The sequence below is a fragment of the uncultured Shewanella sp. genome (assembly GCF_947497935.1).
GTDB lineage: Bacteria > Pseudomonadota > Gammaproteobacteria > Enterobacterales > Shewanellaceae > Shewanella.
This window is the reverse complement of sequence record NZ_CANMIO010000007.1, coordinates 1-57,671: the sequence shown is the minus strand read 5'-3', so window position 1 is coordinate 57,671 and position 57,671 is coordinate 1. Positions and strand designations below refer to the sequence as shown.

Annotated in this window: 39 protein-coding genes and 1 tRNA gene (1 of these 40 running past the window's edge); 17 read left to right on the top strand and 23 right to left on the bottom strand. The window is 44.8% G+C overall.

Annotated elements, in window-relative coordinates; translation table 11 throughout:
• Window positions 1–139: the 3' portion of an FMN-binding glutamate synthase family protein gene (locus Q1A86_RS09985; RefSeq protein WP_299806025.1), read on the top strand. It extends 1,514 nt beyond the left edge of the window; only the last 139 of its 1,653 coding nucleotides appear in the window; its start codon lies off the left edge, out of view; its stop codon occupies window positions 137–139.
• A gap of 6 nt (window positions 140–145) precedes the next feature.
• Here Q1A86_RS09985 and Q1A86_RS09980 read toward each other — a convergent pair whose 3' ends face one another.
• The 10 genes from Q1A86_RS09980 to sdhC all read right to left on the bottom strand — a co-directional run bounded on the left by Q1A86_RS09980 (window position 146) and on the right by sdhC (window position 11,492).
• Window positions 146–1,072, bottom strand: coding sequence for an AEC family transporter (locus Q1A86_RS09980; RefSeq protein WP_299806023.1), 927 nt, complete (start codon window positions 1,070–1,072; stop codon window positions 146–148).
• 255 nt (window positions 1,073–1,327) lie between these two features.
• The gene (locus Q1A86_RS09975; RefSeq protein ID WP_012155035.1) at window positions 1,328–1,636 is read right to left on the bottom strand and encodes a hypothetical protein; all 309 of its coding nucleotides are present in this window, start codon (window positions 1,634–1,636) and stop codon (window positions 1,328–1,330) included.
• A 254-nt stretch (window positions 1,637–1,890) separates the two neighbouring features.
• On the bottom strand, window positions 1,891–2,763 hold the full coding sequence (gene sucD / locus Q1A86_RS09970) for a succinate--CoA ligase subunit alpha (protein ID WP_299806020.1): 873 nt from the start codon (window positions 2,761–2,763) through the stop codon (window positions 1,891–1,893).
• The gene (sucC, locus tag Q1A86_RS09965) at window positions 2,763–3,929 is read right to left on the bottom strand and encodes an ADP-forming succinate--CoA ligase subunit beta (protein ID WP_012155033.1); all 1,167 of its coding nucleotides are present in this window, start codon (window positions 3,927–3,929) and stop codon (window positions 2,763–2,765) included. The genes sucD and sucC overlap by 1 nt, the downstream gene beginning before the upstream one ends.
• A gap of 78 nt (window positions 3,930–4,007) precedes the next feature.
• Window positions 4,008–5,204 carry a 2-oxoglutarate dehydrogenase complex dihydrolipoyllysine-residue succinyltransferase gene (gene odhB / locus Q1A86_RS09960; protein WP_299806017.1) on the bottom strand — a complete coding sequence of 399 codons (1,197 nt, stop codon included), beginning with the start codon at window positions 5,202–5,204 and terminating at the stop codon, window positions 4,008–4,010.
• Between the two features lie 32 nt (window positions 5,205–5,236).
• Entirely contained in the window at window positions 5,237–8,059 is a 2,823-nt protein-coding gene (gene sucA, locus Q1A86_RS09955; RefSeq protein ID WP_299806015.1) for a 2-oxoglutarate dehydrogenase E1 component, read from the bottom strand.
• A 209-nt stretch (window positions 8,060–8,268) separates the two neighbouring features.
• Complete coding sequence (locus Q1A86_RS09950; protein ID WP_220781975.1) at window positions 8,269–8,976, bottom strand: succinate dehydrogenase iron-sulfur subunit; 708 nt, start codon at window positions 8,974–8,976, stop codon at window positions 8,269–8,271.
• A 12-nt stretch (window positions 8,977–8,988) separates the two neighbouring features.
• Window positions 8,989–10,755 (bottom strand): succinate dehydrogenase flavoprotein subunit, encoded by a 1,767-nt coding sequence (sdhA, locus tag Q1A86_RS09945; RefSeq protein ID WP_299806012.1) that lies wholly within the window; start codon window positions 10,753–10,755, stop codon window positions 8,989–8,991.
• Window positions 10,756–11,103 (bottom strand): succinate dehydrogenase, hydrophobic membrane anchor protein, encoded by a 348-nt coding sequence (gene sdhD / locus Q1A86_RS09940; protein WP_220781973.1) that lies wholly within the window; start codon window positions 11,101–11,103, stop codon window positions 10,756–10,758. It lies immediately after the preceding gene.
• Window positions 11,097–11,492: a succinate dehydrogenase cytochrome b556 subunit gene (gene sdhC, locus Q1A86_RS09935; RefSeq protein ID WP_299806427.1), complete on the bottom strand. Its 396-nt coding sequence runs from the start codon at window positions 11,490–11,492 to the stop codon at window positions 11,097–11,099. The genes sdhD and sdhC overlap by 7 nt, the downstream gene beginning before the upstream one ends.
• Window positions 11,493–11,903: 411 nt before the next feature.
• On the opposite strand from sdhC, the gene Q1A86_RS09930 reads away from it, so the two are divergent.
• The 8 genes from Q1A86_RS09930 (at window position 11,904) to Q1A86_RS09895 (ending at window position 29,585) form a co-directional block, all read left to right on the top strand.
• On the top strand, window positions 11,904–13,193 hold the full coding sequence (locus Q1A86_RS09930; RefSeq protein ID WP_299806008.1) for a citrate synthase: 1,290 nt from the start codon (window positions 11,904–11,906) through the stop codon (window positions 13,191–13,193).
• Between the two features lie 569 nt (window positions 13,194–13,762).
• Window positions 13,763–14,824, top strand: coding sequence for an efflux RND transporter periplasmic adaptor subunit (locus Q1A86_RS09925; RefSeq protein ID WP_299806006.1), 1,062 nt, complete (start codon window positions 13,763–13,765; stop codon window positions 14,822–14,824).
• Between the two features lie 107 nt (window positions 14,825–14,931).
• On the top strand, window positions 14,932–18,207 hold the full coding sequence (locus Q1A86_RS09920; protein ID WP_299806004.1) for an efflux RND transporter permease subunit: 3,276 nt from the start codon (window positions 14,932–14,934) through the stop codon (window positions 18,205–18,207).
• Window positions 18,204–21,278: an efflux RND transporter permease subunit gene (locus tag Q1A86_RS09915; RefSeq protein WP_299806002.1), complete on the top strand. Its 3,075-nt coding sequence runs from the start codon at window positions 18,204–18,206 to the stop codon at window positions 21,276–21,278. The genes Q1A86_RS09920 and Q1A86_RS09915 overlap by 4 nt, the downstream gene beginning before the upstream one ends.
• Window positions 21,279–21,748: 470 nt before the next feature.
• Window positions 21,749–24,061, top strand: coding sequence for a hypothetical protein (locus Q1A86_RS09910; RefSeq protein WP_299806000.1), 2,313 nt, complete (start codon window positions 21,749–21,751; stop codon window positions 24,059–24,061).
• A gap of 281 nt (window positions 24,062–24,342) precedes the next feature.
• Window positions 24,343–25,713, top strand: a complete 1,371-nt coding sequence (locus Q1A86_RS09905; RefSeq protein WP_299805998.1) for a sigma-54 dependent transcriptional regulator — start codon at window positions 24,343–24,345, stop codon at window positions 25,711–25,713.
• Window positions 25,714–25,755: 42 nt separating this feature from the next.
• Window positions 25,756–26,547: a thioredoxin domain-containing protein gene (locus Q1A86_RS09900; RefSeq protein WP_299805996.1), complete on the top strand. Its 792-nt coding sequence runs from the start codon at window positions 25,756–25,758 to the stop codon at window positions 26,545–26,547.
• Between the two features lie 698 nt (window positions 26,548–27,245).
• Window positions 27,246–29,585, top strand: a complete 2,340-nt coding sequence (locus tag Q1A86_RS09895) for a hypothetical protein (protein ID WP_299805994.1) — start codon at window positions 27,246–27,248, stop codon at window positions 29,583–29,585.
• A 202-nt stretch (window positions 29,586–29,787) separates the two neighbouring features.
• Here Q1A86_RS09895 and Q1A86_RS09890 read toward each other — a convergent pair whose 3' ends face one another.
• From Q1A86_RS09890 to Q1A86_RS09870, 5 genes are all read right to left on the bottom strand, one after another.
• On the bottom strand, window positions 29,788–32,883 hold the full coding sequence (locus tag Q1A86_RS09890; protein ID WP_299805992.1) for an Ig-like domain-containing protein: 3,096 nt from the start codon (window positions 32,881–32,883) through the stop codon (window positions 29,788–29,790).
• Between the two features lie 440 nt (window positions 32,884–33,323).
• Complete coding sequence (locus Q1A86_RS09885; protein WP_299805990.1) at window positions 33,324–33,497, bottom strand: Trm112 family protein; 174 nt, start codon at window positions 33,495–33,497, stop codon at window positions 33,324–33,326.
• Window positions 33,498–33,508: 11 nt separating this feature from the next.
• On the bottom strand, window positions 33,509–34,501 hold the full coding sequence (gene lpxK / locus Q1A86_RS09880; protein WP_299805988.1) for a tetraacyldisaccharide 4'-kinase: 993 nt from the start codon (window positions 34,499–34,501) through the stop codon (window positions 33,509–33,511).
• Complete coding sequence (msbA, locus tag Q1A86_RS09875; RefSeq protein WP_299805986.1) at window positions 34,502–36,325, bottom strand: lipid A export permease/ATP-binding protein MsbA; 1,824 nt, start codon at window positions 36,323–36,325, stop codon at window positions 34,502–34,504.
• A 32-nt stretch (window positions 36,326–36,357) separates the two neighbouring features.
• Window positions 36,358–38,778: a DNA internalization-related competence protein ComEC/Rec2 gene (locus Q1A86_RS09870; protein ID WP_299805984.1), complete on the bottom strand. Its 2,421-nt coding sequence runs from the start codon at window positions 38,776–38,778 to the stop codon at window positions 36,358–36,360.
• Window positions 38,779–38,809: 31 nt separating this feature from the next.
• Here Q1A86_RS09870 and Q1A86_RS09865 point away from each other — a divergent pair, with 31 nt between their 5' ends.
• Entirely contained in the window at window positions 38,810–39,316 is a 507-nt protein-coding gene (locus Q1A86_RS09865) for a DUF2062 domain-containing protein (RefSeq protein ID WP_299806425.1), read from the top strand.
• A gap of 88 nt (window positions 39,317–39,404) precedes the next feature.
• Here the strand turns inward: Q1A86_RS09865 and Q1A86_RS09860 are convergent, their stop codons facing one another.
• The 3 genes from Q1A86_RS09860 to yejK all read right to left on the bottom strand — a co-directional run bounded on the left by Q1A86_RS09860 (window position 39,405) and on the right by yejK (window position 42,483).
• Window positions 39,405–40,202, bottom strand: coding sequence for a M23 family metallopeptidase (locus Q1A86_RS09860; protein ID WP_299806423.1), 798 nt, complete (start codon window positions 40,200–40,202; stop codon window positions 39,405–39,407).
• Window positions 40,203–40,283: 81 nt separating this feature from the next.
• On the bottom strand, window positions 40,284–41,159 hold the full coding sequence (locus Q1A86_RS09855; RefSeq protein WP_299805982.1) for a 6-carboxytetrahydropterin synthase: 876 nt from the start codon (window positions 41,157–41,159) through the stop codon (window positions 40,284–40,286).
• A 295-nt stretch (window positions 41,160–41,454) separates the two neighbouring features.
• Entirely contained in the window at window positions 41,455–42,483 is a 1,029-nt protein-coding gene (yejK, locus tag Q1A86_RS09850; RefSeq protein WP_299805980.1) for a nucleoid-associated protein YejK, read from the bottom strand.
• Window positions 42,484–42,945: 462 nt separating this feature from the next.
• Here yejK and Q1A86_RS09845 point away from each other — a divergent pair, with 462 nt between their 5' ends.
• The 3 genes from Q1A86_RS09845 (at window position 42,946) to Q1A86_RS09835 (ending at window position 45,238) form a co-directional block, all read left to right on the top strand.
• Window positions 42,946–43,164 (top strand): YejL family protein, encoded by a 219-nt coding sequence (locus tag Q1A86_RS09845; protein ID WP_299805978.1) that lies wholly within the window; start codon window positions 42,946–42,948, stop codon window positions 43,162–43,164.
• A gap of 79 nt (window positions 43,165–43,243) precedes the next feature.
• The gene (locus Q1A86_RS09840; RefSeq protein WP_299805976.1) at window positions 43,244–45,028 is read left to right on the top strand and encodes a DUF3413 domain-containing protein; all 1,785 of its coding nucleotides are present in this window, start codon (window positions 43,244–43,246) and stop codon (window positions 45,026–45,028) included.
• 133 nt (window positions 45,029–45,161) lie between these two features.
• Window positions 45,162–45,238 (top strand) — tRNA-Pro (locus Q1A86_RS09835).
• A gap of 151 nt (window positions 45,239–45,389) precedes the next feature.
• On the opposite strand, the gene Q1A86_RS09830 is transcribed toward Q1A86_RS09835, so the two are convergent.
• The gene (locus Q1A86_RS09830) at window positions 45,390–45,614 is read right to left on the bottom strand and encodes a cytochrome c3 family protein (protein WP_299805974.1); all 225 of its coding nucleotides are present in this window, start codon (window positions 45,612–45,614) and stop codon (window positions 45,390–45,392) included.
• Between the two features lie 435 nt (window positions 45,615–46,049).
• On the opposite strand from Q1A86_RS09830, the gene Q1A86_RS09825 reads away from it, so the two are divergent.
• The gene (locus Q1A86_RS09825; RefSeq protein WP_299805972.1) at window positions 46,050–48,212 is read left to right on the top strand and encodes a diguanylate cyclase; all 2,163 of its coding nucleotides are present in this window, start codon (window positions 46,050–46,052) and stop codon (window positions 48,210–48,212) included.
• A 103-nt stretch (window positions 48,213–48,315) separates the two neighbouring features.
• Here Q1A86_RS09825 and Q1A86_RS09820 read toward each other — a convergent pair whose 3' ends face one another.
• Window positions 48,316–49,755, bottom strand: coding sequence for an alpha/beta fold hydrolase (locus Q1A86_RS09820; protein ID WP_299805970.1), 1,440 nt, complete (start codon window positions 49,753–49,755; stop codon window positions 48,316–48,318).
• Window positions 49,756–49,835: 80 nt separating this feature from the next.
• Here Q1A86_RS09820 and Q1A86_RS09815 point away from each other — a divergent pair, with 80 nt between their 5' ends.
• Window positions 49,836–50,333: a hypothetical protein gene (locus tag Q1A86_RS09815; protein WP_299805968.1), complete on the top strand. Its 498-nt coding sequence runs from the start codon at window positions 49,836–49,838 to the stop codon at window positions 50,331–50,333.
• Between the two features lie 49 nt (window positions 50,334–50,382).
• Here Q1A86_RS09815 and nadE read toward each other — a convergent pair whose 3' ends face one another.
• Complete coding sequence (gene nadE / locus Q1A86_RS09810; protein WP_299805966.1) at window positions 50,383–51,213, bottom strand: ammonia-dependent NAD(+) synthetase; 831 nt, start codon at window positions 51,211–51,213, stop codon at window positions 50,383–50,385.
• 183 nt (window positions 51,214–51,396) lie between these two features.
• Between nadE and Q1A86_RS09805 the strand changes: the two genes are divergently transcribed.
• Window positions 51,397–52,035, top strand: coding sequence for a LysE family transporter (locus Q1A86_RS09805; RefSeq protein WP_299805964.1), 639 nt, complete (start codon window positions 51,397–51,399; stop codon window positions 52,033–52,035).
• Window positions 52,036–52,242: 207 nt separating this feature from the next.
• Here Q1A86_RS09805 and Q1A86_RS09800 read toward each other — a convergent pair whose 3' ends face one another.
• Both Q1A86_RS09800 and Q1A86_RS09795 read right to left on the bottom strand, forming a co-directional pair.
• Window positions 52,243–53,595 carry a sigma-54 dependent transcriptional regulator gene (locus Q1A86_RS09800; RefSeq protein WP_299805962.1) on the bottom strand — a complete coding sequence of 451 codons (1,353 nt, stop codon included), beginning with the start codon at window positions 53,593–53,595 and terminating at the stop codon, window positions 52,243–52,245.
• Window positions 53,592–55,379: an ATP-binding protein gene (locus Q1A86_RS09795; protein WP_299805960.1), complete on the bottom strand. Its 1,788-nt coding sequence runs from the start codon at window positions 55,377–55,379 to the stop codon at window positions 53,592–53,594. The genes Q1A86_RS09800 and Q1A86_RS09795 overlap by 4 nt, the downstream gene beginning before the upstream one ends.
• Window positions 55,380–55,843: 464 nt before the next feature.
• Here Q1A86_RS09795 and Q1A86_RS09790 point away from each other — a divergent pair, with 464 nt between their 5' ends.
• Complete coding sequence (locus Q1A86_RS09790; protein WP_299805958.1) at window positions 55,844–56,566, top strand: hypothetical protein; 723 nt, start codon at window positions 55,844–55,846, stop codon at window positions 56,564–56,566.
• The last annotated feature ends 1,105 nt before the right edge of the window (window positions 56,567–57,671 follow it).

Here is a 57,671-nt window from a genome sequence, read left to right as displayed (position 1 = left end):
TAATGACCTTATCAATGAAAATCAGATAGAGGGACCATGGAACAAGTGGTGGGAGCTAGCGCAGACAGAAGATTTCTATTCTGAGGATATCTACATACTCAGTCCCGCAGAGCTTTCACGGACACATAAGAAAGATTAGTCTTAATCAAACTAACACTGTAAGCCACAAACTCATTGTAAACACTGATAGTACCGTAGACATAACTACGGTACTGGCTACAACAGCCTGTTGCGCTTGTACCTGCATAGCAACTAGGTATGCGTTTACCCCCAGAGGTGATGCACTGAGCAACACCAGCAGTGCCAATGAATCGCCCTTGATGTAAAAACCAAAACGACCAATGCCATAGACACACAATGGCAAAATGAGTAACTTAATCATCGACGCTATGAATGCTAAATGCCAATCTTTTGCAATCTTATAAAATGAGAGATTTGCGCCAAGCACAAACAGTGCACAAGCCAGAGCAGGCTCACTGAGTAAACGCAAACCATTAAGTAGATTGCTCTCTAAAGACACCTGCAGTAGATTGAAGATAAGGCCAGCAGAGATACTCATTACAATTGGATTAAGTATGATCCCTTTACTAAACTTCCAAGCCCTAAGCCCATCACGACTCTGCTTAGCACTCAACATAAAAGTTAACGAAAAAAGTAATGCGCTATGAAATGTGATGACAGCAAACACCTTGCCCATCATCTGCTGTCCTAATGCGCCGACGATAATCGGCAAGCCAACCAATATTGTATTGGAGTAACTACAAGCTAGTGCGTAAACGGCACTTTTAGCTTTCCTATCAGCCCCCTTAAGAGTTAAACAATAATATAGCCCTGCACTTAAGCCAAAAATCGAGATCACTGGCAGGTAGAAACTGCTTAAAATGGCAATATCAAAACTGGTTCGCAAGTCGGCTTGGTACATATTGATAAACAAAAAGGCGGGAATACAGATATAAAATGTAAAAAGGCTAATCCCTGCAATATGATCTTTTGTGAATGGTCCCTTAGCCGTCAACAAATAGCCTAAGCACGCCATAAAAAGTAATGGAAAAATAATCGAAATCGTCGACATGAAGGTACAACCCTTGCTCTTCGGCAAATTAAAAATCTAATGCACTCATTTAAAGGCTGGCATAATAGCAGAATATGAAAAGGGTTTGTTAACAACAGGTGCGTCGGCTTAGCCAATAAAACAACCAAGCGTCAGGCAAAGCACATGAGCATGAGAAAAACGTGGTGGAGAAAAGCACTCCACTAGACTCACTCTGTATTGAAAGCTTAAAGGCTCACAAAGGCGCACCGGCCAGATAGACCTCCTGTCGAAGCCTTACTTACTAGAGATATTAAGCGGGATAATATTGCAGAAAATTTCTTTTTCGAATTGCTGTTCTAATTGCTCTCGCCAAGACTGCTTGTTGATTGGCACTAGATAGAACTCCTCTCTAGAAGTATCTGTGACGAACGCTAACCCGTGGCGCATTAATTCAAAATGAATATCATTAACAAAGTCAGAAGAAAAGTTTTGCCTTCCTGTTAACTGGTTAATATCACTTCGTGTAAGGGAAACTCCCTCTTTAAGACTTCCGAATCTTAGCCTTAACCAATCAGAAAACTCTTTTGCACTGACCATAGACATAAAAGTTACCTACAAGTTCCCTATAGATAAATTAGGTATAACAGATTGTTAACGGTCCGCCATTTTTTTGACCAAATATAGCGTTTTTATCGCCAAACGTTCTAGCAAATGGAATATAAGTAAAATTAAACTCTAAAAAGAGTTATCCAAAACTTCAAAAATAGACTTAGGCAGATTGTATTAAGTACGTACAAAATAACTTATTTAGTCAATAAAAAAGGCGCTAAAAGCGCCTTTTTAAACAAAGTCAGAAATTACCAACCTGTTTTAGTGCGCAGTGCCTTACCGATTTCAGCAAGTGAACGTACAGTCGTTACGCCTGCAGCTTCTAGCGCTGCAAACTTATCTTCTGCCGTACCTTTACCACCAGCGATAATTGCACCTGCATGGCCCATACGCTTGCCTTCAGGTGCAGTAACACCCGCAATGTATGAAACAACTGGCTTAGTTACGTTAGCCTTGATGTATTCCGCCGCTTCTTCTTCAGCTGTACCACCAATCTCACCAATCATTACGATAGCTTCAGTTAGCGGATCGTTTTGGAACATTTCCAATACGTCGATGAAGTTAGTACCAGGAATTGGGTCACCACCAATACCAACACAAGTAGACTGGCCAAAACCTTCGTCAGTCGTTTGCTTAACCGCTTCGTACGTTAATGTACCAGAGCGAGAAACAATACCGACTTTACCAGGCTTGTGGATGTGACCAGGCATGATACCAATCTTACATTCACCCGGAGTGATAACACCTGGGCAGTTTGGACCAATCATGCGAACGCCAGTTTCTTCAAGTTTAACTTTAACTTGTAGCATATCTAGCGTTGGGATCCCTTCTGTAATACATACGATTAGCTCGATGCCACCGTCGATTGCTTCAAGGATTGCATCTTTACAGAAAGGTGCTGGTACATAGATAACTGAAGCCGTTGCGCCAGTCACTTCTACAGCGTCTTTAACAGTATTAAATACTGGTAGACCTAGGTGAATTTGACCACCTTTTCCTGGAGAAACACCACCCACCATTTTAGTGCCGTAAGCAATCGCTTGCTCAGAGTGGAACGTACCTTGACCGCCAGTGAAACCTTGGCAGATAACTTTGGTATCTTTGTTAATTAATACAGACATTATTTGCCCTCCGCAGCTTTAACTACTTGCTCAGCCGCGTCAGTTAGACTTGTAGCAGCGATAATATCAAGATCTGAGTTAGCAAGAACTTCACGACCAAGATCAGCGTTTGTACCTTCAAGACGAACAACGACGGGTACTTCAACACCGACTTCTTTAACTGCACCAATGATGCCTTCAGCAATCATGTCACAACGAACGATACCGCCAAAGATGTTCACAAGAACCGCTTTAACGTTTGAATCAGACAAGATGATCTTGAATGCTTCAGCTACACGCTCTTTAGTTGCTCCGCCACCTACGTCTAGGAAGTTAGCAGGCTTGCCACCGTGTAGATTTACGATATCCATCGTACCCATTGCAAGGCCAGCACCGTTAACCATGCAGCCTACGTTTCCGTCTAGTGCAACATAGTTAAGTTCGAACTTAGCAGCATGAGCTTCGCGAGCATCATCTTGTGATGGATCGTGCATGTCACGGATCTTTGGCTGACGGAACAGTGCGTTACCATCAATACCGATCTTACCATCTAGACAGTGGATGTTACCTTCGTCTGTGATAACAAGCGGGTTGATTTCAAGTAGCGCGAAATCATGATCTTCAAACATTTTCGCTAAGCCCATAAAGACTTTAGTGAACTGCTTCATTTGAGTCGGGTTTAGACCTAACTTGAAGCCAAGATCACGTGCCTGGTATGGCTGAGGACCTGTTAGTGGGTCGATGATAGCTTTGTGGATCAACTCTGGCGTTTCTTCAGCCACAGTTTCAATTTCTACGCCACCTTCAGTCGATGCCATGAACACAACACGACGTGTTGAGCGGTCGACTACTGCACCTAGGTACAATTCATTTGCGATATCAGTACAGCTTTCTACTAAAATTTTAGCAACTGGCTGACCTTTCTCATCAGTCTGATAAGTAACAAGGTTCTTACCTAACCAATGCTCAGCAAATGCTCTGATCTCTTCTTTGTCGCCAGTGACTTTAACGCCACCTGCTTTACCACGGCCGCCAGCGTGCACTTGACACTTAACAACCCACATATCACCGCCAATATGGCCTGCTGCTTCAACTGCTTCTTGGGCAGTATCACATGCAAAACCTTCTGACACTGGTAAACCATATTCGGCAAATAGGGCTTTTGCCTGATATTCATGCAAATTCATGATGATCTATCCATTATACTTCTTATGTATTTCAGCAGGCCCAAACGGGCCCGCAGCTAGGGTATTGTCTGTCTTGACTTATAGGTCAAGAAGCAGACGAGTTGGATCTTCAAGGAAGTCTTTAATAGCAACCAAGTAACCAACTGATTCACGTCCATCTACAATACGGTGATCGTAAGAAAGTGCGAGGTACATCATAGGCAGGATTTCAACCTGACCATTTACTGCCATAGGGCGATCTTTAATGGCATGCATGCCTAAAATCGCGCTTTGTGGCAAATTCAAGATTGGCGTTGACATCAATGAGCCAAACACACCACCGTTAGTCACGGTGAAGTTACCGCCAGTCATATCATCAACAGTTAACTTACCGTCACGACCTTTGATCGCAAGTTCACGAACATTACGTTCGATATCGGCAAGGCTCATCTTGTCTGTGTCACGTAGAACGGGTGTCACAAGGCCACGAGGAGTCGATACTGCGATGCTTACATCAAAGTAGTTGTGATAAACAATATCATCACCATCGATTGATGCGTTTACTTCTGGGAAGCGCTTAAGTGCTTCAGTAACAGCCTTAACATAGAAAGACATGAAACCTAGGCGAATACCATGGCGCTTCTCGAAAACCTCTTGATATTGCTTACGAATATCCATGATTGGCTTCATGTTAACTTCGTTAAACGTTGTTAGCATGGCCGTAGAGTTTTTTGCTTCTAGCAAGCGGTTAGCAATCGTTTTACGAAGACGTGTCATAGGTACACGCTTTTCGCTACGCTCAGCTAGTGGAGCCACTGCTACTGGCGCTGAAGCACTTGCTGGCGCTGCTGCAGGCTTGTTCTTAACAAACGCTTCAACGTCTTCTTTAGTGATACGGCCACCAACGCCAGTGCCTTTAACCGCATTGGCATCAACGTTATGCTCTGCAATTAGGCGACGAACTGATGGGCTCAGTGCATCATTTGACTCATCTGCAGTTTCGCCAGCTGGCGCTACTGCTTCCGCTTGAGCTTTAGTGACTTCTTGACCCGCAACCGCACCAGCAACAAAGCTTGCAATCACGGCTTCGCCAAGCACCGTGTCACCTTCTTCGGCTAAAAACTCTGAAATTTGTCCATCTTCTGGTGCAACAACTTCAAGTACGACTTTATCAGTTTCAATATCAACAAGGATTTGATCACGAGAAACTTGCTCGCCAGCTTGAACATGCCAAGTAGCAATGGTTGCATCTGCAACTGATTCTGGCAGTACGGGTACCTTAATTTCGATACTCATTGATTACGATCCTTTTTATAAATGTTCTATTACTACAGCTTTAATGCACTGTTGATTAATGATTCTTGTTGCTGAGCATGCAATGCAGGATAACCACATGCTGGTGCAGCTGACGCTTCACGACCGGCATAGCTCAATTGAGCTCCTGACGGAATGACGCTCCAGAAATGGTGCTGACTACAATACCAAGCACCTTGGTTTTGTGGCTCTTCTTGGCACCAAACGAAATCTTTAACATGGCTATATTCGGCAAGGGCTGCTGCGGCTTCTTCGTGTGGGAACGGGTACAGTTGTTCAACACGGATTAGTGCAACATTCTCTAAGCCTTCTTTACGGCGACGTTCAAGTAGCTCAAAGTAAACCTTTCCGCTACAGAATACGACTCTATCGACTTTACTTGCATTTAATTCATCAATCTCGCCGATGATATTCTGGAACGAGCCTTCAGCGAGCTCCTCCATGCTTGATACGGCTAATGGATGACGCAATAAAGACTTAGGTGACATAACCACCAGTGGGCGGCGCATAGGACGAACAACCTGACGACGCAGCATGTGGTAAACCTGTGCTGGAGTCGATGGCACGCACACTTGCATATTGTGGTTAGCACAAAGCTGTAAGAATCGCTCTAGGCGTGCACTCGAGTGCTCAGGGCCTTGGCCTTCATAACCGTGTGGCAATAACATAGTTAGACCACATAAACGGCCCCACTTCTGTTCACCCGACGATAAGAACTGGTCAATAACAACTTGGGCACAGTTAGCAAAGTCACCAAACTGCGCTTCCCAAAGGGTCAATCCGCCCGGTTCAGCAGTCGCATAACCATACTCAAATGCCAGTACTGACGCTTCAGACAATACGGAGTCGGTAATATCGATTGGGCCTTGCTCATCAGCAATATTGCGCAGTGGCATATAAGCCGTTGCGTCATTTTGATTATGCAGCACAGCATGACGATGGAAGAAAGTACCACGACCTGAATCTTGACCTGTTATGCGGATACGCTTCTTGTCTTCAAGAATCGACGCATAAGCCAAGGTCTCGGCAAAGCCCCAATCGAGTAGCTTCTCGCCAGCAGCCATCGCTAGGCGGTCTTTATAGATCTTAGCTACGCGAGACTGCAGCTTATGACTTTCAGGCACATAGCTAATTTTTTCAGCTAACTGCTTAATCCGCTCAATTGGCATCTCGGCTTGATATGCATCATTCCAATCGGCGCCAATATAAGGGCTCCAATCTACAGAATGTAACGTCATTGGACGCCACTCTTTCACGACACAATCGCCGCCATCGAGTGCATCACGATAGTCGTTCACCATAGAGGTTACATCGTCAGCACCCAACGCATTTTCAGCAATCAGTCTGTCGGCATAGATTTTTCTTGGTGTTGGATGCTTCTTGATTTTGGCGTACATCAATGGCTGAGTCGCGCTTGGCTCATCGGCCTCGTTATGGCCATGACGGCGATAACAAACTAAATCAATCACCACATCACGTTTGAACTCGTTGCGATAATCAACAGCAAGTTGCGACACAAATGCGACCGCTTCAGGGTCGTCTGCATTAACGTGGAATATCGGCGCCTGGACCATCTTAGCGATATCAGTACAGTACTCGGTAGAGCGCACATCTTCAGTTAAGTTAGTGGTGAAACCCACTTGGTTGTTAACCACGATGCGGATGCTGCCGCCAACCTTAAAGCCACGGGTCTGTGACATATTAAAGGTTTCTTGCACAATGCCCTGACCAGTAATCGCCGAGTCACCGTGAATCGTGATTGGCATCACTTGCAGGCCCGTATCGCAACCACGACGGTCAAGTCGAGCACGCACAGAGCCAATAACCACAGGGTTAACAATTTCTAGATGAGATGGGTTGAAGGCAAGCGCTAAGTGAACATTGCCACCTGGCGTTTCAAAATCTGACGAAAAGCCTTGGTGATACTTGACGTCACCCGAGCCATTTAACGCATCGCTATGCTTACCTGCGAATTCGTCAAACAATTCAGATGGTTTCTTACCAAGAATGTTGACCAGTACGTTCAAACGACCACGGTGCGCCATACCAATAACCACTTCTTTGGTACCCGCATCGCCTGCGCGATAGATGATTTCACGCATCATAGGAACGAGCGCATCACCGCCTTCTAATGAGAAGCGCTTTGCGCCAGGGAACTTAGCACCTAGGTATTTTTCCATACCTTCTGCAGCGTTAAGTCCTTCTAGAATTCGAGTCTTATCTGCTTTTGAGTAATTTGCAGCACCGAGAGAAGGTTCAAGACGTTGCTGAAGCCAGCGTTTCTCATCGGTGTCTGTAATGTGCATATACTCTGCACCAATAGAACCACAGTATGTAGCCTTAAGTGCTTTAACTAAGTCCACCAGCTTCATGGTTTCGCCACCATGAGCAAATGAACCAGTGTTGAATTGACGCTGCATATCGTCGCTATCTAAGCCATGAAATGCTGGGTCTAACTCAGAGACCTTGTCACGCTTCCAAATATCAAGCGGATCTAAGTTGGCATTCTGATGACCGCGGAAACGGTGAGCGTTAATTAACTGTAGGACTTTAACTTGTTTTGCATCGACTTCAGGATCGGTCACTTTAGGTGAACCTTTCTGACGTCCTTCTAATGCAAGACTACGAAAATAGTCACGTACTTTAGAGTGGGCAGCTTCTGGTACATCAGTCGATGCGCCATTAACTAGAGGGAGGTTATCAAACACGACACGCCAGTCTTCAGTTACCGACTGCGGATCTTCTTGATAGGCTTCATACATCTCTTCTACATAGGTCGAGTTCGCACCATTGAGATGAGACGATTCGAGCCAGGCTTTCATGATGCCTTGGTGCATTTCTATTCCTTTCAAACTGTATACACGTGCTTAGCCAAAGTCATAAATACAAAGGGTTTGAGCTGACCCAAATTCTCTGTAATCTCTGTAGCCCCGATAGTTCCAGATCTTATTTATATTTGTCTTCCGTGACATAAAAAAGAGCCACCCTCCACAGGGAAAGTGACTCATTATAGAGCTATATCAATATCGGCTCTTGGTTCTGCATACTAAACGGCTCTCTGCAGCAGCATAGACTTAATGTGTCCAATTGCTTTTGTCGGATTCAGCCCTTTAGGACAAACGTCAACGCAGTTCATGATGCCATGGCAGCGAAATACGCTGTAAGCGTCATCAAGACCAGATAAACGTTCTTCTGTCGCGGTATCGCGGCTATCAATCAAGAAGCGATAAGCATGTAGCAATCCGCTTGGACCGATAAATTTATCTGGATTCCACCAGAACGAAGGACAAGCCGTAGAACAACATGCACACATGATGCACTCATAAAGTCCATCTAAATGCTCACGCTCTTCAGGTGATTGCAGATGCTCACGCGCAGGCGTTTTTTCATCGTTAATCAAGAAAGGCTTAATCTTTTCGTACTGGGTGTAGAACTGAGTTAAATCAACAATCAAATCACGTACTACAGGCATACCCGGTAGTGGACGGATTTCAATTTTTTTACCTTTGAAGGTAGAAACGGGCGTAATACACGCAAGACCGTTTTTACCATTCATGTTGATACCATCACTGCCACACACACCCTCACGGCATGAACGTCTAAAGGCCAGTGTTGGGTCTAACTCTTTTAGCTTTAGTAGCGCATCAAGGACCATCATGTCGGTACCTTCGTCCACTTCTAAGCTGTAATCCTTCATGTATGGCTTAGTGTCTACATCAGGATTGTAGCGATAAACTGCAAATTCCAATTTCATCGGGTCTTCTCCTTAGTAGGTACGCTTGATTGGCGGGAATGCGGCGCGAAGCTTAGGCTCCATGTTCACATCACGCTTAGTCATCAGCTCGGTAACGGGGTCATAAATACTGTGACATAACCAGTTATCATCATCACGCTCTAAGTAATCTTCACGTGAATGCGCGCCGCGACTTTCGGTACGGAAGTTTGCCGCTGTTGCCGTTGCAATCGCTGTCGCCATCAAGTTATCTAACTCTAAACATTCAATACGCTGAGTATTAAATTCTGTTGAGTTATCAGAAAGCTTGGCATTGGCTAAACGTTCACGAATCACTTTCAGCTCTTTAAGGCCTTCAGCCATCGCATCGCCACTTCTAAATACTGAGAAATTAAGCTGCATACAAAGCTGTAAGTCTTTACGGATAACCGTAGGGTCTTCACCATCTTTGTTGCTTTCCCAACGATTTAAACGTGCAAGAGAGGCGTCGATATCTGCTTGTGTCGCGTCTTTCGCAATCGGTGTTTCGTCCAATGCTTTACCTAAGTGTTGCCCCGCTGCTCGACCAAATACTACAAGATCTAACAATGAGTTACCACCCAATCGGTTAGCTCCGTGGACCGATACGCACGCAATTTCACCAACGGCAAATAGACCGGTTACATCTTCTTCAGTGCCATCGCTATTTTGACGTACAACCTGACCGCTGACTTTGGCTGGAAGGCCACCCATCATGTAGTGACAAGTCGGTAAAACAGGGATTGGACCATCGGCTGGATCGATATGCGCGAATGTACGAGAAAGCTCACAAACACCAGGAAGACGTGCTTCTAGGGTTTCTTTACCTAGATGATCAAGCTTAAGTAGACAGTGCGGACCTAATGGACCGTCGAGACCACGACCTTCACGAATTTCAGTCATCATAGAACGCGCTACCACGTCACGTGATGCCAAATCTTTCGCATTTGGCGCGTAACGCTCCATAAAGCGCTCACCATCTTTGTTAAGCAAGTAACCGCCTTCGCCACGACAACCTTCTGTAACAAGTACACCTGCACCAGCAATACCCGTCGGGTGGAACTGCCACATTTCCATGTCTTGCATCTGAACGCCAGCACGCATCGCCATACCAACACCGTCACCGGTGTTAATGTGAGCGTTAGTGGTTGAAGCGTAGATACGCCCTGCACCACCAGTTGCTAGAATCGTTGCTTTGGCTTTGAAGTAAACAATTTCGCCAGTTTCAATTTCGATTGCCGTACAACCAACAATCACGCCGTCTTCATTCTTGACTAAGTCGAGTGCATACCACTCTGAAAAGACTTCGGTCTTATGCTTAACGTTTTGCTGATAAAGGCAATGCAGTAGTGCATGACCGGTACGGTCAGCAGCAGCCGCTGTACGTGCAGCCTGCTCACCGCCGAAGTTTTTAGACTGACCACCGAAAGGACGTTGGTAAATCTTACCATTTTCGAAACGTGAGAATGGTAGGCCCATGTGCTCAAGTTCAATCACGGCTTCAGGGCCAGTCTTACACATAAACTCAATCGCTTCTTGGTCACCGATAAAATCGGAACCTTTTACGGTATCGTACATGTGTTGTTCCCAATGGTCTTCGTGCGCATTACCCAGTGCTACGGTAATACCACCCTGTGCAGACACTGTGTGAGAACGAGTTGGGAATACTTTAGATAAAAGCGCACAGCTCTTACCTTCTTTAGAGATCTGTAAAGCGGCACGCATACCGGCACCACCAGCACCGATTACAACCGCGTCAAATTCGCGAACTGGAATAGCCACTTAAACACCCCACACTATCAAAATGCCTGCTGCCAAATAACTGAAGGCTGCTACGACAAAAACAAACTGAAGTACACCACGTAGAGAAACACACTTTACATAATCTGTTAGTACCTGCCAAATACCAATCCAGGCGTGTACTAGCACCGCGACAAGCGCAAGAAGTGTAAAGACTTTCATCGGCAAAGCGCTAAACAAACCATGCCATGCGTCATAAGTTAGTGGAGAGCTACATGCGATAAACCCAACCAAGAAAATGGTGTAACAGGCTAGGACTACTGCACTTGCACGTATAAGAATAAAGTCATGGACACCGCTGCGGCCCAGACTTGCTGCGTTAGTTACCATACCCAAATCCCCGCAATGATTGAAAACACTACTGACAATGCAATAGCGACTTTAGCCGACGTTACGCCAGAAGAGAGTTCTTCCCAGTAGCCAGCGTCCATCACTAAGTGGCGAATACCCACTATCAAGTGATAACCCAGCGCGGTAAGAATTCCCCAGACGATAAACTTAACGATAAAGTTATCAAAGAGAGATTGGACACCTGCGAAACTGTCGGCTGATGCTAATGATTCATTAAGCAACCAGATAAGGATACCGACGGCAAACAGCATGATGACACCCGATACACGATGAAGAATGGACGCGATCGCTGTTGCAGGGAAGCGTATGGTCTGCAGATCTAAATGGACAGGTCTTTGCTTTTTCACGTTCTGCTCACTCTGCTCAATTGAGCTATTTTTTGTTATATGAACCGCTTTTGCTTAAATTCCAATCAGTGATTTAGATCACGGTTTGGAACTTTTGCAAAAGAAAACTTGAAACAAACATTTAACAGTTTTAGCAACCACTAATTAAGCATGCAAAAAAGTGATAACTACTCGCCAATGTATGCAGCTCTTCTGAGCTGCGGCAAGTATACGTGGGTGAAATGTCAAATACAAACATCACATTATGCAAATTTTGTTTTTTTGGTAAAAAAATCTGCCAAGCCATTGCTGGCACAAGTACTTTAGCCGATTTAAGACCATGGTCTAACAAATTTAAACGCTTATTTAAATTGAAATGTGATCTAGATTCACTGTAAAGTATTCACGTTTGATAAGCCGCACTCAATAAGAATGAAGTAAGGAGAATGGGGTATGGCTGATAATATAGCCACATTAGAACTACCAGGGAATGATTCAATCGAACTGCCTATCAAAGAAGGTACGGCAGGTTTTGATGTAATCGACATCAGCAAGCTAGGTAGCAAAGGTCACTTTACCTTCGATCCAGGATTTCTTGCGACCGCTTCCTGCGAATCAGCTATCACTTATATCGACGGCGAAAAAGGCGTACTGCTACACCGCGGTTACCCTATCGATCAGTTGGCGGTAGAATCTAGTTACTTAGATTTATGTTATTTATTGCTTTATGGTGAGCTTCCAAATAAAGCACAATACGACGAATTCGTATACACAGTAAAAACCCATACTATGGTGAATGAGCAGTTGTCTGCTTTCTTCGCAGGTTTTAGACCTGATGCTCACCCAATGGCAATGCTGTGTGGCGTAACAGGTGCTTTATCGGCATTTTACCAAGACTCTTTGGATGTAAATGACGAGCGCCACCGCGAGATTGCAGCCTATCGTTTGGTGTCAAAAATGCCAACAATTGCCGCCATGTGTTACAAGTATTCAATCGGCCAACCGTTTGTTTATCCACGTAACGAGCTAAGCTATGCGGGTAACTTCTTAAGCATGATGTTTGCTGTACCATGTGAAGAATACAAGGTTAATCCTATCGTAGAACGCGCAATGGATCGTATTTTCATCCTACACGCAGACCACGAGCAAAACGCATCAACGTCTACCGTTCGTTTAGCCGGTTCTTCAGGTGCTAACCCATTTGCATGTATTGCAGCAGGTATTGCATCACTATGGGGACCAGCACACGGCGGTGCTAACGAAGCATGCCTTAATATGCTTGAAGAGATTGGCACTGTAGATCGCATTCCTGAGTTTATTGCACGCGCTAAAGACAAAGAAGATCCATTCCGTCTGATGGGCTTCGGTCACCGCGTTTACAAGAACTTCGACCCTCGCGCTAAGGTAATGCGTGAAACATGTCATGAAGTGCTTGCCGAACTAAAAGTAAACGATCCACTACTCGATGTTGCGATGGAACTAGAGCGTATAGCACTGGAAGACGAGTACTTCGTCTCTAAGAAGCTTTATCCAAATGTTGATTTCTACTCAGGCATCATCATGAAAGCGATTGGTATTCCAACAAGTATGTTCACTGTATTGTTCGCATTAGCGCGTACAGTGGGTTGGATTGCACACTGGAAAGAGATGCTAGATCAGCCTGGTCATAAGATCAGTCGTCCTCGCCAGCTCTATACTGGTGATGCTAAGCGTGACTTTATCGAGTTAGACAAGCGCGACTAAAAGCTTATTTATTACCCCATTTAAGCTCGTCACTTAAATGGCAGTATTGAATAGATAAAAAGGCACTCATTGAGTGCCTTTTTTATTGCTTCATCACATGGGCAAGCTTAATTACTCCCCAGCCTCAAACCGAGCATTCGCACTGTTCATGCTGTTAAAATGCAACTAACTATGATGAATCACACTTCTAAGATTGCCTAGCTAACGTTAATTCGACAAATAAAATTCATCATGAAAAATGCTAATATTTGCAAAAAGTCCGCTTTAGCACTGAAATTAACCTGACTTAATTAGCATAACAAACGATATTTCTTACCACTGCGCCCCAAAGCCAATCATGTCTGTAAACTAAAAATTGATAATTCATATAAAGCCCATCTGATAGTTAAAGACACTAATCGTAACTATTGTTAAAAAAACCAACATTTGTACTTTCTCGCTACATTTTATGCAACAGAACATCTAAACGATGTCCAGCAACAATTAACTAGCTGATATAAAGGAACTTTCAGTTGTGGCACATATCCTGCTTTATCAGGCCTATCAAAAGATAATTAAGGTCTGCTTACATGGAAACGTTAAATAAAAATAGAATCATTCTACCTCTACTACTAGTAACCCTATTGAGTGCATGTGGTGCAGAAGAACAAGCCAAGGAAGAAGATAAGTATGCAGTTCCGGTTGAAACTGCCACGGTTATTCAAGGCGATGTTTCCTCTTTCTACAGTACAACTGCGACGTTAGAAGCACCACAAGAAGCTAAAGTGGTCACCCGAGTTGCTGGTCTCATTCAAGCGATCAGGGTTGAAGAAGGCGATAGAGTGACCAAGGGCCAGTTATTAGCCGTAATCGATTCTAAGAGACAGAAGTTCGATTTGGACCGCTCTCAAGCCGAAGTTGAAATCATTGAGCAGGAATTAAATCGCCTTAAAAAAATCAGCAATAAAGAATTTTTCAGTGCCGATTCTATGGCAAAACTTGAATATAACCTGCAAGCAGCAATAGCGAAGCGAGATCTTGCAGCGCTTTATGTACAAGAGAGCATGATCCGCTCACCTATCGATGGCATCGTAGCCACCCGCTTTGTAAAGTCCGGCAACATGGCTAAAGAATTTGATGAACTGTTTTACATCGTCAATCAAGACGAGCTCTACGGCATTGTGCACCTACCTGAACAGCAGTTACAACACTTACGCCTAGGGCAAGATGCTGAAATTTATGCCAACAAGCACACTCAAGACACCACTCATGCAACAGTACTGCGGATTAGCCCGATTGTGGATTCCCAAAGCGGAACATTTAAAGTCACATTATCGGTACCTAACCAAAATGCCACGCTAAAAGCCGGTATGTTCACTCGTGTCGAGCTTAAATACGACACCCACAATAATGTCATCACTGTGCCCTATAACGCAGTAATCAACCAAGATAACGAATTTGCTCTTTATGTGATCGATGGTGAAAACGCCAATCGCCGCGCCGTTTCTCTTGGCTATCGTGAAGCCGATACTGTGGAAGTTGTTGCGGGTATCGAGCCCGGTGAGCAGATTGTGATCCGAGGCCAACAAAATTTGAAAGACAAGTCACTAGTTGAAGTGATCAACTCTGTCGACTTAGCGTCGGCTAAATAGATTAAGGCTCTCACCATGCCTATTGTCAAAATTATCGATGTTATATCAAGCATTGAACGGATTACTTTTTCAGACCTCGAGTCAGCTAAAAAAATGGGAAGCCCCCTATGTCTATTATAAAAACTGCGGTTAATCGACCGGTAACAGTATGGATGTTTATGTTTGCAGTGATTCTTTTTGGCATGGTGGGCTTTTCCCGCTTAGCCGTTAAGCTTTTACCCGACTTGAGCTACCCAAGTATCACGATTCGAACCCAATATATCGGAGCGGCGCCAGTCGAAGTTGAGCAACTGGTCTCAAAGCCTATTGAAGAGGCGGCAGGTATTGTCAAAGGCCTTAGAAAAATCAGTTCAATTTCACGCTCAGGTATGTCAGATGTTGTGCTTGAGTTTGAATGGGGCACAGATATGGATATGGCAAGCCTTGATGTACGAGAGAAACTCGATACGATTGAACTGCCTCTTGATGTTAAAAAGCCATTATTACTGCGCTTCAACCCAAACCTCGACCCCATAGTACGTCTGGCTTTATCGGTTCCAGAGTCAAGCTCTAGTGTCTCTGAAGGTATGAGCGAAAGCGAACTTAAACAGATGCGCACCTATGCCGAAGAGGAGCTAAAACGCCAACTAGAATCCTTAACGGGTGTGGCTGCAGTGCGGCTATCAGGTGGTTTACAGCAAGAAGTCCATATTCAGCTAAACCAGCAAAAGCTCACCCAGCTCAACTTAAGTGCTGACCTCATCCGTAACCGTATTGCCGAAGAAAATATTAACCTATCGGCCGGTAAAGTGATCCAAGGTGACAAAGAATATTTAGTCCGTACCCTTAACCAATTTAATTCCCTAGATGAATTAGGTCAGATAGTGATCTACCGCGATGAGCAGACGCTAGTGCGTCTATTTGAAGTCGCGCAAATTGTCGATGCCTATAAAGAACGTAATGACATCACACGCATTGGTGATAAAGAGTCGATTGAACTGGCAATATATAAAGAAGGTGATGCCAATACCGTTGCTGTCGCCCGCAAAGTCACGGCAGAGCTAAACAAGTTAAACGAGCGAAATGCCAAAGCCGAACTAAAAGTCATTTACGATCAATCTGAATTTATTGAAAGTGCCGTCAACGAAGTCACCACTGCCGCACTAATTGGTAGTTTACTCTCTATGCTAGTCATCTACCTGTTCCTTAGGGACATCATTCCAACCTTGATCATCTCAATTTCGATCCCGTTCTCGGTTATCGCAACCTTTAACATGATGTACTTTGCCGATATCAGCCTTAACATCATGTCTCTTGGCGGTATAGCTCTCGCAGTGGGGCTTTTGGTCGATAATGCCATCGTAGTTCTGGAAAACATCGACCGCTGTAAGTCACTCGGGATGAATCGCCTAGAAGCGGCGGTTACCGGTACTAAAGAAGTGGCTGGTGCTATTTTTGCCTCGACACTCACTACACTAGCAGTATTTGTACCTTTAGTGTTTGTCGACGGCGTAGCAGGAGCATTGTTTGCAGACCAAGCATTAACCGTTACCTTTGCCCTACTCGCTTCACTGTTAGTAGCGCTTACCACCATCCCAATGCTTGCCTCTCGAGAAGGCTTTAAAGCACTGCCCCCGTTACTGGAAAAGACAGCAAAACCTAAACCTGAAACGAAAATGGCAAAACTAAAACACTACAGCGCCACCGTGTTCTCTTTTCCATTTGTTTTGCTTTTTAACTACCTGCCGAGTGCACTATTAACCTTAGTGTTGATTATTGGTCGTAGCCTATCTTGGCTGGCGGGGCTCATAATGCGACCCATTAGCAGCGTGTTCAACTGGGGCTATCACAAGTTAGAACGCTTTTATCATCAACTTTTGGCTGCGGCTTTAAAGTTCCGTCTACTAACGTTGTCGATTGCCTTGGCCGTTACGGCAAGTGCTGCGCTTTTAGTGCCAAAGTTAGGTATGGAGTTGATCCCACCAATGAATCAAGGTGAGTTCTATGTCGAGGTTTTACTGCCACCGGGAACAGAAGTCGCCCAAACAGACAGAGTACTAAGAACTCTAGCGCTGTCGATAAAAGATCGCAGTGATGTGAAGCATGCCTATAGCCAAGCTGGTAGCGGGGGCTTAATGACCTCTGACACCTCACGAGGCGGCGAAAATTGGGGCCGCTTACAGGTCGTACTGAGTGATCACTATGCCTTTGATGCTGTCGCGAATAAGCTACGCGTGACCGCAATGCGCATTCCTGAGCTTGAAGCTAAGGTGCAGCACCCTGAACTCTTCAGTTTTAAGACACCACTTGAAATTGAGCTCGTTGGCTACGATCTTGGCCAGCTTAAACAAACTGCCGATAACTTGGTAGATGCTCTATCGGATTCAGACCGTTTTGCCGATATCAATACCAGCCTGCGTGATGGTCAGCCTGAACTAAGCATTCGATTTGACCATGAGCGTTTAGCGGCGCTCGGCATGGACGCCCCAACCGTTGCCAATCGTATCGCCCAAAGGATTGGCGGCACAATTGCGAGTCAGTACACGGTTCGCGACCGTAAGATTGATATTTTAGTGCGTAGCGAACTTGATGAACGCAATCAGATCAGTGATATCGACTCGATGATTATCAATCCAAACAGTAGTCATCCTATTTCGCTCAGCGCGGTTGCTGATGTCAGCCTCAAGCTTGGCCCTTCAGCGATTAACCGTATCAGCCAGCAGCGTGTTGCCATAGTGTCGGCTAACTTAGCCTATGGCGATCTAAATGATGCAGTGCTCACTGCTCGTGACATTCTAGCAGCACAGACGCTGCCTACCTCGATTCAAGCCCGCTTTGGCGGACAAAATGAAGAGATGGAGCATTCATTTAAGTCGCTACAAATTGCTCTCGTGCTCGCTGTATTTTTAGTTTACCTAGTGATGGCGAGCCAATTTGAGTCTTTACTGCATCCGCTGCTTATTCTTATCGCAGTGCCTATGGCGGTCGGCGGAAGTATTTTTGGTCTATTTATCACGAATACTCATTTAAGTGTGGTGGTATTTATCGGGCTTATCATGCTGGCGGGAATTGTGGTCAACAACGCCATCGTACTGGTCGATAGAATTAACCAACTGCGTCAAAATGGCGAAGATAAGCTTACTGCAATCTCTAACGCGGCTAAATCGCGTCTGCGTCCAATCATCATGACCACCATGACTACCGCGCTTGGCCTATCTCCTATGGCACTAGGCCTTGGTGATGGTAGCGAAGTGAGAGCGCCGATGGCGATTACGGTGATTTTCGGTCTATCATTATCAACGCTACTGACTTTAGTTGTGATCCCTGTGCTTTATGCCCTCTTTGATAGAAAGGAGTTTGATAAAAAAGAGTCAGACATGAGTCTTGAAGGAGGCCAAGCATGAATATCACCCGCTTCGCCATTGCAAGGCCTGTAACGACCACGATGTTTTTTGTGGCAATACTCCTGTTTGGGCTCGCTTCTAGTCGATTATTGCCACTAGAGATGTTCCCTGGCATCGATATTCCACAGGTGATTGTTGAGGTGCCCTATAAAGGCTCCACCCCTTCAGAGGTGGAGCGTGACATCACCAATGTACTGGAGGAGTCGTTAGCCACCATGGGCGGCATTGAGGAGCTACGCTCAAGCTCCTCACAAAATGGCGCTGAAATTGAGCTAAGAATGAAGTGGGGAGAGAACGTCGCCACTAAGAGCTTAGAGGCCAGAGAGAAAGTCGATGCGGTGCGTCACTTATTGCCTAAAGATGTGGAGCGAGTGTTTATCAGGCAGTTCAGTACCGCCGATATGCCGGTGCTTAATTTACGAATTTCAAGCGACCGCGAGCTATCCAGTGCTTTCGATCTACTCGATAAGCAGCTTAAAAAACCACTAGAACGTGTAGAAGGGGTATCGCAAGTCACCCTTTATGGTGTCGAACAGAAGCAGATTGAAATTCGTATTAATGCCGACAAACTGGCATCGAGCAATATTTCGGTTCAAGCCCTTAACCGCCGCTTACAGCAAGAAAACTTTGTCATTAACGCTGGCGTGTTGAAAACCGACTCTCGCGTCTATCAAGTATCGCCCAAGGGGGAGTTTAGAAATTTAGATGACATCGCTGCGTTGGTATTAGCGCCAGGGATCACCTTAGGCGATATCGCCAATATCACCTTCTCTTTGCCAGAGCGCCTAGATGGTCGTCACTTAGATCAAAATTACGCCGTTGGTTTAGATGTGTTTAAAGAGTCGGGTGCTAATCTGGTCGATGTATCCGAACGGGTGATGAAGGTTATCGAAGAAGCTAAGCAGGACTCACAGTTTGAAGGTATTAAACTGTTTGTCATGGAAGATCAGGCCTATGGGGTGACCTCTTCCTTGCGCGATCTACTTGCCGCAGGTCTGATAGGTGCTTTGCTTTCTTTCATTGTTCTATATCTGTTCCTTCGCGACCTTAAGATGACCTTAGTAATCGTGTCATCGGTGCCGATTGCTATCTGTATGACATTAGCGGCAATGTACTTTTTAGGTTATAGCCTCAATATTTTGTCAATGATGGGATTATTACTTGCTGTGGGCATGCTGATCGACAACGCTGTGGTGGTCACCGAAAGCGTACTTCAAGAGAAGCAAGCTAAAGTCGATGGCCTAAACAATCTCGAGCCTGTAAGCCAAAGTGACAACACGGCTATACTGCGAGGGGTCGATAAGGTCTCATTAGCAGTACTAGCCGGTACCATGACGACGGCAATTGTATTTTTACCTAACATATTTGGCGTAAAAGTTGAGCTAACGATTTTCTTGGAGCATGTGGCGATTGCTATCTGTATCTCCCTCGGCGCTTCATTGTTAGTCGCAAAAACATTGCTACCGTTAATGCTAAGTAAGATGACATTCTCGTTAAGTAAGCGAACGAAAGAAAGCTCACTACAAACTCGCTACCAAACGAGCCTAAATTGGATCTTGGCTCACCCGCGAATTTCAGGTGTATTAGCTATCGTCCTCTTAGCTTCCACCGCCCTACCATTAAGCATGGTCAAACAAGACCAGTCTGATGGTGAAGGCAATAATCGTCTATACATCAACTATCAGGTGGAAGGCCGTCACAGCTTAGATGTCACTGAAGCGATGATCACTAAGATGGAAACTTATCTCTATGCCAATAAAGATAAGTTCCAGATAGACTCGGTATACAGTTACTTCTCGGCCGACAGAGGTCAATCGACTCTGATCTTAAAAGAAGACACCGAAGTCGATATGAAGGCGCTGAAGAAAACCATACGGGAAGGTTTTCCAAAATTTGCTATCGCCAAGCCGCAATTTGGCTGGGGCGGAGAAAACAACGGCGTTCGCGTTTCCCTCACAGGTCGCTCGACCACAGAGTTAATTCACCTTAGTGAACAAGTCATCCCGCTACTCAGTAATATCGATGGCCTCACCGATGTGCGCTCAGAGTTAAATGGCGCCCAGCAAGAGGTGGTGATCCGTATCGACCGCCAAATGGCAGCAAGACTGGATTTAAAACTCAGTGAAGTGGCCTCTAGTATCTCTATGGCGCTAAGAGGCACACCTCTACGCTCATTTCGTCATGATCCTAGTGGTGAACTGCGGATCGAGATGGCGTTTGAGCAGCAGTGGCGCTTATCACTGGAAAAACTAAAACAACTGCCAGTGATCCGAATCGACAATCGAGTCTACACCTTAGACAGTTTAGCCAAGGTCGAAATTTTACCTAGGTTTGACACCATTCGCCATTACGATAGACAGACAGCTCTATCGATTGGAGCCAACTTAGATGAGCTAACCACAGAGGAAGCACAGGAGAAGATCACTCAAGTGATGGATAATATTAACTTCCCCGCAGGTTACGGCTACTCATTGCGAGGCGGTTTTCAAAAGCAAGACGAAGATGAAGCCGTGATGGCAACCAATATGATTTTGGCGATTGCAATGATCTATATCGTTATGGCCGCACTTTTTGAGTCACTGCTGCTACCCACAGCGATTATCACCTCGATTCTATTCTCGATTACTGGCGTGTTTTGGGCACTACTATTTACTGGCACTCCGATGTCGATAATGGCAATGATAGGGATCTTAATCTTGATGGGCATTGTGGTGAATAACGGCATTGTCTTGGTGGACCAAATCAACCAATTAACCCCTGAGTTAGACAAGCTATCTGAAACCATTAGTGCCGTGTGTTTCACTCGATTACGCCCAGTGCTTATGACAGTAGGAACCACAGTACTAGGCTTAGTCCCCTTAGCTATGGGAGATACGCAGCTCGGCGGTGGCGGTCCATCATACTCGCCGATGGCGATTGCGATTATCGGCGGCCTCACCTTCTCAACCGTCACTAGCCTGTATTTGGTGCCCTTGTGTTATCAAGCCCTTTATAGAATACGCCACAACAGCGCGATTCGCCTTGGACAAGCCGACAGGTTTTCAAGGAGGCTATTACCTTGGATGAGCTAGTGGTGATTGCTGCGAGTGAGCTCCTGCCCGTTAGCTCGGGCTAGCTCTTGACTATCATTAGGGGCAGCTCATGGCTATTACTAAGGGCTGCTCATGGCTGTTATGAATACGCTGTGATCTATGGGAGCCAGCTTAAGACTTTTAAACTTGAGCTGACGATGCTCTAACACATTACAATTTATAGCCAAGGTCAACTCGCTCCTTGGCTCTTTTCATTTATTTTCCGCTTTTTATCCGCAAAACAGCACAGTTACACCTGTCCTTCCTTGCAAGTATTTTCCTCTCCCAAAAGTGTATCACTTTTGAAACAAGATAAGCCTCTGAAAAAACTCAATAAAAATCCAGACAGCCGATACCTGTTACACCTTTCGCGACTAATAAATTATAACCAGTTGAATTATAAGAAATAAATTATTGGCACTATATATGTATTAAATCAGGCGAATATTACGATTAATGAGGTATCAATTATGAGTATTCACAGTAAACCTCGTTTCTCACTCTTACCTATGTTTACAGCACTTGTCCTAGCCGGACTACCGATTGCGGCTAACGCCCTATCGGGTGCTATTTTCACGACTACTAGCGACGGTGGCATAGTTAATGAGAATGTGAGATATGAGAGTAAATTGGATGTCTATCTGGACGGTGGACCTAGAATGAATGCGCCAGCATTCGCTGCAGCGCTTCCTGATGGTAATTACTATTTCCAAGTAACCGATCCCAGTGGTAAAGATTTACTATCTAGAGACCATATCAGTTGCCGTGAAATCAAGGTTGAAAACGGTGTCATTACTGAGTATCCAGGTAGTGGAGGAACCAATTACGTTAAAGATAAAGGCGGTTGGAAGTCCGTATCTTGTACTGAGTACCCGACCAATGGTAACAAACTTATGGAGGTTCATGAATTTAATCCCGACATAGATCACAACAGCGATCTAGGTGCTATGGTCATTCAGCTCTATCCCTACGATGACACCCCCAATAAAGGTGGCGTTTATAAGGCATGGGTTACGCCAGTCGAAAATTATGCTCCCATAAATATCTTCGATGCCGGCGGTGGCATGGGCGCGACAAACCAACCTAACCAAGAGGGTTATCAAGCAGGTAATTTTCACGGCTTTATTCCGCGTTATGCCAAAACAGATAACTATAAAGTGAAAGAGAAAAAACCTCAGTACGGTATTATCGCTTTGCGTAACTACCACGATGCTAACTTGAACTGTCGTTTAGACCTAGGCGAGAAGTTTATCTGGCAATGGCAATACGGTATCGAAGATGGGCTTAATGTACGTAATGACGATAACACCAATGACGAGTCGACTGGAGATCCTACCACCATCTTACTTAAAGAGGCTCTCGGCCAGTTAAGTGACACTTGGTCTTTAGATCACTTCAGGTGGACTGAGGATAAAGACAAGAACCTCAATAGTCAGTACTTCACCACTTCAGGTTACGTACATGACTACTTGGCATTTAGCTCTACTAACGCAGGACCGGAGGATCCCAGCCTCTGGGATGGCGATGATGCTAATGACTATATTCAGCGCTTCGTCATGGAAATGCCTTGTCCAGATTTATTTGACGACGGCCTAGCACCACATACCAGTAATGAGTTCTCTGACTTTATCCCTACGGCCTTAGGCGTCGAGCCTGTCGTAAGCAGTGATCCGCAAATCACCCTTACATTAAGTCAGGTAGGTTTTGCCAATATTAAGGTTCAAAAGGTATTCGATACCAACGGTAATGGTATTGCTGATGATGGTGAGCTGGGAATACCCAACTGGCCCGTTCGGTTGAAATATGCCCCTAGCCTACTGGAATCAAACGGTGGCCCAATACCCGATACCATCAGTAGCACGATTAATAAAGACGTGTATGACGAAGTGGTAGCACGCTTTGGACTCACTGCAGATCCGATCCTAGAAAACGGTTATGCAAACCGTATGACGGATGCCAACGGTAAGATGACCTTTAGCGTTCTATTACCAAATGGATATGGTGATGCACCGCTTACTCCATATCCAACTGACTACTATCAGGTAGAGGAAGCTACAGCTCAGGGCTGGATGGCGACATCAAGTGTCACCATAGAGTTTGACGTGCGATCTGAGGCCAGCGGCCCTGATGGCCGATTACCACCTATCATGGGTAACGCTTATTTAGACAATAGCAGCACCCCACTAGGTGATGTGGTATTTACCAATATCTGTTTTAATGAGGCGAGTTTCGGTACTAAAGGTTATTGGCATAACAAAAACGGCCTAGGCGAAATGGAGGAAGCCTTTGTCACAGGTTATATCAATGGCTTAGACCCTTATGACAGCGAAACTAGCTACTTTGGTAAAGGCGATGAGCCATTTGATGGCAAGTTCACTGACGGAACAGACGTAGAACCGGCCTACAAAAATGACTCCATCACAGAAGGGATCTCAGCTGGTGCGGGTACAGTCAAAGCCGAGGTATCTCACTTTCTCATTGACGGCAATGGTGGCGGCGATCCAAGAGAGCAGCTTGCTCAGCAGTTACTGGCATTCTTGTTCAATGTTGAATATCGCCTTGACGGTGATGCCGTGTTGATGATGCCTGACGGAAGCACTATATCTACCACTGATATCGTCTCTGGTGCAATCAGCGCTTGGCAAGGTACAGATGCCGTGGCTCAAAACCACTACAAGACCTTGTTAGATACCTTTAACAACATGAAGGTTGCCGATGGTAACGGGGTTAAATATGTACCGAGTGATCCGGCAAATTGTCCATTGGTACCTGCTCCCTACTAACTCATCTCAATGAGATGATTAAAGTTAGTTTGGGTAAGAGCCAAAGGAAAACTTAACTTTCAACATTAAACCTAGATAGGCGAGTCTGAGTGGCTCGCCTACTTTCTACTTTCCACATTCTACTTTCCACATTCCACCCAAAGACAAAATATTGTCAGACGTCAATAATCCAGCGCTTTATCTGCCCTCTTAGCTTGCGTTCCACCAGATCCTACCTAAAATTTAATCATCAATGGTTAGCCATTGTAGTCGCCAACACAGAGTTTCTCTAAGGGAATAACGTGAATAAACCCCAGCATAAGAGACCCATTGCGTGTAGAGATATCCTAGTACTTGATCTAGCTGGTGAGCATTTCTGCTTCGAAAAAGAACTCAAGCCGTTTCATTGGCGTTGTATTTTCGCAGAGACGCTTCCTAGCGCTAAAAAGGCTGCACGAGACTATACTTTCCACGTTGCAATTGCTGTTCTGTCTAAAACTAATCTGCAAAGAGTGCTAAACAGCATCAATGAAGTCAACCAGCACCAACAAAACATCATCTGGGTGGCAATATCTACTGGGTTGGAATCGGTAAATAGTCAGTTAACTTCACGCCTGCCCTACTATTTTACCGACTATCACCACCAGCCTGTCGACTGGAGCCATCTAAACCAAACACTTGGTCATGCTTATGGTATGGCGCTATTAAAGAAAAAAAGTTCTCATCCAACCGAAAATCTCACCCAAGAAATGCCGTTATTAGGTCACTCAAGTTTAATCAATAAACTAAGAAGCGATATTGCCAAAGTAGCGACAAGTGATGAAGCTGTGATGATCAGTGGTGAAACGGGCACTGGTAAAGGACTCTGCGCTCATTTAATCCATAGCCAGTCAAAACGAAAAACGGGGCCATTCATCACCATCAATTGTGGTGCTTTACCACAAAGCTTGATCCATTCAGAACTGTTTGGCCATGAAAAAGGCGCGTTCACCGGGGCCGACAAACAATACATAGGCCATATAGAGCGAGCCAACAAGGGAACACTGTTTTTAGATGAGATAGGCGATCTCACATTAGAGTCTCAGGTTAACCTATTACAGTTTCTAGAAGATCATATCATCGAGCGCTTAGGTGGCAGTAAAACCATCACGATTGATTGCCGCATCATATTTGCCTCCCATGTCAATCTTGAAACAGCTGTAGAAGAGGGGCGGTTTAGAGAAGACCTCTACTATCGGATTAATATACTGCACCTACACGCCCCAAGCCTTAGAGAGCATAAAGAGGATATAACACAGCTCAGTGATGAATATCTAAACATTTTCAGTCCCGATCATCAGCGATACAGCCTTACACCTAAAGCAATAGAAACCATGCTCGCATACGAGTGGCCAGGTAATGTCAGAGAACTCAAGAACCGTATACATAGAGCCATTATCATGGCAAGCAGTAACCAGTTAAGTGAGGCCGATTTAGGAATAAAAATCACCAAACATCAATCTGATGAAAACGATGTCGTTGACTTAGCTCAACACAGAGTTGTTATCGATACAGAATTGCTACTCGATGCCATCAAACGTAATAACCACAACATATCCGCAGCGGCGCGAGAGCTCAAAATATCCAGAACCACGTTTTATCGCTTGATCAAGAAATGCAAAATTAAACTCTAGAGATGGCTGTTCGAATCCATTTGAATAGTCGAGGACCCCACAATGTTAAGATATAAACGACTACCGTTTGCGTTATTGATGACACCATTGTTACTCACAGGCTGCCAACCTCAAAATAACGCCGAATTACAACAGGAGATCGCATCCCTCAAGCAAGACATCACCCAACTGAAAAAGGAAATGAATACTGTTGGAGGCCAAGTAAAAGATATTCATACCATTGCGATGCGTTCTCAAAAGCCTCAGTATAAGAGCTTACCTACCCAAGAAAACTTTGACGAAGATGGTAAACTTCCTCAACTAGGTGATGCCACTGCTCAGCTGGCAATTATCGAATTTTCTGACTATCAGTGCCCTTACTGCAAACGATTTATCGATCAAACATTCACTAAGCTAAAATCCAACTATATCGATACAGGCAAAGTGCAATATTTGACGCGAGATTTTCCGCTGAGCTTTCACCCTAAGGCTAAAGGGGCCGCTATTGCCGCAAACTGCAGCCTACAACAGGATGCCTACTGGGCGATGCGAGATTCACTGTTCAACAATATGAAGCAGCTCGATGATGCGCTCTACCAACAAGCAGCTAGCAACCTGTCTTTAGATATGGCTAAGTTTGCAGACTGTCTTGTCGATGAGTCAATTTCGAGTAAGGTACAGCAAGATGTGGCCTATGGTTCGTCTTTAGGAATAAGAGGCACACCAAGCTTCGTGATAGGTAGAGTCGAAGACGGTCAATTGATCTCGCCAAAACTAGTCGTCGGTGCACAGAGTTATCAGACTTTTGCAGTATTACTCGATGAACTACTCGCAACTCCAGACTCAAGCGACTAACAAGCAAGCAGAGTAGCCGTGAACATATCGCTAGATGAAACTATCCCAGCTTCAATACTAGGATATCAGTATCGGCTCTCAGCCTCTTACACAGCCCCTAACATAACCCATTAGCCCAAACTCACTCAATTAAGTCTCCCACAAGCAGCCTTCCCCTTCCTCTTGTTAACAAGTAAAAACCCTAGTAATCCGAAGAAAAACAGACAGATAGCCTTCCCCAGTCTAAAGCTTCCTTCGTTACCTGCATACTTTCAAAAAGATCAAATTAGCTTTCAATTTATTGCAGTGCCACGCAACTAGTGTAACAAGCGTCACAAGGTCAAGTTGAACACAGTGAAACATTAAATAGCATACTAACCAACCACTTAAGAAAAAACCTTTTTATCCCTGTATCACCCATGAAACATTATGACTGTTCAAAAGCGTTACACTTTAAATATAAATCATAAATTTCATAAACTTAACTCAATGGCCTGAGCTTTGCTTAGTCTTTAAGCATAAGTTTGAACTAACCCTCTGTGAGCAAGTTAGCTAACGATCTTCTCACTGAGTCATCAGCCATATCTTTAATGTGCCGTCAGCTGTTTAACGCTCAAATTAAACATCAGTTGACTCATTCAAGTAATGGCTTTGTTGGAATAACTTACAAAAAACTAAGCACGTTTTATCCATATTCACTTATTAAGATGGTAAATATTATGAAACGATTTAAATGCAAACGACTTATTGGCGCGCTAGGCATTGCGCTTATAAGTTCAACCACCCTTTATGGTGTGACGAGCCTGTCAACCGCAGATGCTGCAGCCTATGATTGGCTTGGCATGGGCGAAGACCCGACAAAATTCTGTATGGCCGATGCTTATCTGATGAAAGACGGTAATAAGCTGGCTCAGGACTCACTAAACTGTACTGCGAATGATGTTGAAATCACTAAGGTGACACCAACCGAGCCTAACGCAGAGTGTAATCTTGGTGAAGTGTTCACCTTTAATGCCGATGTAACGGTACGAACTAATGCGAATGAGCGTTGGGACACGACCTTCTATCTACCTTTGACCGAAGAAAGCCCACAAGTTGTACAAGGGGCTGGCCTTCGTAATTGTAGTATGATCTTACCCATCCCTGGTGACAGCGGTCAGACCGCCGATGTACAGCTAGACGGCGACCAATGTGGTGATATCACCAAGGCTTTAGGCCCAGATGAGTATGTGCTCAGCGATGAGCCTATCACCATGTTATGTGCCGATATAGATGGTAATAATCAGGCAGACTTCACCTATTGTGCGGCTTGGGACAACATAGATAGAGATAATTGTACCTATGAAGAAGATCCTTACGCCGGTCAGATCCCTAACAATAAATCAAAATGTAACTGTGACACCTTTAATATCGATGTCTTTATTAAGCCAACGCCACCTACCGTAGTTAAAACCCTAACCAGCCAATCATCTCGTAGCGAGCCTGGTGGCACCTTTGACTATACAGTTAGCTTTACTAACCCTAATGCACAAACTTCGCTATTTATCACATCATTAAGTGATGAGATTGATATCGGCGCAGAGGGCGGTTTTGATACATCAATTGATCTTTGGGGCGCACCAGTTGCAGTCAACCCAAACGTTGATGGACTGTATCTAACGGCGAATAACTGTTCTATGCCAGCTAATGGCGGCGAAATCTTACCTAGTGCCACATACAGTTGTGCCTTCACGGTACATATTGTCGACCGGGACTTACCTAATGATCAAAGTCCTGAACTCTACGATGACCTCGTTAAACTTACACTACTCGATAAGAACGGTGACCCCGTTGTAAATGGCGATAGCTGCTCAGCGATTAGTAGCGTTGCAGGGGATCATTGTAGTAACGAGATCAGAGTTGAGATCACCAATCTAGCACCAGCAATTACCGTGACCAAGACGGCTAATCCAACTGAAGTTTTAGAGCCTGGAGCGAATGTTGAGTTTACCATTGAAGTACAAAATGATGCCGCATTCTGGGATTCACCACTCACCTTAACCGTGTTAAATGACACCGTGTTTGGCGATCTTCTTGCAGGTGATTGCTCCGCAGTTTCCACATCTATAGCTTTAGGTGGTACTTATACCTGTACATTCACTAAATTCATTGGCGGTGATGCAGGCGATAAGCACTCTAATACCGTGTCCGCAACAGCAATTGATGATGAGCATGATGAAGCGACAGGTAATGATTCAGCCATGGTCGATATTCGTGACGTACCATCGTCAATCACTCTTGTTAAGACTGCAAACCCAACAGAGGTATTAGAAACCGGTGACGATCCAAATAACTACAGCAACGTTAGCTATAACTTTGAATTTAGCGTCAATGCTGCAGGTGTGGATGACGTGGCCTTCACGAGTCTAACAGATATTCCATTCGGTACCTTAACCGGTGACTGTATGGTTGATAGCAAAAATGGTAGCCCTATCGCTCCAACAGCACTTAATGGCTTTATATTACAGCCTGGCGAGTATGCAAGCTGTGATATCATCAAAGGTCTACAGGGTAATGCGGGTGATACTCACGAAAATACGGCTACCATCAGAGGTGTCGATGAAGACGGTCAACCTGTCGATGCATCTGATAATGCACTTGTGACCTTTACACCTCAGGCTCCAGATACCGATATGGCGTTCGCAACTAGTATGCTAGTGGTATTAGAGCTAACTAATGCTGGTGTCGAGGATGTGACCTTAACAGAACTCACAGTGAGGGGAGTAACTGTTGCCCATAATAATATCCACCCAGAGTTTATCATTCTCAATGCTGCCAACGGTGAGCATGCAGGTGTATCTTACTCACCTTGTGCTATCGGTACGGTACTTGGCTATAACGGTTCAGGCTCTGAACACTATACCTGTGCCTTTACCATAGAACTTAAACCGGGTGTGGAAAACACGGATCCAATCACATTCCTATCTGCAGGGGTCGATGGTATCGTCGCTGTGGTAGAAGATGATGAAGGTTCGCAGATTGTCAATGGCGTGACTGTTGAAGTTAATACCGTTGAGTAAATAACTGAACTCAGCCATTAACAGTACTTATATTTTCAGTACTTATATTTACTGTACTGATATTGACAGTACTTGTATTTACTGCACTATGATTAACAGTACATAAGCTTGAAATGACGAGAGGGCGACGGTAAAAACCGCCGCCCTCTTTATTCATCACTATCTAGTGATAATAAACTTGATGCTAAAGCCTTATCACAGGTTATTTTTTACCGTTACCATGGCCGTTGCCATTACCGCCACCGCCGGAACTCGTAAGACTCAAGCTAACAGAAGCCGTTGCGGTCTTATCACCGTCGCTGATGGTATAGCTGAAACTATCACCACTCTTGAAGCTCTTTGCCGGTGAATATATCACTTGACCACTGCCACTAATCTGCACGCTGCCCTTAGCCCCCTGACTCACTGAAACAATCGTCAGTTCGTCATTCTCAGCATCCCAGTCATTGGCTAGCACATCGATAACCACTGATGTTTTAGATGACATAGTCACACTATCGCTAACCGCCACCGGCGCAGTATTCACAGCTGACTTAACCGTATAACTTACACTGGTTTTTCCTAAATACTCAGCTTCACTCACATTCTGAGCATTAAGGCCAATATTAACTGCTCCAGCTTCCGCCTCGGTATCCGATGTCACGCTAATATTGACTTTAGTACTCGCTCCAGGCGCTAACGTCACTCGTGTAGAACTGGCACTCCAGCCATTTGGCACATCGGCAAACAGAGTAAATACAGCCTCAGGGCACGCTTCACTGTCTTGACTCGTTACTGTAGCGCTATAACTCACCTGAGTCCCTGCTGTAACCTCGCCCCCTTGAGGGTTTGATACCACAATCGATGGCGCGGCCAGTGTACAAGTAGGCAGTGGCTTTGCAACCGTATAGCTTGCGATATCATTGCCAATATAGCGATTATCGCGACGGTTTATCGCGCTCATATCGAAATCATAAGTGCCATCTTGCGCAGCTGTCGATGACTCAACGTTCAAACTAATGTTGCGGCTCTCCCCTGGCGTGAGACTCACCCCAAGGCTATCGGCACGCCAACCGGCTGGTACATTGGCTGTCACATCAAAGTCACTGCTTGCACAACTGCTGCTATCTTGACTGGTAATAGTTCCTCGATAAGTTGCAGCCTCCCCGGGAGCCAGCTCACCACTATTATCAACCGACAAGACAAATCTTGGGCTTGCCATGACGCAGGCCTCGATAGGCGAGTCAACAACATAGCTTACGATACCAGTCAGAGTGTACTCGCTGTCACTACTGTCAACCGCCGTGATGGCAATATCGTAGAAACCATCGGTAGCTGCCGCAGCCGAAGTCACATTCAAGCTTACTGTACCGCTCATCCCAGGTGCCAAGCTGAGACTATTTTGTGTCGCCGCCCAGCCACTCGGCACTACAGCAGACACCTTATAATCAGATATCGCACAATCAGCACTGTCATTATTGGTTACTGTTGCTTTGTAGGTAACTGAAGTCCCCGCTTCAACCCAAGCACTTTCATTAGGCAGCAATGACAAACTCGGACTTGCCTTTACGCAGCTTAGACCTGAATAGCTAACACTAACGCTGGCGCCTGAAGCATCGGCCCACTCAGTGGTAATCGTTACGCCAGCATCTGGGTCGGTATAACTTGTTCCCGCCAACAAGGCTGCATCATCAAAATCATAAATACCACTGTTTGGTGTCATATCGATGAGCAGGTTACTCTGCATATCATTTTCAGTCGCTAGATGTAATACCACGCCATCGGTAATACCATTTTTGCCCGCTAGAAAATCATCGAAACCGATCGCCTGGCGATATTCAATGTAATACCACAGAGGTAAGCCTGTATCGGCATCGGTACCACGTCGTACCTTAAGTCCCTTAGCTATGCCGGCTGGCAAAGTTTCATAGGGCTCAAGCTGATAGCTACCGTCACTCTCGGCAGTAACTATCCCTCCGGTATCAGGCGTTATCCAACCAAGCTGCTGTTTACTAAACGCATTGAAATGTCCCGTTACTCCAGATTTACCCATGATATCCATGGTGTCGCCATACTCAAATGACATACAACGGCCCGTTAATACGCCTTCAGAACAGTCATAATCCTTAGCATGATATAACCCAAAGTTATGTCCCAACTCATGGCCAACGGTACGCAGCGTCATTGAGCCGTTGATAAAGGCACGAGAAGGGTTACCACCAATAGTACCCTGACCTGTCCAACCACAATCTGAATTTTCAGGATAGATATACACTAGACGATCATAGTCAGAAATGTTGACGCCACTATCGATTATCGCTTGACGGCCATAGTTATCGATATCGTTGGTTCGACATGTCGCATCGATTGGCAGTGTAAAGTAACCTTGCACGTCACCGTTTAACCAAGTCTGGCCGTAAGATGCTTCTAGGTAGTAGTCGTTGACAGTCCCAAATACCAGTTCCTGTACTTCTGCTGTCGTCCAAGGCTGACTGGTGTTGTTCTGAAAGTTAACCAGTGCAACCAGTGTACGTTGCTCACCCATAGTATTAGGCAAGCTAGATGCCGAAACGCTCATTACATCGGTGCCAGCGACAAGCTGCAAACTATCGCTTTCATCGTTGAGCACTAACGCGCTAGATCCTGTTTGATCAGTGTCGCTCCCTTTAAACATCCAGCCTTTCGCTTTAATCTGAGCGCCAGTTTTCAGCTGCTCAAACTTTGCCCCTTCAGGAAGGTGCAAGTCTACCGAGCCATTATCCGTTATCAACGCATGACGTAGCTGACTATGACTATCGTTTTCATAATCTATATATGAAAGTTCCAGCTCACCTCTAAGCTCACGCTTTTGAGCCAGCATGGCCAAAACATCCTTCGGCATGCCTGCTCTGGCGGACTCAGGTAATACAGCACGAACCGCCGCTTGAGGATCGGTTTTAACCAATTCGTTTAGCAATCCCTGACGGTTTTTAGCCTGTTCAACTAATTGCTGTTTAAGCGACTGCTTGTTTGACTTGCTCGCATGACGAAACTCAGTCATACGACTGGCAAGCTGCAAGGTCTGTTCTTCAACCAGTTGCTTATGGGCATTTGCTTTCCTGCCCTGAGCATGGCCTTGCTCTTGAGCATAACCATGGGCATGGCTATGACTGGCCGAGCTATTACTGTTTGGGGTGCTAGCATATCTGGCATCGGTAGCCGATGCGGCAGTAGAAGCGACTGAAAAAGTGAAGGCAGAGAAGGCCAATAATGTTGTGGCCGATAGCTTCAAAATTGTGGCAGCCGAATGCGATGCCAATTTGACATTTTTGTTATTCAAATATCATTACCCCTAAGAGTCGAACGTACTTATTTAAATCTGTCTAACGACAGATTTCTCATTTTGGTATTATCGGTATGAAAATTAATAAATAATCATAACGCAAAGGACGGAAACCCTTGCTGGCTCTAGGTTTGACCAGAGCGACCTGGCGGCATACTAGCAAAGTGAGAGAATAAATTACAAACAAGAACTGATCATTTTTTGATCGATCGCGCGTTTTTTGAACAATCTCACGCTAAGTAATTGATAAGCGATATTCACTAAATATAGTGAAATTAGCGATAGGGAAATTAAAGCGAGTTTAGTGAGTCGCAATTAAGCTTGAGTCGTTCTCATAACGTTATCTCCGTTAAGCTTAATACCGATAAGAATCAATTTAAGACTGTCGCACCTAATAAAAAAGCGCCAAAAGGCGCTTTTTTATTAGATCTCAAAACTTATTCAGCCAAAGACTCAGCTTTGTTTTCTAACAATACTGGAATACCGTCATTGATTGGATAAGCCAATTTGTCTGCTCTGCAGATCAGCTGTTGGGCGTCTTTGTTGTATTCAAGTTTGCCCTTACATACTGGACACGCAACAATTTCGAGTAATTTTTTATCAAATGCCATTTCGAATACCTTTACTTATCTGCTACTAACCGATCTATTTTAGCGAGTAGTTGTTGATCAAATGAGGCGGATAGCTTCGCATCTACGGCGAGATACCACCAGTTATCTTTTGCAAAATCGCGACATTTCACCGCATCTTTTTCAGTCATCACCAACAAACGCCCATTGGCAAGTTCATTGAGAGTTGAATCACTGTAAGTGCTATGGTCATCAAATGCTTGCGTCAGCTCGATTTGGTAGCCCTGCTCAGTTAATGTGTCGAAGAAGCGCTGCGGGTTACCTATCCCAGCCATCGCCACTAAAGGCTGTGAATGACTCGGTGGTAAGCTTCCCTTATGCACAGGCGACACTGGTAGCCACTTAGTTGGCTCAAGCTGCATCTGTTGCTCTGCACTCTTAGCCTCACCGCCATTTACAATAACCTGATCGACGCTTTTAAGGCGCCAAGACGCTTCGCGCAGCGGTCCTGCTGGCAGTAACATACCATTACCTAAACGGCGCTCACCATCGAGAATAATAAGCTCTATATCACGAGCTAGTTGATAATGCTGTAGCCCATCGTCACTGATGATGATATCGACATCAAATTCAGTTAATAACTTATTTGCCGCATCGACTCGCTTGGCTCCAACGACCATAGGTACGCCGGTACGCGATACTATCATCGCGGGCTCATCACCAACGCTGCTCGGCGCATCTTCTGGCAATACTACTCTCACGCCTTCGATTTCGACGCCATAACCACGACTGATAACGCCAGGCTTAAAGCCGTGCGTTCTCAGAAGCTCGATAAGATAGATCACTGTCGGTGTTTTGCCGCTTCCACCCACGGTAATATTACCGACAATAATCACAGGTACGGGTAGCTTTGTGGCCTTTTTAATACCTAGCGTGAACAGTTGACGCCTCAGCCATGTGATGGCACCAAAGAGTATCGATAAGGGCCACAACGCAAACCTAAGCGGATGACCCTGATACCATAATTTATTAACCCAAGACTGCATCTAGCTACCAAACTGCATCTGATACAAGTTGGCATAAACGCCGCCTTTGGCCAGCAAGGTTTCATGATTGCCACGCTCGACAATCTGCCCTTGGTCAACCACCAAAATTTGATCGGCGCTTTCAATAGTCGACAAACGGTGAGCAATCACAATCGAAGTACGATTTTGACGTAGATTATCTAAGCCCTGCTGAATCGCCTTCTCAGACTCGGTATCGAGCGCTGAGGTCGCCTCGTCAAGAATTAACACTGGTGCATTACGCAATATTGCACGGGCAATCGCGATACGCTGTCTTTGACCGCCTGAGAGCATCACACCATTTTCACCAATCTGAGTATCCAGCCCTTCAGGCATAGGCTCAATAAACTCCATAGCATGAGCAAGAGTTGCCGCTTCGATGATCTGCTCACGAGTCGCCACACCAGGATAGGCATAGGCGATATTATTGGCGATAGTATCGTTAAACAAGGTCACTTGCTGTGATACTAGTGCAACCTGGCTGCGTAACGTTTTAAGCTTATAATCATCGATGTTTTGCCCATCGAGTGTAATTTCCCCGCCCTTTAGGCCAGTGTAGAAGCGAGTCACTAGACTTGCGATGGTTGATTTACCTGAACCAGAACGGCCTACCAAGGCTAAGGTTTGGCCCTGCTCAACTTTAAAGTCGATATCGTTTAGTGCCAGCTTCTCATGTCCAGGATAGCTAAAGTGCACATGGTTAAAGGCAAGCTCGCCTTTAACTCTTTCAACTTCCAACGTTCCCGTATCACTCTCAGGCTCGGTATCGAGTAGCTCAAACACTGTGGTACAGGCGGCGATACCGCGCTGGAACTCGGCATTAACACGGGTTAAGTTCTTGATTGGTTGTAACATAGCTAACATTGCCGCTAGGATTGTGGCAAAGGTACCCGCCGTCAGCTCTGACTTCATACTATCAAGGCTTGCTGCGTATAACACAAAGGCTAACGCAAATGAGCCGATAATCATCACGAGCGGCTGACTGATAGCCTGCGCCGTTGCCAACTTCATCGTTTGATATCTATTCTGATTATTTACTTTAGCGAAACGCTGGGCTTCAGTTTCTTGACCACCAAAAGAGAGCACGTTCTTGTGACCTTTGATCATCTGCTCTGTTGCCGCAGTTACGCCGCCCATTGCCGTTTGAATTTGCTTAGAGACCTTACGGAAACGACGGCTAACAACGGTGATCACTAGACCAATAATCGGGCCAATAACTAAGATAACTAAAGACAATTTCCAAGAGAAATAGAACATGATGGCAATCATGCCGATCACTGTGATGCTATCTCGAACAATAGTGATCAGCGCACTACCCGATGCTCGGGCAATCTGTTCGGTGTCATAGGTGACACGAGAGATAAGATTACCTGTATTTTCTGAGTCTATATAACTCACAGGCAAGGTCAGATAATGTTCAAATACCTCTTGACGCATATCCATGATCACCCGTGCACTCATATAAGAGATACAGTAGGTCGATAGAAAGTTGGCCAGTCCGCGAAGCGAGAAAAGACCGATGACCACAAACGGTGCTATCAATAACACATCGCTGCTTGAATTAAAGCCAGCCCCTGTACCAAAATCAATGCTTCCGATACCACCCGCAGCCTGAGCGGCTTGCCCGGCCTGTCCACCAAAGCCTTCATCAATAAAGGGTTTGATCACTGCAATAAAAGTGGCATCGACAAGGGCGTACATAGCAAGGCCAAGAATAGCACAAGCTAATACTGCTTTTAGAGGCTTTAAATAGCCGAATAGGCGCTTAAAAACAGTCCAGACTTCATTTTTAGGAGATGTTGTCATTGAGGAATTAACATATTGGCAAAAGAAGCATTCTACTCTGGATTTTTAATCTGGCCAAACCTAAACACTTGGTTATACCAAAATGGTGCAAAATCCGACCGATAAGTTCGAAATTTCATTGTTTCCTGATTAAATAAAATACTTATCTGACCTTGTTCTCCACTGGTTAGGGTGAAAATATCCCGCTCATGGTAGCGTAAAACAACCTCAGAATTTGGAAACCGATAGCGGTTTTGAAAGCCTGCTGGGAATAAAACCAGCTCTGGCGATACAGCATCGATAAATGCCTCTGTCGATGATGTTTTGCTGCCATGATGGGGGGCGATTAACAATCGGCTCTGTAGGTTAGTATGCTTCTTGCCCTCAGCCTTGTCTTCAGCCATAGCAAGTAGTGCCCGCTCCGCTCGTTTTTCGATATCGCCACTCAATAATACAGAGTTAATCGCATCACTGATCCGGATCACACACGAGCCATTGTTGCCGTCTCTTGCTTCACTTGGAGCTAACACCTCGAGAGTGAGGTTTTGCCATTTGAGTGCCTTGGGCCTGCAAGTGTATTGCTGTGCTAATGTAAATTTTTGAGCAAGTTCAGAAGAAAGTTCTACTTCAATAGCCATATCAAGATCTGAAATCAGCTTAGTATTAGGGTAACGCTGAATAATAAGCTCAGCCCCGCCAGCATGGTCATTATCGCCATGACTCACGACTAGGTAATCAAGCTGCTCGATGCCTTTACTAATAAGAAAAGGCAACACCACGCGCTCGGCATAGCTAAAACTGTCACCATATCGCGCCCCCGTATCATAAATAATGGCTCGGTTCCTCTTCTCTATCACCAAAGAGAGGCCTTGACCAACATCGAGCAGATGTACTTGCCAGCGCCTATCTTCAGTTGGTGTGAACATTAACAGCTTCATTAATAACAGAGGCGCTAACATCACTGACAGCACTAGTCGCCATAGAGCGTCTTTTACGTTTATCATCACGTAGAGGCCAATGAGTGCAATCATCAGTCCCGCAATAACTTGATCAGATAGCGCAAGCCAGACAAACTCTAACTGACTGCTGTAGTTCAAAATGGCTATCACTGGCACCATTGCCATTACTGCAAGCTCAAATATGCTGGCAGCCGACAATCCCAGACTCGTTGCCAATATAAAGCCCACCAATGACAACAAACATAGGGGGATCACAACCAGCGTAAACCAGGGAACCAGCAGCAGATTAACCGCTAGACTCACTAACGAGGTTCCTGAAAAAAAGATAGCCTGAACCACACACAGTCCAAGAGTTAAGCGCCACTGCACGGCCCAAAATGCCAAACAAGTACTGCGTAACTTGAACCATAACGTTATCCGCTCACCCCGATTAGCGTTACCCATTCCTCCATCATCGTGACTGGCATCGAAAGTTTGAGACGAAAAAGAATGCCTAGTCACCGTAAGTAAAATAATTCCCAAGGCGCTAAAAGACAGCCAGAAGCTGGTGCTCAACATGCTCAAAGGATCGATGAATAGCACCACAAAAAGTGCATACAGCAACCGCTCCCAACTGGAGGAGTGTCTTTGCAATACACTAAAACAGATAAACGCGAGCAACATAATCATCGGCCGCTGAGTAGACACAGAAAAGCCCGCGAGGTATGCGTAGGCAACGGTCCCAATCGCCGACAACGCCAAACACAGCAGCCAATTTCTGCGGCTATTCACCGCGCTATATCGGTATAAAAAAAACCGAGCGCCGATTAATAGCCACACAGAGACGACTGAAAGATGTAATCCTGAGATGGCAAAGAGATGGCCTGCACCACTGTTTCTCAGCTGTTGCCAACGCTCGGAAGAGAGCATTGTCTTGTCTCCCGTCACCAACGCCAGTAACAAGTCACCACTGGGGTAGATCTTAAGTGCTTGCTTGAGTTCAGCGATTAACTGAGTCCGAAAATTAGGCTCGTGGCTTAATAATTTCCCACTAACGACTCTACCTTTTCCTATAATGTGTTTAGCTAACAAGTTCTTTTGTTGATTATAACTCCCCTGATTTAAGATACTGGTGATAGGCTTAGGTTTTATCGTTAGTTGCCAATATTGACCGGGGGTAAGAGGCGGCGCCTCCTTCCAAGTTAATCTAAGCTTTCGATTAACAAAATGGGGGGAAATTGAATCAATCAGCACAATATCCATACTAATCCAGTCGCCGTTTGTATGAACAAGTGATACTATCTCGCCCTCAACATTCAATGTATCGACTCGTTCATCTGTGGCCCAGCCCATTAATAACGCATAAAAAAGGCTAATCCAGCTAATTGCAAATAAGCTTCCGGCAATGAAAGGCACACGCTTACAGGCGGTAATAACCACTACTATTAGTAAAGGTAGGAAATAAAGATCAGCCAGAGCGGGCCAAAGCATTGCTGAAATAATGGTGATGCAGTAGCCGCACATAAATCGATTCATAGTGAATAAGTTAAGACAGCAAATTGAAGTTATGCCAAAAAAATTAATTGAAAAATTTATGCCCAAGCCAGAAACATTGCGTGAACATAAACATCTGCGCATGTTTGGCGATCTACTGCTAAAACCCAATTTATGGTCGTTAAATCGCCGCTCAGCACCTGGTGCGTTTGCTGTCGGCTTATTTGTCGCGTGGATCCCTATGCCGTTTCAAATGGTATTAGCCGCAGCGCTAGCAATCTTATTCAACGTAAACCTGCCTCTTGCTGTCGCACTGGTATGGGTCACCAATCCAATCACCATGCCCTTTATGTTTTATGTGGCTTATCTGCTAGGAGCTAAACTGCTAGGCCATGAGCCCCAAGCGTTTAACTTTGAAGCCAGTTGGCACTGGATCCAAGCATCGCTCGAAACTATAGGTCCGCCATTTCTCTTGGGATGTTTTGTTTTGGCAGGCATTTTCGGCCTTGTCGGTTTTTTTATAATTAAAAACCTATGGAAATATTCAGTACTGTTTAAATGGAAGAAGCGCTATAAATAAGTCTTGCTGATAAAAATTTCCTACAAAAAAAGCAGTCCTTAGACTGCTTTTTTTGTAGGTTAACTTCAGCTCTAGCCGTCAGTTACTATTACTGGCTTTTCTCTTTAGCCAACACGCTTTGCATCGACGGCACTATCGTCGTTGGATCTAGTCGCATCTGGTACCAGTTTACTCGCCAGTCTAGGTGCGGACCCGTTGAGCGTCCTGTCGAACCCACCTCAGCCACTTTCTCACCCTGCTTAACAAGCTGACCTTGCTTAACGTACAGCTTGCTCAAGTGCAAGAAACTTGAACTTACGCCATAGCCATGGTCGATAATCATGGTACCACCAGAATAGAACATATCGGGCACAGAAAGTGAGATCACCCCATCTGCTGGCGCCACAACGACAGTCCCCGTTTTCGCAGCAACGTCTACTCCGAAGTGAGGCGTTCCCGGCTTACCGTTATAGACTCGCTGACTACCATAAACCCCAGAGATCCTCCCAGTTAGTGGCCATATAAAAGCTTGGTTAAAGGCATTGCTCTCGGTAAATTGCGCCCTAGCCGCCTTAACTTGTTTTGAATCCTTAGCGGCACGAGCTTGTGCTTTAGGATCGGGTTTCATGATCTTCTTACTTATCCCATTTACTTGCTGGATTTTATACTGACGCTGTTTCAGTTTTAATGGCTTAAGCTCAGTCAAACCATCGGGATAAACCAATTTAAGCATCTGCTCAAGCTCGGCTTCACGGGCAAAACCAAAGGCGAACTGACCGAGCTCATTTACCTTAACGACTTCATCGTTTAAAAATACCTGAGTACCAGGTTGTACTTTGGCTCGTACGAGTGCCCCTTGGGATAGCTCGCCGTTTAGTTCAACGGCAGCGCTGGTCTGAAAAGCTATACAGGTGAACACACTGCTAAAGATAATACGAGTTAATAGTCTCAAAGCCACTCCTTAGATGCTTTAGAACGAGTGGGCTTGCTAGGCATTTCGGCTAGCAATGGCCCCTTTACCAACGCCTTCATAGGCAATGACCTTAAAATCGCTACTCGGCACTTTTTCAAATAGAGTTTGCGCCATATAATCCGCTAATAACTCCACCGTTGTGTCCTGTGGAAGAATATCGCAACGCCCCTTAGGCATGGCTAACTGGAAGTCACCCTGTGGTGCCTGATAGTGAAATCCGTAATGACTGCTATCGTTGATGGCAGCTTGTGGCGATAGATTAAGAGTACCAACTGACACCACATCTTCTACGGTAGCGAGATAGATATCTTGCCATCGTTTAGCCCAGTACTCATCCCATTTGGGCGCGGCGACACCATTTTCAAATACGGTGACCGGACTACGGTGTCCGTGAGCTATTCGCTGGCAATTACCATCATGTTTTTTCAAACCATGGCTGTAATGGTAATAAGGTGCCTCGTGGATTTCGTTTCTTAATGTCAACGAAATGCCTTCAACATTCGCAGGTAATACTTGTTTTAAGGCTTGATGCAGAAATTTATTCACACTTTCAAAGTCGATTAATTCACTGGGAATAAGTGCAAAGGCTTGTGATGGACACGCGAGGTGAATATCACCCTGTTGACTATTGAAATCCATCCATACCCTGTCGCCCTGCTGTTGCCATCGCACTTCACTGCAGGCTGTAGGGATCAACAGGCGGTGATCGGCTACATCATCGATGGTGTTTTTAATGGTACGTTTCACTTTAGCGAAATCGAGCACCATATTTTGCTCATCTAAACCGCCATCGAGCAGAACATCAACTATCCAGCTTTCACCTACCATGCCACGAATAGGACAAAGATATGAGAAATCGATAACAGTTAAATCTTTAACAAACAGTTGCATTTGTGCTCCTAGGTAGAAAAACAGTCTACCTGTCTTAGTCCATGCAGCAATGGCCGCGGGATAAATTTAGTTAGTTTTTAGTTAGTGTCAGTCGAGTAGAGCCCGGCGCTGCACACCTTAGCTCTAGCTTACAATGAACAGAGATAACATTCGACTATTAAGTGCTTATTTACGCTGTGCTACGCTCATTTTCTGCAATCAAGTATCACTAACAAAATTAAGTACGTTAATAGTAAAAAACCGAGCGCTAACGGCTCGGTTGGATTGTTAATTGCTAGGCTTAATAGCTAAGCAATTACTCGCCTTTCAGGCGACGATCTAACTGATCTTTAAGGTTAGCTGGCACACCTTTAATGATAATCGTGTCTGATACAGGATCGTAGATAACCCGTTCTCCAAGATGTTGGCCATCAAAGCTTAATGTCACCCCGCCACCAGTGCCAGAGAACTTCTTCAGCTGTCTTAAGGTTGGCTTATCACCAGGGAACTCCTCTTCTAACTCATAATTGCCCCCTTGGGCAAAATCATAGAAAGAATCCATGCCTTGATCTGCTAACTCATCGGCCAGATCTTTAATCTGAATCGATGCACCTTCATCGCAACGCTCGGTACAATAATCAAATACACGCTCACGAGCTTGCTGACGCTCATCTTTAGTCAGCTCACTGTTACCGACAAAATCTTCAACCGCATTCATCAGAGACTTGTTTTGCGCCTTGGTGTTGACCCCTTCAACACAGCCCATAAAGTCGAGGAAAAAATCAGCCACTTTACGGCCCGCACGGCCACGTACAAAAGAGATGTACTTTTTCGATTCTGGATCGGCTTGCCACTCAGTTAGGTCAATACGCGCAGCGAGTTGCACGTTATTAAGATCTAAATGGGTGTTTTGCGATAACTCCATATCATCGAGTACAGTCATCGACGATTTCGCATTGAGCAGAGACACAAATAGATAATCGCTAGTCATGTAGGTATAGCAAGACAGCAATAGAAAACCGCCAGTGCTAAAGTCATATTTAGCCAGTTCTTCTTGCAATAGCTTGCCGGCTATACCCGAAAACTCAACGAAGCCCAGTTCACCACTACGGTAAGTGGTAAGCGCTTCTTCGAACTTAGTGTTTGCTTCACCATCTTCTCCATTAATACCAAAGTGACCAAAACCTTTTCCCGCTTTGGTGGTATAGGTCTGATGCAACTCTTCTAGCATCGCCTCAACTGCTTGGCTATTTAGCAAAGGTTGTGGACGTAATCGACAACTAAGTTGACCTTCACCATCTTGAGAAATGGAATGGATAATGGCTTGTTCGACGTTAATACTCATTGAGCCTCGATAAGTTTGGCAAGGAGCGAAGCAAATAGCCTGCGCTCAAAAATATAAAATGGTTGTTTTTTCAGCCGAAGTAATAGCCGTTGTTAACGCTTCAGCCAACCACAATCTAGTGTCGGCTATCATACCAGAGAGGCGCTAAAAATCCATATATCTTGAATGATGGTTCTGACATAACAATGACCTTTAAATTGCTCAAAATCACCACTAGAACACGGTTTTAAAAGTATAAAGGCGTCATTTAAAAAGCCCTCCTTCTCCCATAAATCGCGCCATAGGGAGTCGGAAGTAACCGCAGAGAAAACAGTGCGGAGATAGAAAATAATCGACTTTTTTACGAATAATTTGGCTCAATCAAACTGTCATCCCAAAAAGGAGAACAAAAAGTGCGGAGCTTCTGCAAAAAATCCGTTATTATATGCCGTTAATTAAGTTTTAAAGTGAACCTTTATCATTATGGCTATTCAATCTAAATATTCTAACGCTCAAGTAGAGTCAATTATTGCTGAATTACTTGCAGTTTTAGAGAAGCACCAATCTCCAACAGACCTAAGCTTAATGGCCCTAGGTAATTGTGTGACTCACCTTTTACAAAAGAAAGTACCAGCTGAAGCACGTGAAGTGGTTGCAGAGCAATTTGCTAAAGCTTTATCACAGTCTGTAAAAGTTAACTAATAGACAAATTCAGCTGAACGAGTTAAGGCTAATTGAAACCAGTTAGCCTTTAAAAAGCCTAAACTATAAATGGAACAACATGGTCGAGCGACAAAAACAGATTGGACGTGATCGCGTTTCCCGCTTAGTAAGCTGGGGACATTGGTTTGCCTTTATTAATGGTCTACTTGCCATTATCGTCGGCTATCGCTATCTCGACACCATTGGACTTCCTGAATCAATTATTGGCTGGGGCTATTTAGTGATCAGTACCATAGGCCATTTCAGCTTTCTGGCTTTTATGGTCTATTTGGTATTTATTTTCCCAATAACCCTGCTACTGCCTTACTCAAGGATCCTTAGAGGTTATGCCGCCACGGTAGCGACACTAAGCTTATGCCTGCTGCTCTATGACACGGTAATTTATGACGATTACGGTCTGCACCTAAGTCCTTTTGTTTTTGATCTTGCATGGGCAGACTTAAATGCTCTACTTCGAGGCACCTCATACATTATTACGCCTATTGCCATTTTGGCGATAGAGCTAACACTTGCTAACTTCCTATGGAAGCGAATCGAGAAGATCCGTAAGCGTAACGTCGGCAACAAGGTCGTTGCAATCGTCGGGATCTGCTTTGTAGCCAGTCACCTAATTCATATCTGGGGCGACGCTGCCGATGTCACCGAAATCACCCATTTCGATGACGCTTACCCTCTGTCTTATCCTGCCACGGCAAAGAGTTTAATGGAAAGCTACGGTATTGAAGGTATTCAAGACCAGAGAAGTCAGACGCCACCGAAGTCGAGCCTGCAATACCCCTTATCCTCCATGCAGTGCACAGCCGATAGCCTACCCAATATTTTAGTCATTGCGGTAGATAGCTTGCGTGCCGATCTTGTCGATGATTCTACGATGCCATTTCTCGCATCCTACGCGAAACATAACATGAACTTTACCGATCACCTCAGTGGTGGAAATCAGTTTAACAGTGGGATGTTTAGCTTGCTGTATGCGCTACAAGGCAGCTATTCCAATGCGGTCGATCTACATTATCAAAGCCCAGTATTAACCCAAGAGCTAACCGCTAAAGGTTATGACTTAGGGCTATTTACCACCCAAGATACACTTCCTGCGCCTCTGGCCATATTTGATGATTTCGAACGCGTCGACGCCGTGCATCTAAATAGCTATGCAAAATCGGATCAACAATCTATCGCCAACTGGCAGAACTGGACAGGCTCAGCGAGCCAACCTTGGTTCAGTTTACTCAACCTTAAATCACCTGATAGCTATGATACGCCTATTGGCTTTCTAGGTATCAAAACGGTTCAGCCTTCCTCTAAGTTAAAGCCAGCTCAGAAAGTACTTTTTAACCAATATCGCCAATCGCTGAATTTTGTCGATAAGCAGATTGAATCGGTTGTTAATAACCTGCCTAAAGGTACTATGGTGGTGATTACGGGCGTTAACGGCAAGATGTTTACCAGTAACTCGGACGAGGAACGCGTTAACTTGTCACCTAACAGCGTCCATGTGCCAATGATCATACACTGGCCCAACGAAGACTCGGCTAAACAGATAAAGTATCGCACCACACATAATGGCCTAGTGCCTGCGATTTTGACTCAAACTTTGGGCTGTACTAACCCTGCATCTGACTACAGTTCAGATCAAAGTCTTATGCAGCCAAGCGACAAGACTTGGGTATATGTCGGTGACCACCGCATATTTGCTATCTACCAAAAGTCCGAAATCACTGTGATTGACCGCCATGGCAAGTATCGTATTTACGATAGTGAGTACAAAAAGCGCTTAAAGAAAAAGTTGAGTGCTCCTGAGTTGATTGAGGTCATGCGTGAAGGACGTAGGCTTTACATCCATTAAAGATTATAAACTAAGCAAATGAATCGCTTAAACGTTCGAAGGGCTTGCGCAATCAAAAATGACTTGTTAAAGTGCTGGCTCTTCAGAACTCCCCCTTGTCATAAATTGTTATGACTCGTTCTGTTTGATATCTCGGGATATGGCCTAGTCCGGTAAGGCGCTTGTCTGGGGGACAAGAGATCACAGGTTCAAATCCTGTTATCCCGACCAAATAAACACAAAAAAGCCAGCTTATTAGCTGGCTTTTTTGTTACTGCACGATTTATAAGTTCACTCTTTATAAATGCACTATCTATAAACTATAAAAGCTTATAAATAAAAAAAGCGCTGATATGCAGCGCTTTTAGTCTTGCCAGAGTATTTACTCGTGACAGTCAGCACACTCTTTCATTGTAAGATCTGGAGTGTGGATTTCTTTATCTAACTCGTGAGCACTTGCCATATCGTGACAATCGTTACAAGTAGCAATGCTTGCTTCCATTTCTGTATGCTCTTCAACATTAATTGTCTCATGGCAGTCAGTACAGTTTACAGCCATAGCTGAAGCAGAAAATGCTAACGCAGCAACCAAAGTTAAATATTTCATATGCATTCCTTAATATCGGAGTTATCGCACTTAATGTTGTGTTGTCACAGAACTGTTAAGGCTTTTTTTTTGTTAATGCTGCCTATTAAATGAAAGACTTATCGTCTCGGCAGCTCTTGAGTACCATGATATGACTTAACCTTAACTGAAACTTAAATTCGCCCTTTAAATTGAACGAAAGCTGAACAAGGACTCGATGACTTGCAAAGGATGTGAGCAAGGTCTGACATATCATCAAATTTAAATATTTTTCTTTCAACGCTCACAAATTCAAAACTTGAAATCTATGTTTCAGCTGAATCGATTGTCGCTGCTTTTTTGTTCGACCAGTTTCCAAGATATCGTTAAAAGTTGATCTCCCTTAACAAAGTTAATAAATTGTAACTAATCACTACAAAAAAGAATAATAACCACCAGCAGCAAAGGCGTACTCATTTGGGGAAAATAGAAAAGAATAAATTGCTGTTAGCCTCTGTGTTAGGGGTAATTGGATTACTGGTAAACCTTTACCCTATCCACCTCTTTGCTAACATACAGCTGATCCTCGGCAACGTTTCCTACGTTATTGCCGCTGTACTGCTGGGCCCTTGGTACGCCCTTTATACTGCAGTGATTAGCGTTACAGGCCTGATGATTGTCTGGGACAGCCCGCATGTTTACTTCTTATTTGGCGTTGAAGCTCTCTTCTTAGGTTTAGCCAGAAGAAAGGATATTTACGCATTATACGCAAGCTTTGGCTTTTGGCTGTTTATCGGTATGCCACTCTTTTATCTTTATATTTTTGTATTTACCGATCTGCCCAGTAGCCACATCGCTTTTATCATCCTAAAACAAGGGATTAATGGGTTAGTCTATGCGTGTATTGGCTCGCTGATGATTACTTTAACGCCGTCTTTTTGGCACTTTAAGAGTAAAATCAAAGACACACAGCGGCGCACTTTCAATGCCCAGTTGACTTACACCTTTACATTGGTGATAACCGTCGCTCTGCTTTTGGCAGCATTATTATTTAATAATCAATTTATCGAACGCCAACAGGCGTTGCTCTATCACAATATAGAAAGCTCAGCAGCTCATTTAGGACTCTCGACCCAAGCCTATATTGACTCACATACTCAAGCAATTAAGAACGCCGCAGCATGGCTGAGCTTAAACCCGCACTCAGAGACTGAAGAGCAAATTTTATTGTCTCATTTACATGAAAATTACCCTGGGTTTATCACCATGCTCCTTGCCGATAGACAAGGAGTGGTCATTGGTGCCAGTCCTGCCTCATTACTTTCTAGCCTCGAATCAGAGCAGCACCAACTCTCAATTCGTGATAGAGATTACTTTGTGCAAGCCTTTACTAATCAGCGTAACTTTATCTCTCCAGCATTTCTTGGAAAGGGGTTTGGCCAAGACCCGATTGTTGCAATCAGTGCGCCTATCTACCGAACCGATACTCCCCACCAGCCGATAGGGATTATTGAAGGCTCGTTAGATTTAAAAGAGTTTAAGGTGATAGATAATATCAAAACCAGTGAACATGAGCAGTCGATTGTGCTCATCGATACCAATGGTAGAGTCATTTACGCCACTGACAATCTTGATATTACGCCACTGTCTAAGTTTAATTACTCACTACCCAGCAAAAATTATATCACGCCCTTTCCGATGCTAAATATCTCCCATAGTGACACGATGGCACCGGAATATGTCTATGCCAGCGTTAAATTAGAAAATGATTGGCAGCTATTTGTACTCAATCCTTTTCGACCTTTAGTGGATTTAGTTGAAAGTATGTACCTAGCGACATTCGCCATTTTATTTGTCGCGTTATCAATCACCATCTATATCTCTCGTGTTATCAGCGGCCGCCTCACGCTGCCGCTGGAGAATATCGCTAACAAATTCAGTACTCAATCAGATAGCAATTATGTGGACTATGCGGTAGATGAAGAGTCCCCTCAGGAGATCTACACCCTGTTTAAGCGCTTAAAGCAAAGTAAAAGCCAGCTTATCGGTTATCAGTTGGAGCTAGAGGAGAAAGTGGCGGTGCGAACCTTGGAGCTCGAGCACGCTAACAGCCAATTGAAAGCACTGGCAGAAAAAGATCCTCTTACGGGCTTATATAATCGTCGTTATGCCGAAGGTAAGTTTCCGGGAGTTCAGCAGCTTTGTCAGAGAAGCGATGAGATTATTGCAATTGCACTACTGGATCTTGATAAGTTTAAGTTCATTAATGATACCTACGGTCATGATGGTGGCGATCTCACTCTTAAACGAGTCGCAGAGCTTCTAAGCCAGGAGTTTAAGCGTGACTCTGACATCATAGTGCGATACGGCGGTGAAGAGTTTTTGCTCATCATGCCATTGTGTAATGCCCTAAAAATTGAAAATCATCTGGAAAGCTTTAGAAGTAAACTCGAAAACATTGTCATTAAGATCCCACAGGACAAGCTGCAGTTTAAGGTAACAACCAGCATAGGGGCAGTGATTGGCAACGGTACCTATAGCGACTCACTCGACCAGTGGGTAAAACAAGCCGATATCAACCTTTATCAAGCCAAAAATACAGGCCGAAATAAACTGGTTTTCACTACGTTAGAAGGTTAGTGCGCGGCATCTAAACTCTAACTCCAGCCCTAGCCAAGCAGTAAAGGCTACCCGCGGATTGCCAGCCCGTTAAGTAGACTGGCATGTTAGCTAAAGCAAACCGTTAAGGAGTTATCACTTCATCCATTTTATCAAGCACATAGGAATGAAATGGATTCCACTTTTGTCTTAAGATCTCGCTAGCAGAGACACTAATCACCCCCCGCTCTCCTCGAGATGCCCCCGTGCCTATCTGGATATGAGGTTTGCTACCGTCCCAAATAGGGCCATATAACGCATCGCTTTTCGGAAAGGGCAGCGCAACATGCGATAGGGAGTAAACCTGTTTTGGCCAGCTCAGCCCTAGAGAGTTAGTACTATTATCATTTAATTGGCGGGCTTGGATATCTCGACTCTCTAGGCTCTCGTTTTCAACTAAGGTAAACCCATAGTTAAATTCCCCCTCAGTCATCATATCGCGATAAGGTTTTAAGGGATCATTCAAGATAAGACTCAAGTTCACCTTCGTCCTGTTGATATCGAATAACACCAACTCGTGGCCTGCATCGGGTAACTGGCTATATAGCGCACTGATCACGGCACGAGTGTCAACGGTATCATCGGTAAGTGACTGAAACGTTAATATTGGTGGCAAGCCCTTGAGCCGCTCCCTTCCCTGTCGCAAGATGAGATCGTGGTTACGCATCGAAAGCTGGTAAACCACATCTCCAGCATTGACAGCAAAAGAACCATATTTAAACGGGTCGTATTCCACTTGAATGCTATTCCAGCTCAGCTTATCTAAGCCCAGTACAATCCCTAGTCTTGCTTGCCATTTAGCCCCAGCGGCAACAGGGGGCAAGCCTATTGCTGGTGAGATAAGCACCATTGCCGAATAGTCGGCCTCCTTATTGTCGGCTATGCGCTCAAGTTCATGATTTAGTGCCAATGCAGCTCCCGTAGAGAAGCCAACTAAATACAAAGGCTTTTCACCCAACACTTGCTTCATATGTGTTGTTGCCAGTGCCACCGCACCCGCCATATCTTGCCAACCAATATTCGTTAACGCCGATGGTAAAGTCCCGTGTCCTGGAAGTCTAAGCCCTAAAATATGAGCCCTGTCTTTATAATGATTCGCGAAATGCGACATGGCGTAGGGAGAATCTGACATACCATGGAGTAACAACACCCCAAATTTGGCGTCATCTTTAGGCCATTCATAACTGCGATTCCAGTCCTGAGCCCAATGTCTTGGATCAGAATAACTGCCATGCACATAACGGTTAAGGATATCGAAAGGCTGAGGATCTGAAGGCTCAAGATAAACCTTAGTCTCCAATTCAGCGAAGAGTTTATCTTCAAGCTTCATATAATCGGAAAAAGTGCTAACGTCGCCTCGTGCACGGTATTCTGAAGTTAAGTCGGTCGTATGCCAAATCGATAAATCGGGGCGAGAATTCAAATACCAAACAGCCATCGCGATTAACGCAATGAAGGTTCCTAAAGAGGCGTAAAACAGAGCAAAGGCTAAATGTTTTGTCGACCCAATAATAATGGCTTTCATAATCGTCGCGATTTCCCATAAACAAACAATTAGGTTAACTTACACGCTTTTACATCGAAACGGTAAAGATAGGCTGAAAATTGAATAAATATAAACAGATAATAGGTTTCGATAGCGCTAAAACATGTTTCTATCTACCGACACCGCCTATTCTTCCCGAGGGTTGGAGTCATACCGCTCCCTTCGCAGTACAGCACTTAATTGAAGCCAACGGTAATCATTGGCGAAAAATTTTAACCATCATGGCTAAAATCGCTGTTGCCGATACCAATTGGAAAGGCTATCGCGACCTGCAGCTACTTAAACAAGATGAATCGATTTTGATTAATAGCCATCAGCTTAATCCAAACGCCAGCGTGCATATTGTTTGCGGTCAGCTAAGTGCTCAGCAGTTAAACCTCAGCCTCAGCCAATTTAAAGCAGTCAACCCAAGTTCAGACTCAAGCGCAAACTATGTTAGCAAGCATGCCAGTCAAGCCATTTACCTTGTCCCCTACCTAGATTATCGTCAATTTCCAAACCTGCAGATCGATAAATTAAGAAACGCATTAGGGTTGCCGCCACTGATTAAGCCTTAAATCCGCTGCAATAAAAAAGGCGCCGAAGCGCCTTTAAAATAAGCTGATATTAATCATAAATCGTTGGAATAGGCTCACGCTTATGTTGAGTGGCACGGTAGATCCCTACCAGTTTGTCATTAACAAATTCGCTGACCTCTTTCCCCTCTAGAAAGTCATCGATTTCATCGTAGGTTAAGCCCAGGGCGACTTCATCTTCTAACTGAGGTTTGTTCTCTTCTAAATCTGCCGTAGGCGCCTTGATAACTAACTTATCAGGTGCACCGAGGAATGCGGCAAGCAGACGAACCTGACGCTTGTTAAGACCAAATAGAGGCGCTAAATCACAGGCTCCGTCGCCCCACTTGGTATAAAACCCTGTAATATTTTCGGCGCTGTGATCAGTTCCCACCACCAAGCCTGCAACTAGACCAGCAATTTCATATTGGGCGACCATACGCATTCTTGCCTTTACGTTCCCCTTTACAAAATCGACTTTATCAGCCTCAGGTAACGCTATACCTGCAGCTTCAACAGCCGCGAGTGTTTCATTATGAACGCCATCCACTCCCTGCTTCACATTCACCGTAACTTGCTTTGAAGGCTGGATAAACTGACAAGCCAACTGAGCTTCATCTTCATCTTTTTGCACGTCGTAAGGTAAACGAACCGCGATGAATTGGTAACCACTACCGCTTGACTCACCATTGAGTTCATCAACGGCCAGCTGACACAAGCGTCCCGCTAGTGAAGAATCGACACCACCGCTAATACCCAAGACTAAAGAGGATGTACTCGATTGCTTAAGCTTTGACTTAATAAATGCGACCCGCCTTTGAACTTCAAAACCGGGGTCAATAACACTAAGCACCTTCATTTCTCTTAGGATCTGTCCTTTCACGTTCTACACTCCGATGGTAGTTGGCAGAAAAATCGGTTTATATTATGGGTGAATTCTTACGACAATTCACGACCTGTTTAATAACAAACGTGTTAATTTAAGTCCTAGTTAGCAATACTCATCATCCAAGCACCTAAAGTCGGCATGAACAAGTCGGCATTAACATTACCAATTAGAGACCCGATGGAACTGCAATTACTCCTATCACTGAGCATCATTCACCTCGTTGCTCTCGCAAGTCCCGGACCCGATTTTGCCTTAGTGGTTCGCCTTGCAACACAAGAGTCACGCGCCGCAGCGGTTGCTTCGGCCTTAGGTATCGCCGTTGCTATTTTAGGCCATACACTATTGAGCTTAACTGGCGTAAGTCTGATTATTCAAAGTTCAGATAAGCTATTTTCAATCGTACAATTAGTGGGCGCCAGCTACCTTGCTTGGATGGGACTTGGTGCGATAATAGCGGCTTGGCAACATTGGAAAGATCCCGTAGCCCTCGAAAAAAGTGCGACAAGCAAAGGGATCAGTAACTTTAAAGGCTTTATGCAAGGACTCTATACCAATATTTTAAATCCCAAAGCTTTAGTGTTTTTTATCACCCTATTTTCGACTTTGATTACTCCCGAGATCAGCTTAGCCACGAAAAGCGCTGCTGCGGCGCTACTGTTTGGCTTATCCTTTTTCTGGTTCAGTTTTATTGCAGTGGTACTCTCTAAACCAAAGATTCAGCTTAAGATGAAAAGAGCCAGCCCCGTCATTAACTTACTAACAGGCTTAGTGTTTGTTAGTGTTGCATTGATGATTATTTCAGGGCTGCTAGGCTAATAATTGCTCTAATAGAGAGGACACATAACAGAGTTAACTTAAGAAAGCGCTAGCTGAGGATAGGGCTGAAGCAGATCTCACTCCTCTCACCTAAGCTCATCAAAGCTCATCAAAGCAGACATAGGTTTAATGATTGCTTTGATGATTGCTTTGACAATGACTTGGCTAATTAGATAATCGCTTAGAAGAGGGTTTAGAGAGCGGCCATCAGACTAATTGATGCTTCTCTAATCGATATAAAAAAGCCTTATAACTTAAACCCAACTGTTTTGCCGCCTGAGTACGATTACCTTCATGGCGAGACATCGCTTGCTGTAAACAGTCTTTCTCAAATGCTTCCCACTCAAACCCCGCCTCAGGAAGTACAAACTGACTCGGATTAATCGCGATTTGCCCAGAGGCCAGTTCGGCCACCAGCTCTTGCTCATCACCCAGTAACACGAAACGCTCAACTCTATTCGAGAGCTCTCGTACGTTGCCAGGCCAAGGGTAATCGAGCAGAGCCTTCATCGCTTCAGCACTTAACTTAAGCGCTTCGACACCGTACTGACCAGCATGAATTTTTAAGAAATGCTCGATAAGCCGGCCAATATCTTCTTTACGCTCTCTCAGTGGCGGCATATCGATTGGCACCACATTGAGTCTATAGAATAGATCTTCTCTAAAATTGCCCAGCTCAACTTCCTCTTTAAGGTTTCGGTGGGTTGCGGCAATAACCCTAACATCCAATTTAATCTCACCATTCTGCCCTAACCTTGAGATCACGCCCTCTTGTAAAAATCTGAGTAACTTAGTCTGTTGTAATAGGGGTAACTCACCGATCTCATCAAGAAAGATAGTACCGCCATCTGCCGCCTCAAGCTTACCGATTTTCAGCGTATTGGCGCCTGTAAAGGCCCCTTTCTCGGCACCAAAAAGTTCCGATTCCGCGAGAGTTTCAGGAATGGCACCACAATTGATGGCCACAAACGGCTTATGTTGACGACTCGATAGTTGGTACAAGGCCCGAGCGGCGAGCTCTTTACCAGTGCCACTCTCTCCGCCAATTAAAACTGTGGCATCGGTGGCACTGACTCTTTGTACTCGAGCATAGACCTTCTGCATACACGGGGCCTTACCCACTAGCCCCACGAGCTCCTGCTGCTGGAATAACTCTGATGCTAAGCGTCGATTTTGCTGTTTTAACGTAAGCGATTTAGCGACCTTATCTATCGCCATCAATAATGACTGACGCTGATAAGGTTTTGACAAGTAATCATCTGCCCCAGCTTGCATAGCGTCTACAGCGTGAGTGATTGTGCCGTAGGCCGTGGCGATAATAAACCCCATATCAGGGTGTTCTCGCCTGACGTAAGTCAGTAGATCCATTCCTGTTAACTGCCCAAGTTTCCAATCGGAAAAAACCAGATCCGGTGCACTCGATTTTATCGACAAAATCGCCTCTTCAACACTTTCTGCGCTGGTGATCTGATAATGGTTAGAAGCGAGTATTTGGCAAATTAGCTCGCGTTGATCTGGCTCGTCTTCCACTACTAAGATCTGTAAAGGGGCATTATTCATGGTTTCACCTCACCTTGATCCGAACCCTTTCTACTTGAGTCTGTGTTTGAATCGCTATTTATATTAGTGTTTGAATGCTTGTTTGAATGAGCACTGGTTTTATTACTTGAACTTGAATTTGTACTTGAGTCAGCCTCTTGTTCACCACAACTAAAGATAAGCGTCACTATGGTGCCACCTTGGGGATTGTCTTCAAACTGGATTTCGCCATCGTAATGACTCTCGATTAAGCGCTTCGCGATATAGATCCCCATGCCCGACCCCTCTGTCTTAGTGGTTACATGAGGCTTAAACATCTGCGACTTAACCAAAGGATCAATCCCTTTGCCCCAATCTGTAATGATAACTTTCTTGGCCTTTTCATCTTGCGTCAGCTCGATTTTTATCTGCTTGGCATCCCGGTCGGCTTCTACCGCGTTAATCATCACCGCATGTAAGATACTTCTGAGCTCCGATTCTGCTCCATTAACGAAAACCTCACAGCTTTGTGGATCAAACATGACTTTCGGCTTGAGCCCTGTGATCGATAACTCCAAAAGCACATCTTGGATAATGGCATTTAACGGAATGGCTTTATCACGTGCCACCTCATGGCTCGAAAGCGTTAATAGCGACTGAATACTTTTATCCATCAAGGCGATTTTCTGCTGCATCTTGTTATTAAGCCTCTCACGTTCGCCCAAGGCTTCACTCCAAGTGCTCTGCTCTGAAAGTAATCCCAAGGTATGCAATGGATTTCTCAAGCTGTGGGCAATTCCACGGGTGATCTGCCCAAGATCAGCCAAATGTTGCTGTTGCGACATCTGCTGCTCTTTCTTGCTTAAATTCGATAAGGCCAGACTCATGCGATTAAAACCCGTTAAGATCTGTTTTAACTCTTTAACCCCTTGTTCCTTAAGTTGCACGCCAAATTGACCGTTTGCCAATTTTTGATGACCACCAGCCAGCTCGCTTAAAGGCCCCGTCACATGGTGGCTAAGCCAGTAAGCCAATAATAGAGCCATCACACTCGTGATTAAGATGGCTAGCAAAACCGATTCGCTAAAGCGTTCTAAAAGATGATTCGCACCGCCACTTGGTAAGTCAACGCTGCGCTCTTCATTTAGCACAATGGAGCCGCCATTACTGCTCTGCCCCTCAACAATGAGTACTCGCCCCTCTTTAAGCCACTCATCGGTATGGATCTCAATACTGTCTAGACTCTGCTCTACACGTCGCTGATATTCTCGCGCCGCTTGCTTACGCAGTTGCTGCATATCCTCGCGATTGCTTTCTAATAACACACGCTCTTTTTCTAATAAGGCCTGCACCTTGCCTTTCAATGCTTTCTGCTTTGCCTTAAATACATCGTTTTTAAGCTGTGACTCCCCGCCCTCGGATACACCTTTAGCAAGCTCAAACGCCAGCTGATCGATTTCACTATTTAAGCTATCGAGTTGGAGATCAATTTCCTGTTCGGCCTCTTCGGTCAATCGGTCGACTTCATGCTCAAACTTTTCGTTTATCCGTTCATTTTTCTCTAGCCAATCAATGCTATCCACCTCAGCTCTTGGCATGAGTTCAGGATCCTCATCTGGTGTCTGTGGAAATGAAAATTCCATACGCTCAAGCTCTGCAGCGTTCTCAATCACCACGCTGACCAGGCTCTTAGATAAACTTTTTGAGCTTTGCTCAAGCTCTGCTTGTAATTGAGCCTTAAAATACTGCGCCACAAATAACTGGCTCATCGCCAACAATAAGATGAGCGCACCAAATAGCATGAATACATAGCGTTTTATCGACATAATTTCTCTTTTATTTCCCTATTCCGGCTCTGAAGTTATTTCTATAGGAGACGAATATTGAAGCTTGGTTTACAAGATTGGTTTACAAGAGTCATATACAAGATTGATACCAAACTCTATCTCACCCAAATCAATGCTGTTTCTGTGCAGTCCTATGCAAAAAGTGCGGCTTACCCCTGCAGAATTTAAGTAACGACTTAACCTAATCATGGTTAAAGCTAACACAAATCGAATCAATATCCCCATATCAGGAAGTTACCTTCCCATATCCGCAACTCATATCGAGTCATCATTTTTCAGTTAGCCGAACAAATGCCAGCCAATGCCTGCATGGCTCTGGGAGCAACAAAGTTGGCACGGCCTTCGCAATTCCCTCTCAGTCACTTTTAGACACTTTTAGACACTTTTCGTAAAGCGTCTAAAAGTAAATAAGTTAACTGCAATGCTATTTAAAGGGGAACAATATGAACTTAAAACCACTCGCTATCGCTCTCGTAACAGGCTGTTTAACCTTGTCTCAACTGGCCTATAGCGCACCGACCGATATTGAGGTCATAGACAACATAGACCACAAGCTAATCACCAAGATCAATACCGATGAAAACGATATCACCCATGTGACCGTTGCTGTAGATGGCACTTCCCACGAAATGTCATTTACGGCTCAAGAGCTCAGTGACAAACAGAGCGTTAAGCAGAAAATCAGTGAGTTACCTAAGGATGTACAAAATAGCGTTGCTAGGATGCTCAAGCGAGTCCAACTTCATGCCACGAACCCAAAGCAACCGCTGGACATAAAAGTTGAGAAAGCGATAAAAATTAAACTTGAAAAGCTACATCAGCAGCTCAGCGGTAAAGAAGCCGAAATGGAAGCCCACGCCTTCAAGCTAGAGGCTAAGGCTCACGAATTAGAGGAGAAAGCCCGCGAGCTTGAAGTGATATTTGAAGAAAATGAAGGCAAGTTTGAAATTCATATGCAGTCTATTGGCGATGATATCGAGGTACTCACCGAACAAATTACCGAACTCGAATTAGAGCGCCTTGGACTTGATGGTGACGCCACACGAGTGCTAATCATCCAAGGTCATGGTAAGCCGACCAGCTCTGATATTCTCGAGCTTATCGAGCGCGCAGATTTAAGCGATGCAGAGAAGCAAAAGTTGAGTGAAGTATTAACTCAGAAGTAATCGGATCTATCGAACAGGGGATTTCCAATTTAATGTGAATGGCTCCACTAGAGTTGGAAATGCCCTAAATTTGGTCAGCCTTCGAATGAAGGCTATTTACATTTATTTTTGGGTTGGTGTTACCAAGTAGAGTGTTTGAATTTGTAGCTTCGTAGCTAACAATCGCCTCCAGCGGGTGCTGGACTGGATGTCCGAATGTCGTGATCACATGGTCAATGATGTTCCCTACATCATAATGACATTTCCCATATCCCTATGGGGCAGATGTGAAGGAACGACCTTATGTGCGACACTGCCGTGACACGCAGCACTTCTCTATAACGGAAAGGGTTCCTGGAAACTCGGTCATGACGAATAACATCCCTGCTAAAAAGCCAGTTCGGCATCCTGCCTCTCGTTCGAAAGCTTGGTAACTTCGTTACCTCTCACCTTGTCATGGACGGTCACAGCTGTATCTACACTTGATAATTGGAGCCTACTTTTAGCCGTGGTGGTTCAATTTCTAAATTGGCAATGCCCCAAAGTGAGTTAGTCTTCGAATGAAGGTTCATTACATTTTTTATTTGTATAGTGCTATGGGGTAGCCCGTTTGAGATTGTAGCTGAGTCGCTATTAATCGCCTCCAGCGGGGTATGTGCAGACACTGCTGCGAGACGCTGTGAATATGTCCCTATACGCTCTGCGGTTTCATCCCTGAAACCGAAGCCCGCAGCCGTATCTACACGAGGTAATTGGTGCCTTCATTTAGGCGGAGTGGTTTCAGCTCTAACTTGGAAATGCCCCAAAGTTGGTTAGCCTTCGAATGAAAGCTGATTACATTTATTTTTGGGTTGGTGTTACCAAGTAGAGTGTTTGAACTTGTAGCTTCGTAGTTAACAATCGCCTGCAGCGGGCGCATGTGCAGACACTGCCGTGACACGCAGCAAGTCCATCCTTGGAAGCTCGGCCATGACGTCCATGTAATGGACGGTCACGGCCGTATCTACACGTGGTAATTGGTGCACTCATTTATGTTGATATTACTTGGGTCTAACTTGGAAATGCCCCAAAGTTGGTTAGCCTTCGAATGAAAGCTGATTACATTTATTTTTGGGTTGGTGTTACC

Bases quoted from the DNA above. Each gene is read 5' to 3' on its own strand.
- Q1A86_RS09980 (WP_299806023.1), bottom strand. From the start codon at position 1,072: ATGTCGACGATTTCGATTATTTTTCCATTACTTTTTATGGCGTGCTTA.
- Q1A86_RS09975 (WP_012155035.1), bottom strand. From the start codon at position 1,636: ATGTCTATGGTCAGTGCAAAAGAGTTTTCTGATTGGTTAAGGCTAAGA.
- sucD (WP_299806020.1), bottom strand. From the start codon at position 2,763: ATGTCTGTATTAATTAACAAAGATACCAAAGTTATCTGCCAAGGTTTC.
- sucC (WP_012155033.1), bottom strand. From the start codon at position 3,929: ATGAATTTGCATGAATATCAGGCAAAAGCCCTATTTGCCGAATATGGT.
- odhB (WP_299806017.1), bottom strand. From the start codon at position 5,204: ATGAGTATCGAAATTAAGGTACCCGTACTGCCAGAATCAGTTGCAGAT.
- sucA (WP_299806015.1), bottom strand. From the start codon at position 8,059: ATGCACCAAGGCATCATGAAAGCCTGGCTCGAATCGTCTCATCTCAAT.
- Q1A86_RS09950 (WP_220781975.1), bottom strand. From the start codon at position 8,976: ATGAAATTGGAATTTGCAGTTTATCGCTACAATCCTGATGTAGACACT.
- sdhD (WP_220781973.1), bottom strand. From the start codon at position 11,103: ATGGTAACTAACGCAGCAAGTCTGGGCCGCAGCGGTGTCCATGACTTT.
- Q1A86_RS09930 (WP_299806008.1), top strand. From the start codon at position 11,904: ATGGCTGATAATATAGCCACATTAGAACTACCAGGGAATGATTCAATC.
- Q1A86_RS09925 (WP_299806006.1), top strand. From the start codon at position 13,763: ATGGAAACGTTAAATAAAAATAGAATCATTCTACCTCTACTACTAGTA.
- Q1A86_RS09920 (WP_299806004.1), top strand. From the start codon at position 14,932: ATGTCTATTATAAAAACTGCGGTTAATCGACCGGTAACAGTATGGATG.
- Q1A86_RS09915 (WP_299806002.1), top strand. From the start codon at position 18,204: ATGAATATCACCCGCTTCGCCATTGCAAGGCCTGTAACGACCACGATG.
- Q1A86_RS09910 (WP_299806000.1), top strand. From the start codon at position 21,749: ATGAGTATTCACAGTAAACCTCGTTTCTCACTCTTACCTATGTTTACA.
- Q1A86_RS09900 (WP_299805996.1), top strand. From the start codon at position 25,756: ATGTTAAGATATAAACGACTACCGTTTGCGTTATTGATGACACCATTG.
- Q1A86_RS09895 (WP_299805994.1), top strand. From the start codon at position 27,246: ATGAAACGATTTAAATGCAAACGACTTATTGGCGCGCTAGGCATTGCG.
- Q1A86_RS09885 (WP_299805990.1), bottom strand. From the start codon at position 33,497: ATGGCATTTGATAAAAAATTACTCGAAATTGTTGCGTGTCCAGTATGT.
- lpxK (WP_299805988.1), bottom strand. From the start codon at position 34,501: ATGCAGTCTTGGGTTAATAAATTATGGTATCAGGGTCATCCGCTTAGG.
- msbA (WP_299805986.1), bottom strand. From the start codon at position 36,325: ATGACAACATCTCCTAAAAATGAAGTCTGGACTGTTTTTAAGCGCCTA.
- Q1A86_RS09870 (WP_299805984.1), bottom strand. From the start codon at position 38,778: ATGAATCGATTTATGTGCGGCTACTGCATCACCATTATTTCAGCAATG.
- Q1A86_RS09865 (WP_299806425.1), top strand. From the start codon at position 38,810: ATGCCAAAAAAATTAATTGAAAAATTTATGCCCAAGCCAGAAACATTG.
- Q1A86_RS09855 (WP_299805982.1), bottom strand. From the start codon at position 41,159: ATGCAACTGTTTGTTAAAGATTTAACTGTTATCGATTTCTCATATCTT.
- yejK (WP_299805980.1), bottom strand. From the start codon at position 42,483: ATGAGTATTAACGTCGAACAAGCCATTATCCATTCCATTTCTCAAGAT.
- Q1A86_RS09845 (WP_299805978.1), top strand. From the start codon at position 42,946: ATGGCTATTCAATCTAAATATTCTAACGCTCAAGTAGAGTCAATTATT.
- Q1A86_RS09840 (WP_299805976.1), top strand. From the start codon at position 43,244: ATGGTCGAGCGACAAAAACAGATTGGACGTGATCGCGTTTCCCGCTTA.
- Q1A86_RS09830 (WP_299805974.1), bottom strand. From the start codon at position 45,614: ATGAAATATTTAACTTTGGTTGCTGCGTTAGCATTTTCTGCTTCAGCT.
- Q1A86_RS09820 (WP_299805970.1), bottom strand. From the start codon at position 49,755: ATGAAAGCCATTATTATTGGGTCGACAAAACATTTAGCCTTTGCTCTG.
- Q1A86_RS09805 (WP_299805964.1), top strand. From the start codon at position 51,397: ATGGAACTGCAATTACTCCTATCACTGAGCATCATTCACCTCGTTGCT.
- Q1A86_RS09800 (WP_299805962.1), bottom strand. From the start codon at position 53,595: ATGAATAATGCCCCTTTACAGATCTTAGTAGTGGAAGACGAGCCAGAT.
- Q1A86_RS09795 (WP_299805960.1), bottom strand. From the start codon at position 55,379: ATGTCGATAAAACGCTATGTATTCATGCTATTTGGTGCGCTCATCTTA.
- Q1A86_RS09790 (WP_299805958.1), top strand. From the start codon at position 55,844: ATGAACTTAAAACCACTCGCTATCGCTCTCGTAACAGGCTGTTTAACC.